General features: G+C 59.2%; 56 protein-coding genes (2 of these 56 running past the window's edge). 50 read left to right on the top strand and 6 right to left on the bottom strand.

The features are described from left to right. The 3 genes in view from dapC to map are tightly spaced (at most 22 nt apart) and all read right to left on the bottom strand, a layout consistent with a single transcriptional unit that may run on beyond the window. Window positions 1-807: the 5' portion of a succinyldiaminopimelate transaminase gene (dapC, locus tag E1573_RS23420; RefSeq protein WP_133216918.1), read on the bottom strand. Its footprint begins 387 nt before the window's first position; the window shows 807 of its 1,194 coding nt (coding positions 1-807); the start codon lies at window positions 805-807; its stop codon lies off the left edge, out of view. Between the two features lie 22 nt (window positions 808-829). After that, entirely contained in the window at window positions 830-3,529 is a 2,700-nt protein-coding gene (locus tag E1573_RS23415) for a [protein-PII] uridylyltransferase (RefSeq protein WP_133216917.1), read from the bottom strand. Window positions 3,530-3,550: 21 nt separating this feature from the next. After that, window positions 3,551-4,333, bottom strand: coding sequence for a type I methionyl aminopeptidase (map, locus tag E1573_RS23410; protein WP_133216916.1), 783 nt, complete (start codon window positions 4,331-4,333; stop codon window positions 3,551-3,553). 431 nt (window positions 4,334-4,764) lie between these two features. Between map and rpsB the strand changes: the two genes are divergently transcribed. From rpsB to ispD, 23 genes are all read left to right on the top strand, one after another. After that, the gene (gene rpsB, locus E1573_RS23405) at window positions 4,765-5,499 is read left to right on the top strand and encodes a 30S ribosomal protein S2 (RefSeq protein ID WP_038614011.1); all 735 of its coding nucleotides are present in this window, start codon (window positions 4,765-4,767) and stop codon (window positions 5,497-5,499) included. 188 nt (window positions 5,500-5,687) lie between these two features. Further along, on the top strand, window positions 5,688-6,551 hold the full coding sequence (gene tsf / locus E1573_RS23400; protein ID WP_133216915.1) for a translation elongation factor Ts: 864 nt from the start codon (window positions 5,688-5,690) through the stop codon (window positions 6,549-6,551). A gap of 182 nt (window positions 6,552-6,733) precedes the next feature. Further along, complete coding sequence (gene pyrH, locus E1573_RS23395; protein WP_010224848.1) at window positions 6,734-7,477, top strand: UMP kinase; 744 nt, start codon at window positions 6,734-6,736, stop codon at window positions 7,475-7,477. Further along, window positions 7,474-8,031, top strand: coding sequence for a ribosome recycling factor (gene frr, locus E1573_RS23390; protein ID WP_133216914.1), 558 nt, complete (start codon window positions 7,474-7,476; stop codon window positions 8,029-8,031). The genes pyrH and frr overlap by 4 nt, the downstream gene beginning before the upstream one ends. Window positions 8,032-8,049: 18 nt before the next feature. Then, on the top strand, window positions 8,050-8,805 hold the full coding sequence (uppS, locus tag E1573_RS23385; protein ID WP_133216913.1) for a polyprenyl diphosphate synthase: 756 nt from the start codon (window positions 8,050-8,052) through the stop codon (window positions 8,803-8,805). Continuing rightward, the gene (locus tag E1573_RS23380; protein WP_133216912.1) at window positions 8,805-9,620 is read left to right on the top strand and encodes a phosphatidate cytidylyltransferase; all 816 of its coding nucleotides are present in this window, start codon (window positions 8,805-8,807) and stop codon (window positions 9,618-9,620) included. The genes uppS and E1573_RS23380 overlap by 1 nt, the downstream gene beginning before the upstream one ends. After that, window positions 9,617-10,807: a 1-deoxy-D-xylulose-5-phosphate reductoisomerase gene (gene ispC / locus E1573_RS23375; RefSeq protein WP_133216911.1), complete on the top strand. Its 1,191-nt coding sequence runs from the start codon at window positions 9,617-9,619 to the stop codon at window positions 10,805-10,807. The genes E1573_RS23380 and ispC overlap by 4 nt, the downstream gene beginning before the upstream one ends. 42 nt (window positions 10,808-10,849) lie before the next feature. Next, on the top strand, window positions 10,850-12,202 hold the full coding sequence (gene rseP, locus E1573_RS23370) for an RIP metalloprotease RseP (RefSeq protein ID WP_133216910.1): 1,353 nt from the start codon (window positions 10,850-10,852) through the stop codon (window positions 12,200-12,202). Window positions 12,203-12,276: 74 nt separating this feature from the next. After that, on the top strand, window positions 12,277-14,625 hold the full coding sequence (gene bamA / locus E1573_RS23365; RefSeq protein WP_133216909.1) for an outer membrane protein assembly factor BamA: 2,349 nt from the start codon (window positions 12,277-12,279) through the stop codon (window positions 14,623-14,625). A 44-nt stretch (window positions 14,626-14,669) separates the two neighbouring features. Then, window positions 14,670-15,173: an OmpH family outer membrane protein gene (locus E1573_RS23360; protein WP_133216908.1), complete on the top strand. Its 504-nt coding sequence runs from the start codon at window positions 14,670-14,672 to the stop codon at window positions 15,171-15,173. 2 nt (window positions 15,174-15,175) lie between these two features. After that, window positions 15,176-16,231 carry a UDP-3-O-(3-hydroxymyristoyl)glucosamine N-acyltransferase gene (gene lpxD / locus E1573_RS23355; protein ID WP_133216907.1) on the top strand — a complete coding sequence of 352 codons (1,056 nt, stop codon included), beginning with the start codon at window positions 15,176-15,178 and terminating at the stop codon, window positions 16,229-16,231. Window positions 16,232-16,341: 110 nt separating this feature from the next. Further along, window positions 16,342-16,782 (top strand): 3-hydroxyacyl-ACP dehydratase FabZ, encoded by a 441-nt coding sequence (fabZ, locus tag E1573_RS23350; RefSeq protein ID WP_038613986.1) that lies wholly within the window; start codon window positions 16,342-16,344, stop codon window positions 16,780-16,782. Next, complete coding sequence (lpxA, locus tag E1573_RS23345) at window positions 16,779-17,555, top strand: acyl-ACP--UDP-N-acetylglucosamine O-acyltransferase (protein WP_133216906.1); 777 nt, start codon at window positions 16,779-16,781, stop codon at window positions 17,553-17,555. Before fabZ ends, lpxA begins: the two co-directional genes overlap by 4 nt. A gap of 2 nt (window positions 17,556-17,557) precedes the next feature. Then, complete coding sequence (gene lpxB, locus E1573_RS23340) at window positions 17,558-18,685, top strand: lipid-A-disaccharide synthase (protein WP_133216905.1); 1,128 nt, start codon at window positions 17,558-17,560, stop codon at window positions 18,683-18,685. Further along, window positions 18,686-19,315 (top strand): ribonuclease HII, encoded by a 630-nt coding sequence (gene rnhB, locus E1573_RS23335; RefSeq protein ID WP_133216904.1) that lies wholly within the window; start codon window positions 18,686-18,688, stop codon window positions 19,313-19,315. A 108-nt stretch (window positions 19,316-19,423) separates the two neighbouring features. Next, window positions 19,424-22,945, top strand: a complete 3,522-nt coding sequence (gene dnaE / locus E1573_RS23330) for a DNA polymerase III subunit alpha (RefSeq protein ID WP_133216903.1) — start codon at window positions 19,424-19,426, stop codon at window positions 22,943-22,945. A 98-nt stretch (window positions 22,946-23,043) separates the two neighbouring features. Then, a complete protein-coding gene (locus E1573_RS23325; protein ID WP_133216902.1) occupies window positions 23,044-23,991 on the top strand; it encodes an acetyl-CoA carboxylase carboxyltransferase subunit alpha in 948 nt (315 codons plus the stop codon). A gap of 78 nt (window positions 23,992-24,069) precedes the next feature. Then, window positions 24,070-25,365, top strand: coding sequence for a tRNA lysidine(34) synthetase TilS (gene tilS / locus E1573_RS23320; protein ID WP_133216901.1), 1,296 nt, complete (start codon window positions 24,070-24,072; stop codon window positions 25,363-25,365). A gap of 271 nt (window positions 25,366-25,636) precedes the next feature. After that, window positions 25,637-27,265, top strand: coding sequence for a CTP synthase (locus E1573_RS23315; RefSeq protein ID WP_133216900.1), 1,629 nt, complete (start codon window positions 25,637-25,639; stop codon window positions 27,263-27,265). 3 nt (window positions 27,266-27,268) lie between these two features. After that, window positions 27,269-28,114 (top strand): 3-deoxy-8-phosphooctulonate synthase, encoded by an 846-nt coding sequence (gene kdsA, locus E1573_RS23310; RefSeq protein ID WP_133216899.1) that lies wholly within the window; start codon window positions 27,269-27,271, stop codon window positions 28,112-28,114. A gap of 154 nt (window positions 28,115-28,268) precedes the next feature. Next, on the top strand, window positions 28,269-29,558 hold the full coding sequence (eno, locus tag E1573_RS23305) for a phosphopyruvate hydratase (protein ID WP_133216898.1): 1,290 nt from the start codon (window positions 28,269-28,271) through the stop codon (window positions 29,556-29,558). A gap of 163 nt (window positions 29,559-29,721) precedes the next feature. Further along, complete coding sequence (gene ftsB, locus E1573_RS23300; RefSeq protein ID WP_133216897.1) at window positions 29,722-30,000, top strand: cell division protein FtsB; 279 nt, start codon at window positions 29,722-29,724, stop codon at window positions 29,998-30,000. Then, a complete protein-coding gene (gene ispD / locus E1573_RS23295) occupies window positions 29,997-30,704 on the top strand; it encodes a 2-C-methyl-D-erythritol 4-phosphate cytidylyltransferase (protein ID WP_133216896.1) in 708 nt (235 codons plus the stop codon). The genes ftsB and ispD overlap by 4 nt, the downstream gene beginning before the upstream one ends. Before the next feature lie 32 nt (window positions 30,705-30,736). Here ispD and E1573_RS23290 read toward each other — a convergent pair whose 3' ends face one another. Beyond that, window positions 30,737-31,651: a LysR substrate-binding domain-containing protein gene (locus E1573_RS23290; RefSeq protein ID WP_133216895.1), complete on the bottom strand. Its 915-nt coding sequence runs from the start codon at window positions 31,649-31,651 to the stop codon at window positions 30,737-30,739. Window positions 31,652-31,757: 106 nt separating this feature from the next. On the opposite strand from E1573_RS23290, the gene E1573_RS23285 reads away from it, so the two are divergent. The 8 genes from E1573_RS23285 (at window position 31,758) to rpoS (ending at window position 38,929) form a co-directional block, all read left to right on the top strand. Beyond that, window positions 31,758-32,870 carry an S-(hydroxymethyl)glutathione dehydrogenase/class III alcohol dehydrogenase gene (locus tag E1573_RS23285; protein ID WP_133216894.1) on the top strand — a complete coding sequence of 371 codons (1,113 nt, stop codon included), beginning with the start codon at window positions 31,758-31,760 and terminating at the stop codon, window positions 32,868-32,870. 8 nt (window positions 32,871-32,878) lie between these two features. Next, window positions 32,879-33,727, top strand: coding sequence for an S-formylglutathione hydrolase (fghA, locus tag E1573_RS23280; protein ID WP_133216893.1), 849 nt, complete (start codon window positions 32,879-32,881; stop codon window positions 33,725-33,727). A gap of 76 nt (window positions 33,728-33,803) precedes the next feature. Beyond that, the gene (gene ispF / locus E1573_RS23275) at window positions 33,804-34,277 is read left to right on the top strand and encodes a 2-C-methyl-D-erythritol 2,4-cyclodiphosphate synthase (protein ID WP_133216892.1); all 474 of its coding nucleotides are present in this window, start codon (window positions 33,804-33,806) and stop codon (window positions 34,275-34,277) included. Beyond that, window positions 34,274-35,332, top strand: coding sequence for a tRNA pseudouridine(13) synthase TruD (gene truD, locus E1573_RS23270; RefSeq protein ID WP_133216891.1), 1,059 nt, complete (start codon window positions 34,274-34,276; stop codon window positions 35,330-35,332). Before ispF ends, truD begins: the two co-directional genes overlap by 4 nt. Beyond that, window positions 35,320-36,069, top strand: a complete 750-nt coding sequence (gene surE, locus E1573_RS23265) for a 5'/3'-nucleotidase SurE (protein ID WP_133216890.1) — start codon at window positions 35,320-35,322, stop codon at window positions 36,067-36,069. The genes truD and surE overlap by 13 nt, the downstream gene beginning before the upstream one ends. Continuing rightward, the gene (locus tag E1573_RS23260; RefSeq protein WP_133216889.1) at window positions 36,069-36,746 is read left to right on the top strand and encodes a protein-L-isoaspartate(D-aspartate) O-methyltransferase; all 678 of its coding nucleotides are present in this window, start codon (window positions 36,069-36,071) and stop codon (window positions 36,744-36,746) included. Before surE ends, E1573_RS23260 begins: the two co-directional genes overlap by 1 nt. Before the next feature lie 180 nt (window positions 36,747-36,926). Then, the gene (locus E1573_RS23255; protein WP_133216888.1) at window positions 36,927-37,814 is read left to right on the top strand and encodes a peptidoglycan DD-metalloendopeptidase family protein; all 888 of its coding nucleotides are present in this window, start codon (window positions 36,927-36,929) and stop codon (window positions 37,812-37,814) included. A 107-nt stretch (window positions 37,815-37,921) separates the two neighbouring features. Further along, the gene (gene rpoS, locus E1573_RS23250) at window positions 37,922-38,929 is read left to right on the top strand and encodes an RNA polymerase sigma factor RpoS (RefSeq protein WP_133216887.1); all 1,008 of its coding nucleotides are present in this window, start codon (window positions 37,922-37,924) and stop codon (window positions 38,927-38,929) included. Window positions 38,930-39,598: 669 nt separating this feature from the next. Here rpoS and fdxA read toward each other — a convergent pair. Together fdxA and mutS are read right to left on the bottom strand one after the other, a co-directional pair. Continuing rightward, a complete protein-coding gene (gene fdxA / locus E1573_RS23245) occupies window positions 39,599-39,922 on the bottom strand; it encodes a ferredoxin FdxA (RefSeq protein ID WP_003252355.1) in 324 nt (107 codons plus the stop codon). 140 nt (window positions 39,923-40,062) lie between these two features. Then, a complete protein-coding gene (gene mutS, locus E1573_RS23240) occupies window positions 40,063-42,630 on the bottom strand; it encodes a DNA mismatch repair protein MutS (protein ID WP_133216886.1) in 2,568 nt (855 codons plus the stop codon). A gap of 159 nt (window positions 42,631-42,789) precedes the next feature. Here mutS and E1573_RS23235 point away from each other — a divergent pair, with 159 nt between their 5' ends. The 19 genes from E1573_RS23235 to E1573_RS23140 all read left to right on the top strand — a co-directional run. After that, window positions 42,790-43,533 carry an XRE family transcriptional regulator gene (locus E1573_RS23235; protein ID WP_133216885.1) on the top strand — a complete coding sequence of 248 codons (744 nt, stop codon included), beginning with the start codon at window positions 42,790-42,792 and terminating at the stop codon, window positions 43,531-43,533. Window positions 43,534-44,004: 471 nt separating this feature from the next. Continuing rightward, complete coding sequence (locus E1573_RS23230) at window positions 44,005-44,361, top strand: phage holin family protein (protein ID WP_133216884.1); 357 nt, start codon at window positions 44,005-44,007, stop codon at window positions 44,359-44,361. Then, entirely contained in the window at window positions 44,358-44,882 is a 525-nt protein-coding gene (locus tag E1573_RS23225; protein ID WP_133216883.1) for a hypothetical protein, read from the top strand. The genes E1573_RS23230 and E1573_RS23225 overlap by 4 nt, the downstream gene beginning before the upstream one ends. After that, window positions 44,879-45,439 (top strand): phage baseplate assembly protein V, encoded by a 561-nt coding sequence (locus E1573_RS23220; RefSeq protein WP_133216882.1) that lies wholly within the window; start codon window positions 44,879-44,881, stop codon window positions 45,437-45,439. The genes E1573_RS23225 and E1573_RS23220 overlap by 4 nt, the downstream gene beginning before the upstream one ends. Before the next feature lie 70 nt (window positions 45,440-45,509). After that, window positions 45,510-45,836 carry a GPW/gp25 family protein gene (locus E1573_RS23215; RefSeq protein WP_133216881.1) on the top strand — a complete coding sequence of 109 codons (327 nt, stop codon included), beginning with the start codon at window positions 45,510-45,512 and terminating at the stop codon, window positions 45,834-45,836. Next, entirely contained in the window at window positions 45,833-46,714 is an 882-nt protein-coding gene (locus E1573_RS23210) for a baseplate J/gp47 family protein (RefSeq protein ID WP_133216880.1), read from the top strand. Before E1573_RS23215 ends, E1573_RS23210 begins: the two co-directional genes overlap by 4 nt. 1 nt (window position 46,715) lies before the next feature. Then, window positions 46,716-47,318 (top strand): phage tail protein I, encoded by a 603-nt coding sequence (locus E1573_RS23205; protein ID WP_133216879.1) that lies wholly within the window; start codon window positions 46,716-46,718, stop codon window positions 47,316-47,318. Continuing rightward, the gene (locus tag E1573_RS23200; protein ID WP_256659606.1) at window positions 47,318-49,402 is read left to right on the top strand and encodes a phage tail protein; all 2,085 of its coding nucleotides are present in this window, start codon (window positions 47,318-47,320) and stop codon (window positions 49,400-49,402) included. The genes E1573_RS23205 and E1573_RS23200 overlap by 1 nt, the downstream gene beginning before the upstream one ends. 85 nt (window positions 49,403-49,487) lie before the next feature. After that, complete coding sequence (locus E1573_RS23190) at window positions 49,488-49,922, top strand: phage tail protein (protein WP_133216878.1); 435 nt, start codon at window positions 49,488-49,490, stop codon at window positions 49,920-49,922. 88 nt (window positions 49,923-50,010) lie between these two features. Next, entirely contained in the window at window positions 50,011-51,177 is a 1,167-nt protein-coding gene (locus E1573_RS23185; protein WP_133216877.1) for a phage tail sheath family protein, read from the top strand. A 16-nt stretch (window positions 51,178-51,193) separates the two neighbouring features. Continuing rightward, entirely contained in the window at window positions 51,194-51,703 is a 510-nt protein-coding gene (locus E1573_RS23180) for a phage major tail tube protein (RefSeq protein WP_133216876.1), read from the top strand. Window positions 51,704-51,712: 9 nt separating this feature from the next. Beyond that, entirely contained in the window at window positions 51,713-52,015 is a 303-nt protein-coding gene (locus E1573_RS23175; RefSeq protein WP_133216875.1) for a phage tail assembly protein, read from the top strand. Window positions 52,016-52,154: 139 nt separating this feature from the next. Continuing rightward, the gene (locus E1573_RS23170; protein WP_133216874.1) at window positions 52,155-53,987 is read left to right on the top strand and encodes a hypothetical protein; all 1,833 of its coding nucleotides are present in this window, start codon (window positions 52,155-52,157) and stop codon (window positions 53,985-53,987) included. A 9-nt stretch (window positions 53,988-53,996) separates the two neighbouring features. Beyond that, window positions 53,997-54,842: a phage tail protein gene (locus E1573_RS23165; protein ID WP_133216873.1), complete on the top strand. Its 846-nt coding sequence runs from the start codon at window positions 53,997-53,999 to the stop codon at window positions 54,840-54,842. Beyond that, window positions 54,817-55,023, top strand: a complete 207-nt coding sequence (locus E1573_RS23160; RefSeq protein WP_133216872.1) for a tail protein X — start codon at window positions 54,817-54,819, stop codon at window positions 55,021-55,023. Before E1573_RS23165 ends, E1573_RS23160 begins: the two co-directional genes overlap by 26 nt. Window positions 55,024-55,091: 68 nt before the next feature. Next, on the top strand, window positions 55,092-56,123 hold the full coding sequence (locus tag E1573_RS23155) for a phage late control D family protein (protein ID WP_133216871.1): 1,032 nt from the start codon (window positions 55,092-55,094) through the stop codon (window positions 56,121-56,123). A 12-nt stretch (window positions 56,124-56,135) separates the two neighbouring features. Further along, a complete protein-coding gene (locus E1573_RS23150; protein WP_133216870.1) occupies window positions 56,136-56,687 on the top strand; it encodes a glycoside hydrolase family 19 protein in 552 nt (183 codons plus the stop codon). Then, complete coding sequence (locus tag E1573_RS23145; RefSeq protein WP_371925215.1) at window positions 56,684-57,178, top strand: lysis protein; 495 nt, start codon at window positions 56,684-56,686, stop codon at window positions 57,176-57,178. The genes E1573_RS23150 and E1573_RS23145 overlap by 4 nt, the downstream gene beginning before the upstream one ends. A gap of 59 nt (window positions 57,179-57,237) precedes the next feature. Further along, window positions 57,238-57,671, top strand: partial view of a CinA family protein gene (locus tag E1573_RS23140; RefSeq protein ID WP_133216868.1) — the 5' portion only. 49 nt of this gene lie beyond the right edge of the window; only the first 434 of its 483 coding nucleotides appear in the window; its start codon is at window positions 57,238-57,240; its stop codon lies off the right edge, out of view.

Genomic DNA, 57,671 nt, shown 5'->3' with positions numbered 1-57,671 from the left:
CAGGAACGGTTTGATGATCTCTGCATCACCGGCCACGAAGCCGGAGCGCAGGCCTGGCAGGTTGGAGCGCTTGGAGAGGCTGTGGAACACCACGCAACGCTTGAAGTCGCTGCGTCCCAGCTCAACGCAGGCGCTCAGCAAGCCAGGCGGCGGGCTTTGCTCGTCGAAGTAGAGTTCGCTGTAGCACTCGTCGGCGGCAATCACGAAGTCGTGTTCGTCGGCCAAGGCGATGAGCTTTTTCAGCGTTTGCATCGGCACCAGGGCGCCGGTCGGGTTGCCGGGGGAGCACAGGAACAAGATCTGGCAGCGCTTCCAGGTGTCAGCCGAAACAGCGTCGAAATCAGGGTTGAAGCCGTTGCTGTCCAGGCAAGGCAGGTAGTGCGGGGTCGCACCCGCCAGCAGGGCTGCGCCTTCGTAGATCTGATAGAACGGGTTAGGGCTGATTACCAGACCGTCGGCTTCCCGGTTGACCACAGCCTGGGTGAAGGCGAACAGTGCTTCACGGGTGCCATTGACCGGCAGTACGTGTTTGTCGGCATCCAACCAGCCACTGGGTACACCAAAGCGGCGCTCACACCAGCGAGTGATGGCTTGACGCAGGGCTGGCAGCCCCACAGTGGTTGGGTACACGGCCATGCTCTGAAGATTGTCGGCCAGAGCCTGGGCGACGAACGCCGGCGATTCATGCTTGGGCTCACCGATCGACAGGGCAATGGCGCGTTTGTCGGCGGCGGGCTGAACGCTGCCGAGCAAGGCGCGAAGTTTCTCGAACGGGTAGGGCTGAAGCTGAAGCAAATCGGTGTTCATCGGCGCTGGGTCTCGTCAAACGTTAAATGGTCAGGCGGGAAACGGTTGCCGCAGCGGCCTGGTCGACGCGCAATTGCTCGACGATGGCATCCTGCAGGCGGCTGCACAGTTGTGGATCAGACAACGGTTGGTTGTCGGCATCGGTGATGAAGAACACGTCTTCGACCCGTTCGCCGAGGGTGGCAATCTTGGCGTTTTGCAGCGACAGGTCGAACTCCAGGAAAATCTTGCCGATCCGCGCCAGCAGGCCCGGACGGTCGGGGGCGCTGAGTTCGAGGATGGTGACCGGCCGCTGGGCGTCATTGTGGATGGTGACCTGTGGCGCAAAAGTAAAGTGCTTGAGTTGGCGCGGTACGCGACGTTTGATGATGGTCGGATAGTCGTCGGGGTTGCGCAGCGCGTCGGTCAGACCGTCGCGGATTTCCTTGACCCGTTGTGGGTTGTCGCCGATCGAGCCCCCATCGTTGTCGAGCACAATGTAGGTGTCGAGGGTGAACTGACTGCTGGAAGTAATGATTCTGGCGTCATGGATGTTCAGGTTGAGCTGGTCCATGGCGGCCACGGTCACGGCGAAGAAGTCGTGTTGGTCCGGTGCGTAGATGAAAATCTGCGTGCCGCCCTCAAATTCGCGCTGGGTGGTTTCCTTGATCAGTACCAAAGGGCCACCATCGGCCGGTTGCTGAAGGATCGCATCGCTGTGCCAGGCTACATCGGCCGCGGTGTGGCGCAAGAAATAGTCATCGCCCAGCTGTGCCCAGAGCTGCTCGACATCGTCCGGGTCGGTACCTTCGCGGATCAGGATGTCCAGTGCTGCGTTTTGCGTCTGGCGGATCTGCTCTTCGCGATCCAGCGGGTTTTCCAGGCCGCGGCGCAAGGCGCGCTTGGTTTCGGTATACAGCTGGCGCAAGAGGCTAGCGCGCCAGGAGTTCCACAGGCTGGGGTTGGTGGCGTTGATGTCGGCTACGGTCAGCACATACAGGTAGTCCAGACGGGTTTCATCGCCCATCTGCTGAGCAAAGTCGTGAATCACGTGCGGGTCGGACAGGTCTTTGCGCTGAGCAGTGGTCGACATGACCAGATGGTTTTGCACCAGCCAGACCACCAGGCGGCTGTCCCACGCCGGTAACTGGTGACGCAGGCAGAACGCCTGGGCATCCACGGCGCCCAGTTCCGAGTGGTCACCCTGACGGCCTTTACCGATGTCGTGATACAGGCCGGCCAGGTAGATCAGTTCGGGTTTTGGCAGGCGGCCCATGAGTTTGCTGGCCAACGGGAATTTCTCTGATACCGGCGTGTACTGCAGCTTACGCAGGTGCTTGATCAGGTTCAGGGTGTGGGCGTCGACCGTATAGATATGAAACAGATCGTGTTGCATCTGCCCGACAATCAAGCCGAACTCCGGCAGGTAGCGGCCCAGAATGCCGTAACGGTTCATGCGACGCAGGTTGCGATGAATGCCGATTTCGCACTTGAACAGTTCGATGAACAAGCTGGTATTGCGGATATCGTTACGGAAATCGTCGTCGATCAGGTGCCGGTGTTCGCGTAGCAGGCGAATCGTGTCGGCACGCACGCCTTTGATTTCCGGGTGTTGGGCCATCAACACAAAGATTTCCAGCATGGCGAACGGTGTGCGCTTGAAGACGTTCGGTCGTACCGCTTCAATGTAGCCGTCATGCAGTTGGAAACGGGCATTGAGCGGCTGGGTGCTGCCACTGTCGTCGTCGAGAATGACTTCTTCGAAGTGCTGGATGATCAGGTCGCTAAGCTCGGCGATGCTCATTACCACCCGATAGTACTGCTGCATGAACTGCTCAATGGCGCGCTTGGGGTTCTCGTCACTGAAACCGAGCAGCGCCGCAATGCTGCGCTGGTGGTCGAACAGCAGACGGTCTTCGGCGCGGCCGGCGAGCATGTGCAGGGCATAGCGCACCTTCCACAGGAACTCCTGGGAAGAGGCCAGCAGGGCGTTTTCGCTTTCCAGCAGGAATCCTTCGCCTGCAAGAGCGTGCAGGTTCAGGGTGCCGTACTGGCGGCGGGCAATCCACAGTACTGTCTGAATGTCGCGCAGGCCACCGGGTGAGCCTTTGACGTTAGGCTCAAGGTTGTATTCGGTGTCGTTGTACTTGTGATGCCGGGCTTTCTGTTCGGTACGCTTGGCCAGGAAGAAATCCTTGCTTGGCCACATATGTGCGGTGCTGGTGACTTCGAGCATACGCTGGCGCAGGTGCTCGGGGCCGGCGATGGTGCGGCTTTCCATCAGGTTGGTGACAACCGTGAGGTCAGCGCGTGCCTGTTCGGCGCATTCATCGATCGAGCGAACGCTCTGGCCTACTTCGAGGCCAATGTCCCAGAGCAGGGTCAGGAAGCGCTCGATCGAGTCACGAAACACTTCGTGATCGGCACTGTCGAGCAGAATCAGCAGGTCGATATCGGAGTAGGGGTGCAACTCCCCTCGACCATAGCCGCCGGTCGCTACCAGGGCGATGTCAGCGTCATCGCTCCAGTCGAACTTGTTCCAGGCCTGTTGCAGGATGTTGTCGACGAACCAGGCGCGGTCTTCGATCAGTCGGCGGATCTCACGGCCTTCACGAAAGCGCTTGTCGAGCACGTCGCTCGCCTGGCGGATGGCCTTCTTGAAGGCTGCGATGGGGCTAGCCTTGAGAGCCAGTTCCGCCTGGAACTGGCCGCGATCGAACAGCTCGGGATCCACCTGGGGCATCGAGTCACTTTCCTGTTGAAATCAGGCCGACGTGCGGGGAATGGTGTCGTCTTTACGCAGGGTGAAGATTTCGTAACCGGTGGCGGTCACCACCAGGGTGTGTTCCCACTGCGCCGAGAGCTTGCGGTCCTTGGTGATGGCAGTCCAGCCATCGCCCAGCACTTTGGTGTCAGCGCGGCCCTGGTTGATCATGGGCTCAATGGTGAAGGTCATGCCTTCCTTGAGTTCCATGCCGGTGCCTGCACGGCCATAGTGCAGGATTTGCGGCTCTTCGTGGAACACTTTGCCGATGCCGTGGCCGCAGAACTCACGCACGACCGAGAAGCCGTTCTTTTCCGCGTGTTTCTGGATCACTTCGCCGATGTCGCCCAGGCGGCAGCCCGGCTTGACCAGCTGAATGGCTTTGTACATGCATTCCTGGGTGACCTGCGACAGGCGCTCGGCCCAAACCGGCACGTTGCCGACGTGGAACATGCGGCTGGTGTCACCGTGGTAGCCGTCTTTGATGACAGTTACGTCGATGTTCAGGGTGTCGCCATCCTTCAGTGGCTTGTCACCCGGAATGCCGTGGCACACGACGTGGTTGACCGACGTGCAGATCGACTTCGGGAAACCCTTGTAGTTGAGGGGTGCCGGGATGGCCTTCTGAACGTTGACAATGTAGTCGTGGCACAGACGGTCGAGTTCTTCAGTGGTGACGCCAGGCTTGACGTGCTCTTCGATCATCTCCAGCACTTCGGCGGCCAGGCGGCCGGCGACGCGCATCTTTTCGATGTCTTCGGCAGTTTTGATGGTAACGGTCATTGCAGGCTCTCTACGGCGCTTGGATGCGCGAATAATCTGAGGAAAGGCCGGATTCTACCAGAGCCGCGCCCGCTCATGCGGCGGCGACAGTGATACAACCTTTATATAGAGGCATTCTGGCGCGATTACGGTGCTGGTGCAAAAGGCAGTGACGGACGAAATGCTGCCAGCTCCGGCGGGCGCGAGCTTGCCGTGCGATGCGATATACCTGGGGAAATACAATCGTGGGGCAAACCCGCTCCCGCAGATGGTAATTCGGGTTCCGTTTGTTGCGGTTGTGTGATATAAAATGCGCCGCTTTGCGGGGATAGCCCCTCAGAGCTTAAACCCACACACGTGTCGACACGATGACCTGGGTGCCTTTGATCTACGGATCCTGGGTTGGTCATTGGGATACGTGGAGGCCCAACCCGACTTATCAAGGAACTATCATGTCCCAAGTCAACATGCGCGATATGCTGAAGGCCGGTGTGCACTTCGGTCACCAAACCCGTTACTGGAACCCGAAAATGGGCAAGTACATTTTCGGCGCGCGCAACAAGATTCACATCATCAACCTTGAAAAAACCCTGCCAATGTTCAACGACGCGCTGACTTTCGTCGAGCGTCTGGCTCAGGGCAAAAACAAGATTCTGTTCGTCGGCACCAAGCGTTCCGCTGGCAAGATCGTTGCTGAAGAAGCAGCACGTTGCGGTTCGCCGTACGTCGATCACCGCTGGTTGGGCGGCATGCTGACCAACTACAAAACCATCCGTGCTTCGATCAAGCGTCTGCGCGACCTGGAAACCCAGGCCGAAGATGGCACCTTCGCGAAGCTGACCAAGAAAGAAGCTCTGATGCGCTCCCGCGACCTGGAAAAACTGGATCGCAGCCTGGGCGGTATCAAGGACATGGGCGGCCTGCCTGATGCCCTGTTCGTGATCGACGTTGACCACGAGCGCATTGCTATCACCGAAGCCAACAAGCTGGGCATCCCGGTTATCGGCGTTGTCGATACCAACAGCAGCCCAGAAGGCGTTGACTACATCATCCCAGGTAACGATGACGCCATCCGCGCTATCCAGCTGTACATGGGTTCGATGGCTGACGCCGTTATCCGTGGTCGCAACAACGTTGCCGGTGGCACCGAAGTTTACGCTGAAGAAGCGGCACCAGCTGCTGAGTAATTGACGCCTGGCGTCTACTTGGCACGCAAAAAGGGGGCTAGGCCCCCTTTTTGCCACCTTGAAATCCACTTGTCAGCATCGCCGTTGCATTCTTGTTTGGCATGACTGTTGGCAAGTGGATTTACAGAATTGAACGCCCGTCAAGTATCGGGTGGAATGGTTGAAAACCTATCCAAGAGGAATTTGAAATGGCAGAGATTACTGCAGCGCTGGTTAAAGAACTGCGCGAGCGTACCGGCGAAGGCATGATGGACTGCAAGAAAGCCTTGACCAAGGCTGGCGGCGACATCGAAAAAGCAATCGACGACATGCGCGCTTCGGGCGCCATCAAGGCCGCCAAAAAGGCTGGCAACGTTGCTGCTGAAGGCGCTATCGCCATCAAGGCCGACGACAAGTCTGCCGTTCTGCTGGAAGTCAACTCGCAAACCGACTTCCTGGCTCTGCAAGACGACTTCAAAAACTTCGTTGCTGAAAGCGTTGAACAAGCTTTCGCCGAAAAGCTGACCGATGCCGCTCCACTGATCGCTTCCCGTGAAGCGGCTCGTGAAGCCCTGGTTGCCAAGGTTGGTGAGAACGTCAACATCCGTCGCCTGGTGCGCGTTGAGGGTGACGTTGTCGGTACCTACCTGCACGGTAACAAAATCGGTGTTGCTGTTGTCCTGAAGGGCGGCGACGTCCAGCTGGCCAAAGAAATCGCCATGCACGTAGCTGCAAGCAACCCAGAGTTCCTGAATCCATCGGAAGTCTCCGCTGAAGCAATCGAGCGCGAGAAGGCTGTATTCATGCAGCTGAACGAAGAGAAGATGAAGGGCAAGCCTGAGAATATCGTCGCCAACATGATCGACGGTCGTATCAAGAAGTTCCTGGCAGAAGCTTCGCTGGTTGAGCAAGCCTTCGTCATGAACCCTGAGATCAAAGTTGGCGATCTGGCCAAGAAAGCCGGTGCCGAAATCGTTTCCTTCACCTACTTCAAGGTTGGCGAAGGCATCGAGAAGCCAGTCGACAACTTCGCTGAAGAAGTTGCCGCTCAGCTGGCTGCTGCCAAGCAATAAGACAGATTCACATCTGTCGCCCCGAAGAGGCTGCCCGCTCACGCGCGCAGCCTCTTTGTCAAAGCGGGGGCGGTTTACGAGACTGCCTTTCGCTGGTGCAGTAGCTGCGCCACGCTTAGAGTTACGCGCAGGCTGAAAACAGCCCGCAAGATTTTTTTCAAACGCCGCAGGAGAGATTCGCAATGGCTCAGCAGGGCAGTGGTTATCAAGCTCGCTATAAACGCATTCTACTCAAGCTTAGCGGCGAGGCCCTGATGGGGTCGGAAGAGTTCGGGATCGACCCCAAGGTCCTGGATCGCATGGCGCTGGAAGTCGGCCAACTGGTCGGAATTGGTGTTCAGGTCGGCCTGGTGATCGGCGGTGGCAACCTGTTCCGTGGCGCGGCGCTGAGTGCAGCCGGCATGGATCGCGTCACTGGCGACCACATGGGTATGCTGGCGACGGTGATGAATGGCCTGGCCATGCGTGATGCGCTGGAGCGCGCGAACATTACCGCCATCGTAATGTCGGCTATTTCCATGGTAGGCGTGACCGATCACTACGATCGCCGCAAAGCCATGCGTCACCTGAACTCCAAAGAAGTTGTAATCTTCGCTGCCGGTACTGGCAACCCGTTCTTCACCACCGATTCCGCAGCGTGCCTGCGTGCCATCGAAATCGATGCTGACGTGGTATTGAAGGCAACCAAGGTCGATGGTGTATACACTGCAGATCCATTCAAAGACCCGCATGCCGAGAAGTTCGATCATCTGACCTACGATGAAGTGCTGGATCGCAAGCTGGGTGTGATGGACCTGACGGCAATCTGCCTGTGCCGTGATCACAAGATGCCGCTGCGCGTCTTCAACATGAACAAGCCCGGCGCCTTGCTGAATATCGTGCATGGTGGCGCTGAAGGAACTCTGATCGAGGAAGTTCAAAAATGATCAACGAAATCAAGAAAGACGCTCAGGAGCGGATGAGCAAGTCCATCGAAGCGCTGGGTCGCAACCTGGCATCGATCCGTACCGGTCGTGCTCACCCGAGCATTCTGGATAGCGTTAGGGTGCCAGCGTGGGGTAGCGATATGCCCCTGAATCAGGTAGCCGCAATCAGCGTTGAAGATGCCCGTACGCTGAAAATTGTCGCTCACGACAAAAACCTCAGCGCTGCAATCGAGAAGGCGATCCTGACCTCCGATCTGGGGCTGAACCCAAGCAGCGCCGGCACCACCATTCGTGTGCCGATGCCAGCTCTGACCGAAGAGACCCGTAAGGGTTACACCAAGCAGGCCCGTGCGGTGGCAGAAGAGGCTAAGGTCGCTGTGCGCAACGTTCGCCGTGATGCGCTGGCTGACCTGAAGAAACTGTCCAAAGACAAGGAAATCAGCGAAGACGAAGAGCGTCGCGCCGCAGACGAGCTGCAGAAGTTGACCGACAAGTTTGTGGGTGAAGTCGACAAAGCGCTCGAAGCAAAAGAAAAGGACCTGATGGCCGTTTAAGGGTCAGGACTTTTTTTCATGGAAAAGAGCAAACAGGGTGTGTCCTCATCGGTGCCGCGCCATGTCGCGATCATCATGGATGGGAATAATCGCTGGGCGAAGAAGCGTCTGCTGCCGGGTGTTGCCGGGCACAAGGCAGGCGTCGACGCGGTGCGCGCAGTCATTGAAGTGTGCGCCGAGGCCAAGGTCGAGGTATTGACCCTGTTCGCCTTCTCCAGTGAAAACTGGCAGCGACCGGCCGATGAGGTCGGTGCGTTGATGGAGCTGTTCTTCTCGGCCTTGCGCCGAGAAGCCAAGCGCCTCAACGACAACAACATCAGCCTGCGCATTATCGGTGATCGTTCGCGCTTTCACCCCGAGCTGCAGGCCGCCATGCGTGAAGCCGAAGCGCTGACCGCTGGCAATAATCGCTTCATTCTGCAGATCGCCGCCAACTACGGCGGTCAGTGGGATATTGCCCAGGCCGCGCAGCGCCTGGCGCGCGAGGTTCAGGCCGGGCACCTGCGTCCGGACGACATTACCCCCGAACTCCTGCAAACCTGCCTGGCAACAGGGGATCTGCCGCTGCCCGACTTGTGCATCCGTACTGGCGGCGAGCATCGCATCAGTAACTTCCTGTTGTGGCAGCTGGCCTACGCCGAACTGTACTTCTCCGACCTGTACTGGCCGGACTTCAAACACGAGGCCATGCGCACTGCGCTGGCCGATTACGCTTCGCGCCAGCGCCGTTTCGGAAAAACCAGCGAGCAGGTCGAAGCTGGAGCCCGTGCTTAATGCTTAAACAACGCATCATCACTGCGCTGATCCTGCTGCCGATCGCTCTGGGTGGCTTCTTCCTGCTCGATGGCGGCGATTTTGCCCTGTTCATCGGTCTGGTGGTAACCCTGGGTGCGTGGGAGTGGGCGCGTCTGGCAGGGCTGGTTGCGCAAGTTGTACGCGTGGCCTATGCCGCTGTGGTGGCCGGCTTGCTGATGCTGCTCTATCTCATGCCGGACCTGGCGCCCTGGGTGCTAGGGGCTTCGGTGTTGTGGTGGGGCGCCGCGACCTGGCTGGTGTTGACGTACCCACGCACCAGCGAACTCTGGTCCAGTGTCGCCTGTCGGTTGCTGATTGGCTTGCTGATCCTGCTGCCTGCCTGGCAGGGCTTGGTGCTGCTCAAGCACTGGCCCTTGGGTAACTGGCTGATCATGGCTGTCATGGTGCTGGTCTGGGGTGCGGACATCGGCGCCTATTTTTCCGGGCGTGCCTTTGGCAAGCGCAAGCTGGCCCCCCAGGTCAGCCCTGGCAAGAGCTGGGAAGGTGTCTACGGAGGCCTGGCGCTGAGTCTGGCCATCACGCTGGTCGTCGGGATCAATCGCGGCTGGAGTTTCAGCGAGCTGCTGCTGGGGCTGCTGGGTGCTGCTGTCGTGGTGCTGGTTTCGGTGGTGGGTGATTTGACCGAAAGCATGTTCAAGCGTCGCTCCGGCATCAAGGACAGCAGCAATCTGTTGCCCGGCCATGGCGGTGTTCTGGATCGCATCGACAGCCTGACTGCGGCTATCCCGCTGTTTGCGGTGCTGCTCTGGGCAGCCAACTGGGGCGCAATGTGAACAGCGTGCAACGTATTACCGTATTGGGTGCCACAGGCTCCATCGGCCTGAGCACGCTGGATGTAATTGCCCGTCATCCCGAGCGCTATGAGGTGTTCGCCTTGAGCGGGTACTCGCGCTTGCAGGAACTGCTGGCGCTGTGTCTGCGTCATGCGCCAGCGTTTGCGGTGGTGCCGTCTGCCGAGGCAGCGCAGCAGTTGCGTGAACAGCTGGCAGCAGCAGGCTCGCGCACCGAAGTGCTGGAGGGTGAGGCGGGCTTGTGCCAAGTGGCGTCGAGTCCTGAAGTCGACGCCGTAATGGCGGCGATTGTCGGTGCGGCGGGGTTGCGTCCTACCCTGGCAGCGGTCGAAGCGGGTAAAAAGGTGCTGTTGGCCAACAAAGAGGCGCTGGTCATGTCCGGTGCCCTGTTCATGCAGGCCGTACAACGCAGTGGTGCAGTGCTGTTGCCGATCGACAGCGAGCACAATGCGATTTTCCAGTGCCTGCCTGGCGACTATGCCCGTGGCCTGTCTCACGTGGGCGTGCGGCGTATCCTGCTTACTGCTTCCGGTGGGCCGTTTCGTGAAACGCCGCTGGCGGAGCTTGCCGAAGTCAGCCCTGAGCAGGCCTGTGCTCATCCCAATTGGTCGATGGGGCGCAAGATCTCGGTCGACTCGGCCAGCATGATGAACAAGGGGCTGGAGCTGATCGAGGCGTGCTGGCTGTTCGATGCGCGGCCGAGTCAGGTTGAAGTGGTCGTGCATCCGCAGAGTGTGATTCACTCCTTGGTCGACTATGTCGATGGCTCGGTGTTGGCACAGCTGGGTAACCCCGATATGCGTACGCCGATTGCCAATGCGCTGGCCTGGCCGCAGCGAATTGACTCGGGTGTCGCGCCGCTCGATCTGTTCGCGGTCGCTCGTCTGGATTTCCAGGCGCCCGATGAACAGCGGTTTCCGTGCTTGCGTCTGGCACGTCAGGCGGCCGAGGCTGGCAACAGCGCGCCGGCGATGCTTAACGCGGCTAACGAGGTTGCCGTGGAGGCATTTCTCCAGCGGCGCATTCGTTTCCCGCAGATCGCGAGTATGATCGAACAAGTACTTGACCAAGAGCCGGTCGTCGCGGTGCCAACGCTCGATGCAGTGTTCGCCGCCGATCAGCGCGCCCGACAACTGGCCGGGCAGTGGTTGAGCCGTCACGGGTGCTGAGGCAGTTGGCCTGGCTGGGCTGAACGTCATTCGGAGAAAGATATGAGTGCGCTCTACATGATTATCGGCACCCTGGTGGCATTGGGGGTACTGGTCACCTTTCACGAGTTCGGTCACTTCTGGGTGGCGCGGCGGTGTGGCGTCAAGGTGCTGCGTTTCTCCGTCGGTTTCGGCATGCCGTTATTGCGTTGGCACGACCGCCATGGCACTGAGTTTGTAGTGGCTGCCATCCCGCTGGGTGGTTACGTCAAAATGCTGGACGAGCGCGAGGGGGAAGTGCCGCCCGACCAGATCGAGCAGTCGTTCAACCGCAAGTCGGTTCGTCAGCGTATCGCTATTGTTGCCGCAGGGCCTGTGGCCAACTTCCTGCTGGCCATTCTGTTTTTCTGGGTGTTGGCAATGCTCGGCACTCAGCAGGAGCGCCCGGTCATTGGCGGGGTCGAAGCGGGCAGCATTGCCGAGGCTGCGGGCCTTAAAGCTGGCCAGGAAATTGTTTCTATTGATGGCAAGGCCACCACGGGTTGGTCGGCCGTTAACCTGCAGTTGATACGTCGCCTGGGTGAAAGCGGTCAGTTGCACATCAATGTGCGCGAAGACGGTGCGACAGTCGACAGTGCCCATGTGCTCACCCTGGATAACTGGCTCAAGGGGGCGGACGAGCCAGATCCGATTCGTTCCCTTGGTTTGCGTCTGTGGCGTCCGGCGTTGCCACCGGTGTTGGCCGAGCTGGATCCTAAAGGGCCTGCTAAAGCGGCGGGCCTGCAAACGGGCGACCGTTTGCTGAGTATTGATGGCAAAGCCCTCAATGACTGGCAGCAGGTCGTGGACACCGTGCGTGGGCGTGCGGGCAGCAAAATCCTGCTGCAGGTCGAACGTAATGGCGCCACCTTGGATGTGCCGGTTACCCTTGCCAGTCGGGGTGAAGGCAAGTCGCTCAGTGGTTATCTAGGGGCTGGCGTAAAGCCAGTCAAGTGGCCGGATGCCATGCTTCGCGAAGTCAGCTATGGGCCGTTGGAGGCCGTGGGAGAGGGGCTTTCGCGCACCTGGAACATGAGCATCCTGACCCTCGAATCGTTGAAGAAAATGCTGTTCGGCGAGCTCTCGGTAAAAAACTTGAGCGGACCGATAACCATTGCTAAAGTGGCGGGCGCTTCAGCCCAGTCAGGCGTTGGTGATTTCCTTAATTTCCTCGCCTACCTGAGCATTAGCCTGGGGGTTCTTAACTTGCTGCCCATTCCAGTGCTGGATGGGGGGCATTTGCTGTTCTACCTGATCGAATGGGCGCGTGGTCGTCCGCTTTCTGATCGGGTGCAAGGTTGGGGGATCCAGATCGGTATCAGTTTGGTAGTCGGGGTGATGTTGCTTGCCCTGATAAACGATTTGGGTCGACTGTAAAGCTTCGCTCAATTGCGAACCTGCCGCGTATTGCGGCGGGTCGTTTATTGCCAGTTGGAATAAGAAAGGACTTCATGAAACGTCTGCTGCTAACTGCGGTTCTCGCCGTACTGATGATCGCTGAAGTTCACGCCGAGTCCTTCACCATCTCCGATATTCGCGTCAATGGTCTGCAGCGGGTTTCCGCGGGCAGCGTTTTCGGTGCTTTGCCATTGAACGTCGGCGATGAGGCCGATGACCGTCGCCTGGTGGAATCCACGCGCGCACTGTTCAAGACCGGTTTCTTCCAGGACATCCAACTGGGTCGTGACGGCAATGTCCTGATCATTACCGTAGTCGAGCGCCCTTCGGTGTCCAGCATCGAGATCGAAGGTAACAAGGCCATCAGTACTGAAGACCTGATGAAAGGTCTGAAACAGTCCGGCCTGGCCGAAGGCGAGATCTTCCAGCGCGCCACCCTCGAAGGTGTACGTAACGAACTGCAGCGCCAGTACGTTGCCCAGGGCCGTTACTCGGCAGAGGTCGATACTGAAGTCGTCCCGCAGCCACGTAACCGCGTTGGTCTGAAGATCAAGATCAACGAAGGCACCGTTGCTGCTATCCAGCACATCAACGTGGTGGGCAATACCGTCTTCCCTGAGGAAGACCTGGTCAACCTGTTCGAGCTCAAGACCACCAACTGGCTGTCGTTCTTCCGTAACGACGACAAGTACGCCCGTGAGAAACTCTCCGGCGACCTGGAGCGCCTGCGCTCTTACTACCTGGACCGTGGCTATATCAACATGGACATCGCGTCCACCCAGGTATCGATCACGCCAGACAAGAAGCACGTCTATATCACTGTCAACGTCAACGAAGGTGAGAAGTACACCGTTCGTGACGTGAAACTGTCCGGTGACCTCAAGGTGCCGGAAGAGCAGGTCAAGTCGCTGATGCTGGTGCAGCCAGGTCAGGTGTTCTCGCGCAAAGTGATGACCACCACGTCCGAACTGATCACCCGCCGTCTGGGTAACGAAGGCTATACCTTCGCCAACGTCAACGGCGTGCCACAACCAAACGACGAAGACCACACTGTCGACATCACTTTCGTGGTCGATCCGGGCAAGCGTGCCTACGTCAACCGTATCAACTTCCGTGGCAACACCAAGTCTGAAGACGAAGTGCTGCGTCGTGAAATGCGCCAGATGGAAGGCGGCTGGGCTTCGACCTACCTGATCGACCAGTCCAAGACCCGTCTGGAGCGTCTGGGCTTCTTCAAGGAAGTCAACGTCGAGACTCCGGCCGTACCGGGTACCGATGACCAGGTCGATGTTAACTACAGCGTTGAAGAACAAGCGTCCGGTTCGATCACCGCCAGCGTCGGTTTCGCCCAGAGCGCCGGTTTGATCCTTGGTGGTTCGATCAGCCAGACCAACTTCCTCGGCACCGGTAACAAGGTGTCCATCGGCCTGACTCGCAGTGAATATCAGAGCCGCTACAACTTCGGTTTTGTTGACCCCTACTGGACTGCCGACGGCGTCAGCCTGGGCTACAACGCCTTCTACCGCACCACTGACTACGACGATCTCGACGTTGACGTTGCCAGCTATGCGGTCGACAGCCTGGGTGCAGGTGTCAGCGTTGGTTACCCAATCAGCGAAACCTCGCGTCTGACCTTCGGCCTGACTGTGCAGCAGGACGAGATCAAGACCGGTAAGTACACCGTTGACGAGATCTTCGACTTCGTTAACGAAGAAGGCGACAAGTACCTGAACTTCAAGGCTTCGGCCGGTTGGTCCGAGTCGACCCTGAACAAGGGCGTTCTGGCTACCCGTGGTCACTCTCAGAGCCTGGTGCTCGAGGCAACCACGCCGGGCAGCGACCTGTCGTTCTTCAAGCTCGACTACCGTGGCCAGCTGTTCAAGCCAATTACCAACGACTACACCCTGCGTCTGCACACCGAACTGGGCTATGGTGATGGTTTCGGCGGTACTTCGGGCCTGCCGTTCTACGAGAACTACTATGCTGGTGGTTTCAACTCGGTTCGTGGCTTCAAGGACAGCAGCCTGGGTCCGCGCAGTACCCCGAGTGATGGTCACAACCCAGGCACCATCGCCGACCCGGATCAGGATCCACTGCCGTTCGGTGGTAACGTCCTCGTTCAGGGTGGTGTAGAGCTGTTGTTCCCGCTGCCATTCGTCAAGGACCAACGCTCGCTGCGCACCTCGGTATTCTGGGATGTGGGTAACGTATTCGATACCAACTGCGGCTCCCAGCCGGATTGCGAGAAGGTCGGCCTGTCGGGCCTGGCCAGCTCCGTCGGTCTGGGTGTGACCTGGATCACCGCGCTGGGTCCGTTGAGCTTCAGCCTGGCAATGCCAGTGAAGAAGCCGGACGAAGCCGATACCCAGGTGTTCCAATTCTCTCTGGGCCAGACCTTCTAAGGTCTGCCCTCTGCTAACGACATCGGATTCTGTAGGAGTGCATCGTGCGTAAGTTGACCCAACTGGCAGTACTGGCTGCGACCCTGGTTGCAACCCCGGCTTTCGCCGAAATGAAAATTGCCGTCCTGAACTATCAGATGGCGCTGCTGGAGTCGGACGCGGCGAAGAAATACGCTGTTGATGCCGAGAAAAAGTTCGGCCCACAGCTGACCAAGCTGAAGAACCTGGAAAGCAGCGCCAAAGGTATTGCCGACCGAATCCGTGCCGGTGGCGACAAGATGGCCCAGCCAGAGCGCGAGCGTCTTGAGCTTGAATACAAGCAGAAAGCCCGTGACTTCCAGTTCCAGTCCAAGGAGCTGAACGAGTCCAAGGCCGTTGCAGACCGTGAGATGCTCAAGCAGTTGAAGCCGAAGCTGGATGGCGCCGTTGAAGAAGTAATCAAGAAGGGCGGCTTCGACCTGGTGCTCGAGCGCGGTGCGGTGATTGATGTCAAACCTCAGTACGACATCACTCGTCAGGTCATCGAACGCATGAACCAGTCCCGTTGAGCATGACTGTGACCATGAAACTCGGCCAGCTGGCCGAGTTCCTCGGCGCCACCCTGAGTGGCCCCGAGGAGCTGGAAATCACTGGCCTGGCTACCCTTCAGGAAGCTGGGCCAGGGCAATTAAGCTTTCTCGCCAATCCGCAGTACCGCAAGTACCTCGGTGACAGCCATGCCGCCGCCGTGCTGCTCAAGGCTGCCGATGCTGAAGGTTTCGCCGGTAATGCGCTGATCGTCCCCGATCCGTATCTCGCCTACGCACGCATCTCCCACTTGTTCGATCCAAAGCCTAAGGCTGTAGCGGGAATTCATCCCAGCGCCGTGGTTGCCGACGATGCCCAGGTGGATGCCAGTGCCAGCGTGGGTGCAGGTGCAGTGATTGAAAGTGGTGCCCAGATCGGCCCGGGCGTTACCATCGGTGCGCAATGCTTCATCGGCGCTCGTTGCGTGATCGGTGAAGGTGGCTGGCTGGCCCCGCGGGTCACTCTGTACCACGACGTGCGTATCGGTAAGCGCGTGGTCATTCAGTCGGGCGCTGTGATCGGTGGTGAAGGCTTCGGCTTTGCCAACGAGAAGGGTGTCTGGCAGAAAATCGCCCAGATCGGCGGTGTCAGCATCGGTGACGATGTCGAGATCGGTGTGAACACTGCGGTCGACCGTGGCGCCCTCGCGGACACCCGGATCGGCAATGGCGTCAAGCTCGACAACCAGATCCAGATCGCGCATAACGTTCAGATCGGCGATCACACGGCAATGGCGGCTTGTGTCGGCATTTCCGGCAGTACCAAGATTGGCAAACATTGCACCATCGCTGGCGGTGTCGGCATGGTGGGACATATCGATGTCTGCGACGGTGTTTTCGTTTCAGGTATGACCATGGTCACGCGCTCGATCACTGAGCCTGGGGCTTACTCTTCCGGAACGGCAATGCAGCCGCTGGGCGAATGGCGCAAAAGTGCCGCACGGATACGTCAGCTAGACGAAATGGCGAAACGCCTTCAACAGTTGGAAAAGCGTATAGAGGTCGTGACCTCAGGCAGCCAGACTTCATCAGAAGGCTGATACCATTTCCTGATCGAGAGTGAATAGCCGCAGGCTGACTCTTTGATTTGCAAAAGGAGCGCCTGGCAAGCGCGGGCGCTCCCTATCTTTACTACAGGCTTCCCCCCGAAATGATGGACATCAACGAGATTCGCGAATACCTGCCTCACCGTTACCCGTTCCTGTTAGTGGACCGGGTGGTGGACCTGGACGTCGAGGCCCAGCGCATTCGTGCCTACAAGAATGTCAGCATCAACGAACCTTTCTTCAATGGTCACTTCCCGGCGCACCCAATCATGCCCGGTGTGCTGATCATCGAAGCCATGGCCCAAGCGGCCGGTATTCTCGGCTTCAAGATGCTCGACGTGAAACCGGCGGACGGTACCCTGTACTACTTCGTGGGCTCCGACAAACTGCGTTTCCGTCAGCCAGTACTGCCGGGTGATCAACTGATCCTCGAGGCCAAGTTCATCAGTTGCAAACGCCAGATCTGGAAGTTCGAATGCCAGGCCTCGGTCGATGGCAAGCCGGTATGCTCGGCTGAGATCATCTGCGCGGAACGTAAGCTATGAGTTTGATTGACCCTCGGGCAATCATCGATCCGTCGGCAAAGATTGCCGACGGCGTCGAAGTCGGCCCTTGGTCTATCGTCGGCCCGGACGTCGAGATTGGGGAGGGGACCGTCATTGGTCCGCATGTGATCCTCAAGGGCCCGACCCGCATCGGTCGACACAACCGCATCTACCAGTTTTCCTCGGTGGGTGAAGACACCCCTGACCTCAAGTACAAGGGTGAGCCAACACGTCTGGTCATCGGTGACCACAATGTCATCCGTGAAGGCGTCACCATCCACCGCGGTACCGTGCAAGATCGCGCGGAAACCACGTTGGGCGATCACAACCTGATCATGGCCTATGCGCATATCGGTCACGACAGCGTCATCGGCAATCACTGCATTCTGGTCAACAATACTGCGTTGGCCGGGCACGTTCATGTTGATGACTGGGCAATTCTCTCTGGATTCACCTTGGTGCATCAGTTCTGCCACATAGGCGCCCACAGTTTTTCCGGCATGGGCACCGCCATCGGCAAGGATGTGCCAGCGTATGTAACGGTGTTCGGTAACCCTGCCGAGGCCCGGAGCATGAACTTCGAAGGCATGCGTCGTCGTGGTTTCAGTGAAGACGCCATTCACGCCCTGCGTCGCGCCTACAAAGTGGTGTACCGCCAGGGGCTGACCGTCGAACAGGCGATTGCCGAACTGGCAGAGCCTGCTTCGCAGTTCCCTGAAGTCGACGTGTTCCTCAAGTCGATCCAGAACTCCACCCGCGGCATCACGCGCTGACCATGGCTGAATACTGCGTAGCGCTGGTGGCGGGTGAAGCCAGCGGCGATATTCTTGGTGCCGGGCTGATGCGTGCCCTCAAGGTACGTCACCCTCAGGTGCGTTTTATCGGAGTTGGCGGTCCGTTGATGCAGGCTGAGGGCCTGGTGTCGTACTTTCCGATGGAGCGATTGGCCGTCATGGGGCTGGTCGAGGTGCTGGGTCGCCTGCGTGAGCTACTCAAACGACGCAAGCTGTTAATCCAGACCTTGATCGAAGAGCGCCCCGATGTGTTCATCGGTATCGACGCACCTGACTTTACCCTCAACATCGAACTGAACCTGCGCAAGGTCGGCATCAAGACCGTGCACTATGTCAGCCCCTCGGTCTGGGCCTGGCGGCAGAAGCGTGTGCTGAAAATTCGCGAAGGCTGCGACTTGATGCTCACGCTGCTTCCCTTTGAAGCAAAGTTCTATGAAGAAAAAGGCGTCCCCGTGCGTTTCGTTGGCCATCCATTGGCTGACAGTATTCCGCTTGAGGCCGATCGCCAGGCCGCACGCGAACAGCTGGGGCTTGCCGATGGGCCGCTGGTCGCCTTGATGCCTGGTAGTCGTGGCGGTGAAGTGGGGCGCCTGGGAGCGCTGTTCCTCGACACCGCGCAGCGCTTGCGCGAGATGGTACCGGGTGTGCGCTTTGTCTCCCCTTGTGCCAATGCCGAGCGCCGTGCTCAGTTGGAGCAGATGCTGGAGGGGCGTGACCTGCCCTTGACCCTGCTCGACGGTCGCTCTCACCAAGCGCTGGCAGCTTGTGATGCAGTGTTGATCGCCTCGGGCACCGCGACACTGGAAGCACTGCTGTTCAAGCGACCGATGGTCGTCGCCTACCGTTTGGCACCACTGACCTACTGGATTCTCAAACGTCTGGTCAAAAGCCCTTACGTTTCCCTGCCTAACTTGTTGGCGCAGCGCATGCTGGTGCCTGAACTGCTGCAGGACGCGGCGACACCAGAAGCCCTGGCTCAGGCCCTTGCGCCGCTGGTGGAAGGCGGTGTGAAGCAGACCGAAGGCTTTGACCAGATTCACCGTACCCTGCGCCGCGATGCCTCCAATCAGGCGGCTGACGCGGTGCTGGCCCTGCTGGAAAGCCGATAGATGCAAATGGGACTGGACTTCACCCTGGTCGAAGACCTGGTGGCCGGCGTCGATGAAGTCGGCCGTGGGCCGTTGTGTGGCGCAGTGGTAACAGCGGCGGTCATTCTTGACCCTCAGCGACCGATTCTCGGGCTCAACGATTCGAAGAAGCTCACCGAGGCGCGCCGTGAAAAGCTGTTTGATGAAATTTGCGAGAAAGCCCTGAGCTTCTGCATTGCCCGGGCTGAAGTCGAGGAAATCGACGAGCTCAACATCTTGCACGCCACCATGCTGGCCATGCAACGTGCGGTCGAAGGGTTGAGCGTTACGCCGAAACTGGCACTGATCGACGGTAATCGCTGCCCGAAGTTGTCGGTGCCTGCAGCGCCGGTGGTCAAGGGTGATAGCCAGGTGCCGGCGATTGCTGCTGCTTCGATCCTCGCCAAAGTTACCCGTGACCGGGAAATGGCCGCGTTCGAGCTGATCTATCCGGGTTATGGCATTGGTGGGCACAAGGGGTATCCGACCCCGGTGCACCTGGAGGCGTTGGCGCGCCTTGGGCCTACGCCGATCCATCGACGCTCTTTTGCGCCCGTACGCGCCGCGCTTGAAGCCCGGGGTGTACTCAATACCGGTTTCGCTGAGCGCTGATGAACCCGGACAACTTTCAGCCGCCGGGAATGCCCCGCGCTGGCTGATGTTTTGATCAAGGCCCGGTACAATCCGGGCCTTGTTGTTTTGTGCTGCTATAGGATCACCATGTCGGCTTCTTTCGTTCATCTTCGCCTGCACACCGAATTCTCGCTGGTCGATGGCCTGGTGCGGATCAAGCCGCTGGCCAAGGCATTGGCCTCGATGAACATGCCCGCCGTAGCGGTGACAGACCAGAGCAACATGTGCTCGCTGGTCAAGTTCTATAAGAACGCCATGGGTTCGGGCATCAAGCCGATCTGTGGTGCCGACCTGTGGCTGGCCAATGCCGACCCTGACGCGCCGCTTTCTCGCATCTGCTTTCTGGCCATGGATGCCAAGGGTTACCGCAACCTCACCGAGTTGATTTCTCGTGGTTGGGTTGAAGGTCAGCGCAACGGCCTGGTGATCATTGAGCGCGACTGGATCCCGGCAGCCAGTGAGGGGCTGATTGCCCTGTCGGCAGCCAAAGAGGGCGATATCGGCATGGCGTTGCTCAATGGCAACCCGGAGGAAGCCGAAGCCTTGCTGCAAGATTGGATGGCGATGTTCCCGGAACGTTTCTACGTCGAAGTGCAGCGCACCAACCGTGCGGGTGACGAAGAGTATCTGCATGCCGCCGTGGCGTTGGCCGACAAGTTCAACGCGCCATTGGTGGCGACCAACGATGTACGGTTCATCAAGCAGTCCGACTTCGATGCCCATGAAACCCGTGTGTGTATCGGCGAAGGCCGTGCGCTGGACGACCCACGTCGCTCGCGCAACTACAGCGACCAGCAATACCTGAAGAGCCCGGAAGAGATGGCCGAGCTGTTCAGCGATCTGCCTGATGCGATTGCCAATACCGTGGAAATTGCCAAGCGTTGCAATATCCAGGTGCAGCTGGGCAAGCACTTCCTGCCTGACTTCCCGACGCCCAACGGCATGGGTATCGACGACTACCTCCGGCATGTCTCCCACGAGGGGCTGGAAGAGCGCCTGGCGGTACTGTGGCCGAAAGACACCACGCCCAACTACGAAGAAAAGCGGCAGGTCTACCTCGATCGTTTGAAGTTCGAGCTGGATATCATTATCCAGATGGGGTTCCCCGGTTACTTCCTGATCGTTATGGACTTCATCAAGTGGGCCAAGAATAACGGCGTACCGGTGGGTCCTGGCCGGGGTTCGGGTGCGGGCTCGCTGGTCGCTTACGTACTGAAGATTACCGACCTCGACCCGCTGGCCTATGACCTGCTGTTCGAACGCTTCCTGAACCCGGAGCGGGTTTCCATGCCCGACTTCGACGTCGACTTCTGCATGGACGGCCGTGACCGGGTTATCGAGTATGTGGCCGATGCCTATGGCCGCAATGCGGTAAGTCAGATCATCACCTTCGGTACCATGGCCGCTAAGGCGGTGGTGCGTGACGTTGCGCGGGTACAAGGCAAGTCTTACGGCCTGGCGGATCGCCTGTCGAAGATGATTCCGTTCGAAGTCGGCATGACCCTGGAAAAGGCTTACGAGCAGGAAGAGGTTCTGCGCGACTTCCTCAAGACCGATGAGGATGCCAAGGAAATCTGGGACATGGCCCTCAAGCTTGAGGGTGTCTGTCGGGGTACCGGTAAGCACGCCGGCGGTGTGGTTATCGCACCGACCAAACTGACGGACTTCTCGCCGATTGCCTGCGATGAAGAGGGCGGCGGCTTGGTCACCCAGTTCGACAAGGATGACGTTGAAGCGGCGGGCCTGGTGAAGTTCGACTTCCTGGGCTTGCGGACTTTGACCATCATCAAATGGGCGATGGAAACCATCAACCGCGAGCAGGCCAAGCAGGGCCTGGATGACCTGAACATCGATTTCATCCCACTCGATGACCGGAAAACCTACGAGCTGCTGCAAAAGGCCGAAACCACCGCAGTATTCCAGCTTGAATCGCGGGGTATGAAGGAGCTGATCAAAAAGCTCAAGCCTGACTGCCTGGAAGACCTCATCGCACTGGTGGCGCTGTTCCGCCCCGGCCCGTTGCAATCGGGCATGGTGGACGACTTCATCAACCGTAAGCACGGGCGCGCCGAACTGGCCTATCCGCACCCCGATTACCAGTACGAGGGCTTGCAACCGGTACTGGCACCTACCTACGGCATCATCCTGTATCAGGAGCAGGTGATGCAGATCGCCCAGGTGATGGCCGGTTACACCCTGGGTGGTGCGGACATGCTGCGACGAGCCATGGGTAAGAAAAAACCCGAGGAAATGGCCAAGCAGCGCGGTGGCTTTATTGAAGGTTGTGCCAGTAACGGAATCGATGCCGATCTGGCAGGTAACATCTTCGATCTGGTAGAGAAATTTGCCGGCTACGGCTTCAACAAATCCCACTCCGCTGCCTACGGCCTGGTGTCGTACCAGACCGCCTGGCTGAAAACCCACTACCCGGCGCCGTTCATGGCGGCGGTGTTGTCGGCGGATATGCACAACACCGACAAGGTCGTCACCCTGATCGAGGAAGTGCGCAGCATGAAGCTGCGCCTCGATGCGCCGGATGTGAACACCTCCGACTTCAAGTTCACGGTCAATGATGACGGTCGTATCGTCTATGGCCTGGGGGCGATCAAAGGTGTGGGCGAGGGGCCGGTAGAGGCCATTGTCGAAGCGCGGCAAGGCGGTCCGTTCAAAGACCTGTTCGACTTCTGCGAGCGCGTCGACCTCAAGCGCATCAACAAGCGTACCCTCGACGCCCTGGTGCGCAGTGGCGCCCTCGACCGCCTGGGGCCGTTTTTCCATGATGAGCTCAAGGCCTATCAGGCCAATATCGACCGCAACCGCGCCGTGTTGCTGTCGGCCATGGAAGAAGCGATCAAGGCCGCCGAGCAAACCGCACGCACTGCCGACAGCGGTCATGCCGACCTGTTCGGTGGGCTGTTCGTCGAAGCCGATGCTGATGTCTACGCCAACCACCGCAAGGCCCGCGAGCTGACTCTCAAGGAACGTTTGCGCGGCGAAAAAGACACCCTGGGCCTGTACCTGACCGGTCACCCGATTGACGAATATGAAGGTGAAATACGTCGTTTTGCCCGGCAACGGATCATCGACCTGAAGCCGGCTCGCGATACGCAGACGGTGGCCGGTATGATCATTGCCCTGCGGGTGATGAAGAACAAAAAGGGCGACAAGATGGGCTTTGTCACCCTGGATGACCGATCTGGGCGTATCGAGGCCTCGCTGTTCGCCGATTCTTTCATGGCGGCCCAGGCGTTGCTGCAGACCGACGCAATGGTGGTGGTCGAAGGCGAGGTCAGCAATGATGACTTCTCCGGCGGCCTGCGCCTGCGGGTCAAGCGGGTCATGAGCATGGAGGATGCGCGTACCAACCTGGCCGAGAGCCTGCGCCTGAAAGTCCACTGCGACGCCCTTAAGGGCGATCGCCTTAATTGGTTGAGCGGGTTGCTGCAGCAGCATCGTGGCGCCTGCCCGGTCACGATGGAATACACCGGCAGCGATGCCAAGGCCATGCTGCAGTTCGGTGAAAGCTGGCGAATCGACCCGGCAGATGGTCTGATTCAGGCACTGCGTGACCAGTTCGGGCGTGAGAACGTCTTTTTGCAATATCGATGAATTTTTAATCTCGACCTGAATGCGCCTGATCCCTTAAGGTAGGGCGCCAAACGGATCAACCGGCCGGCCGCCTGGCCGTAGACCCAAGACGGATGCCTATGAACCCGAATTTTCTGGATTTCGAACAGCCGATTGCTGACCTGCAAGCCAAGATCGAAGAGCTGCGCCTGGTTGGCAATGACAACTCGCTGAACATCGGCGATGAAATCGCCCGTCTGCAAGACAAGAGCAGCACTCTGACCGAAAGCATTTTCGGCAACCTGACCAGCTGGCAGATCGCGCGACTGGCGCGGCACCCGCGTCGTCCCTACACCCTGGATTACATCAGCCACATCTTCACTGAGTTCGATGAACTGCACGGTGATCGCCACTTCGCTGATGACGCCGCCATTGTTGGTGGTATCGCCCGCCTGGACGAAAAGCCAGTAATGGTGATTGGTCACCAGAAAGGCCGTGAAGTGCGTGAGAAAGTGCGCCGCAACTTCGGTATGCCGCGTCCGGAAGGCTACCGCAAGGCGTGCCGCCTGATGGAAATGGCCGAACGCTTCAAAATGCCTATCCTCACTTTCATCGACACGCCGGGTGCCTACCCGGGCATCGATGCGGAAGAGCGCAACCAGAGTGAGGCAATTGCCTGGAACCTGCGGGTCATGGCACGCCTGAAAACCCCGATCATCGCAACCGTTATCGGTGAGGGTGGTTCCGGTGGTGCATTGGCCATTGGCGTGTGCGATCAGTTGAACATGCTGCAGTACTCCACCTACTCGGTAATTTCGCCAGAAGGCTGCGCTTCGATTCTGTGGAAGACTGCCGACAAGGCAGCAGACGCTGCTGAAGCCATGGGCATTACCGCCGAGCGCCTCAAAGGCCTGGGTATCGTTGACAAGGTCATCGCTGAGCCGCTGGGTGGTGCCCACCGCGATCCGGCAAAAATGTCGGCCTCCATCCGCAGCGACCTGATCGAACAGCTGGACATGCTCAAGAAGTTCGACAACGACGCGTTGCTCAAGCGCCGTTATGACCGCCTGATGAGCTACGGGCTCTGATCTGAGGTCATCGCGGGGCAAGCCCGCTCTCACATCATGCTGTGGGAGCGGGCTTGCCCCGCGATCGGTTCAAAACCGATGATCGATCTCAAGAACACACTCTCCCCTTGGCTTAACGCCCCCGCCTGGTGCGTCGCCCTCTCTGGCGGCCTCGACTCCACTGTTCTTCTGCATCTGTTGGTCAGCCTGTCTCGTCAGCAGTCGCTTCCTCCTCTGCGCGTGATCCACATCCATCACGGCCTGCAGGCTGCGGCTGATGCCTGGCCGGCCCATTGCCAACGGCTGTGCGATGACTTGGGCGTCGAACTACGGATCATCCATGTCACCGTCAGTCCGGGCGCGAGCCTTGAGCAAGGCGCCCGCGATGCACGTTATGCGGCTTTTGCCCAGGCTCTACGCCCGAGTGAAGTGCTGTTGACCGGGCAGCACCGCGAAGATCAAGCCGAAACCTTGTTGTTTCGTCTGTTGCGGGGTACCGGTTTGCGTGGTTTGGGTGCAATGCCGGAGCAGCGCCCGTTGGGCCAGGGTGTGCTGGTTCGGCCACTGCTTGGTGTGGCGCGCCATGACTTGGAGGATTATGCCCGGGCACAGGGGCTGAGCTGGGTTGAAGATCCCTCCAACAGCGACCTGCAGTTTTCTCGTAACTACCTGCGTCATCAGGTGTTCCCGACGCTGCTTCAGCGCTGGCCGCAGGCAGCGCAGAACCTGGCGCGCTGTGCAGAGCACTTGAGCGAGGCACAAGGCTTGCTGGATGAGCTGGCGTTACAGGACCTGGCCCAGGCTGCGACCCCGGCCCCATTCGACTGGCTTGGCCTGGATTCGCTGGATGTGAGCGTGCTGCAGCGGCTTTCAGCACCCCGCCAGCGCAATGCCTTGCAGTTCTGGTTGGCGCAACGCACGCGTTTGCCTGATGCCCGGCACTGGGCGGGCTGGGAGTCGCTGCGTGATGCGGCATCCGACGGGCGGCCACTGTGGCGCCTGACTGACGGTGAGCTGCATCGCAGTCATGCGCGTATCTGGTGGTTGGCAGGGCCGTGGTTGAAGACGCCAACGCCTCAGCGGTGCTGGCCTGACCCGGCTGTGCCATTGGCGCTGGGTGATAACGGCAGTGTCAGTCTCAGCGGCACGTTGCCGCAGGGAGCGTTACGCATCGCCTACCGCCAAGGGGGCGAAACCCTGGCGGTCAGCGGGAGAGGGCAGCGCGACCTCAAGCGTCTGTTCAACGAGTTGCAGTTGCCAGCCTTCGTTCGTGGTCGCCTGCCGTTGCTCTATTGTGACGAGCAGCTGGTGGCAGTGGCCAACCTGCCGCAACTGAGCCAGGGAGCGTGGCAATTGCATTGGTGTGTACCGACGAGCGCGCAAGGTTTGAGATGAAAGGCACATTCCGGTAGACTACGCTCCCTTCTTGATACAACTTCTGTGGCTTCCCCGAAATCACAGCTGTTGCCGATTACCAAGCAGTTTTTTGCTGGGCGATTCTAAAAATGTGTAGCGAGCTCCGTACCGGGTCCATAACCCCCGGTCTGTCCAGACGCGGCAGTTTTTTAAGTAGCACTGTGATTGACGCAGGTGATCGGGGGCTTCGGCCTTCCTTCGCTTTCCCCGGCGGCGCAGACCGCTTTAACGCAGACTTCTAGGGTTTTACATGACGCGCTACATATTCGTCACGGGCGGTGTTGTTTCTTCATTGGGGAAAGGCATTGCCTCGGCTTCATTGGCGGCCATCCTGGAGGCGCGGGGGCTCAAGGTCACCATGCTCAAGTTGGACCCGTACATCAACGTCGACCCGGGCACCATGAGCCCGTTCCAGCACGGTGAAGTATTCGTTACCCACGACGGCGCCGAAACCGACCTGGACCTGGGCCACTACGAGCGGTTCATCCGCACGACCATGACCCAGAACAACAACTTCACCACCGGCCGTATCTACGAGCACGTGCTGCGCAAAGAGCGCCGTGGTGACTACCTGGGTGCGACCATCCAGGTCATTCCGCACATCACCGACGAGATCAAGCGCCGCATCATCAAGGGTGCTGGCGATGCCGACGTGGCCCTGGTGGAAATCGGCGGCACTGTAGGTGACATCGAGTCGCAACCGTTCCTCGAAGCGATCCGTCAGTTGCGCGTTGAAGTAGGCTCCAAGCGCGCCATGCTCATGCACCTGACGCTGGTGCCGTACATCGCTACCGCAGGCGAAACCAAGACCAAGCCGACCCAGCACTCGGTCAAAGAGCTGCGTTCCATCGGTCTGCAGCCTGATGTACTGATCTGCCGCTCCGACCACCCGGTCGATGTGTCTTCGCGTCGCAAGATCGCTCTGTTCACCAACGTTGAAGAGCGTGCGGTGATTTCGCTTGAAGACGTCGACACCATCTACAAGATTCCTGCCGTGCTGCACGCCCAGGGCCTGGACGACTTCGTTGTCGAGCGCTTCGGTCTGCAGTGCAATGGCGCCGACCTGTCCGAGTGGGAAAAGGTCGTTGATGCCAAGCTCAACCCTGAGCACGAAGTGACCATCGCCATGGTTGGCAAGTACATGGAACTGCTGGACGCTTACAAATCGCTGATCGAAGCGATGAGCCATGCCGGTATCCAGAACCGTACCAAGGTCAACCTGCGTTACATCGACTCTGAAGACATCGAGAACCAGGGCACCAGCCTGCTCGAAGGTGCCGATGCCATTCTGGTACCGGGCGGCTTTGGCCTGCGCGGTGTCGAAGGCAAGATCACGGCCGTGCAATATGCTCGCGAGAACAAGGTCCCGTACTTGGGTATCTGCCTGGGCATGCAAGTTGCCGTCATCGAATTCGCCCGTAACGTCATGGGTTGGAAAGATGCCAACTCCACCGAGTTCGATCGCAACAGCGGTCACCCGGTTGTCGGCTTGATCACCGAGTGGGAAGACGCCACTGGTGCAGTTGAAACCCGTACCGAAGCTTCCGATCTGGGCGGCACCATGCGTCTGGGCGCTCAGGAGTGCCAGCTGGAAAGCGGCTCCAAAGTCCATGACTGCTACGCCAAGGATGTAATCGTCGAGCGTCATCGCCATCGCTACGAAGTGAACAACAAGTTGCTGCCACAGTTGGTCGAAGCTGGCCTGCGCGTTTCTGGCCGTTCCGGTGACGGTGCGCTGGTTGAAGTGGTCGAGTCGAAGGATCACCCGTGGTTCGTGGCGTGCCAGTTCCACCCTGAGTTCACCTCGACCCCGCGTGACGGTCATCCGCTGTTCAGCGGCTTCGTCAAGGCAGCATTGGCTCAAAAGAACAAGGCTTGATACATGACTCAGAAGATCATTCGCGTCGGTAACATCGAGATCGCCAACGACAAGCCGTTCGTTCTGTTCGGCGGCATGAACGTGCTGGAATCCCGTGATCTGGCCATGAAGGTCTGCGAGGAGTACGTACGGGTTACCGAGAAGCTCGGTATCCCTTACGTGTTCAAGGCCAGCTTCGACAAGGCCAACCGTTCGTCGATCAACTCCTACCGTGGCCCAGGCCTGGAAGAGGGGATGAAGATCTTCGAAGAGATCAAGCGCACGTTCAATGTGCCGGTGATCACCGATGTTCACGAACCGCATCAGGCACAACCGGTAGCGGACGTGTGTGACATCATCCAGTTGCCGGCCTTCTTGTCGCGTCAGACCGACCTGGTGGTGGCCATGGCCAAGACCGGCGCGGTAATCAACATCAAGAAAGCCCAATTCCTCGCCCCTCAGGAAATGAAGCACATCCTGACCAAGTGCGAAGAAGCCGGTAACGAGCAGTTGATCCTCTGTGAGCGTGGCTCGAGTTTTGGCTACAACAACCTTGTGGTCGACATGCTCGGCTTCGGTATCATGAAGCAGTTCCAATACCCGGTGTTCTTCGACGTGACCCATGCCCTGCAAATGCCGGGTGGCCGCGCCGACTCCGCAGGTGGCCGCCGTGCCCAGGTTACCGACCTGGCCAAGGCCGGCTTGAGCCAAGGCCTGGCGGGGCTTTTCCTTGAAGCCCACCCAGACCCGGACAACGCCAAGTGCGACGGTCCATGCGCTCTGCGCCTGGACAAGCTGGAGCCATTCCTGGCCCAGCTCAAGCAACTGGACGATCTGGTGAAGAGTTTTCCGACGGTAGAAACCGCGTAATCCTCATTTCTCCGGTAAAGTACCGCTCGTTTAACCCTTGACCCATGGGTCAGGGGTTCGCTTTCGTCAGGCCTGCCCGTTTTCAACAGCCAGGCGAACGGCAAAGATTTTTTTCAGCTGCGTTGTTTTCGTCAATTCTGGAGTGCTTACAACAATGGCAAAAATCGTCGACATCAAAGGTCGTGAAGTTCTCGATTCGCGTGGTAACCCCACCGTAGAAGCGGACGTACTGCTCGACAACGGCATCATCGGTAGCGCATGCGCGCCGTCCGGTGCTTCCACTGGCTCGCGCGAAGCGCTGGAGCTGCGTGATGGCGACAAGAGCCGTTACATGGGTAAGGGCGTACTGAAAGCTGTTGCCAACATCAACGGCCCGATCCGCGACCTGCTGCTGGGCAAAGACCCTGTTGATCAGAAAGCCCTCGACAAGGCCATGATCGAACTGGACGGTACCGAGAACAAGGCCAACCTGGGCGCCAACGCCATCCTGGCTGTGTCCCTGGCTGCTGCCAAGGCTGCCGCACAGGACCAGGACCTGCCGCTGTACGCACACATCGCCAACCTGAACGGCACCCCGGGCCAGTACTCGATGCCGGTTCCGATGATGAACATCATCAACGGTGGTGAGCACGCTGATAACAACGTCGATATCCAGGAGTTCATGGTTCAGCCGGTTGGCGCCAAGACCTTCTCCGACGGTCTGCGCATGGGCACCGAAATTTTCCATCACCTCAAAGCTGTGCTGAAGGCCCGTGGCCTGAACACCGCTGTTGGTGACGAAGGTGGTTTCGCCCCTAACCTGGCCTCCAACGAAGACGCACTGTCGGCCATCGCCGAGGCTGTGGCCAACGCTGGCTACAAACTGGGTACCGATGTGACCCTGGCCCTGGACTGCGCGGCCAGCGAATTCTTCGAAGACGGCAAGTACAACCTGTCTGGCGAAGGCAAGTCGTTCGATGCCGAAGGTTTTGCCGAGTACCTGAAAGGCCTGACCGAGCGTTTCCCGATCATCTCGATCGAAGACGGCCTGGATGAGTCTGACTGGGCTGGCTGGAAGATCCTCACCGACAAGATCGGCGAGAAGGTGCAACTGGTCGGCGACGACCTGTTCGTGACCAACACCAAGATCCTCAAGGAAGGCATCGAGAAAGGTATCGGTAACTCGATCCTGATCAAGTTCAACCAGATCGGCTCGCTGACCGAAACCCTGGAAGCCATCCAGATGGCCAAGGCTGCCGGTTACACCGCCGTAATCTCGCACCGTTCGGGTGAAACCGAAGATTCGACCATTGCCGACCTGGCTGTCGGTACCGCTGCAGGTCAGATCAAAACCGGTTCGCTGTGCCGTTCCGACCGCGTTTCCAAGTACAACCAGCTGCTGCGTATCGAAGAGCAACTGGGCAGCAAGGCTGTGTACCGTGGTCGTGCCGAGTTTCGCGGCTAAGCAAGAGATGGTAAAAAGACAGCAGCCAAGGTGTGCAGAGCAACCATACTGAGTGTTCTGCACAACATTGCAGCAGGTCTGAATACACAAAGCCTGGCTTCGGCCAGGCTTCGTGCCATCAGTGCCCTGCAGAGGTGGCGGTCTTTTTCCACTGGATACCCTGATGCGCAGTCCCTATTGGTTGTTCCTCGTTCTGCTCCTGCTGCTCGGTGGCCTGCAGTATCGTTTGTGGGTAGGCAATGGCAGCCTGGCCCATGTCGCCGAACTCAAGCAACAGATTGCCGACCAGCACGCTGAAAACGAGCGTTTGCTGGAGCGTAATCGCGTGCTTGATGCAGAAGTACTGGAGTTGAAGAAAGGTATGGAAACCGTCGAAGAACGGGCTCGCCATGAATTGGGGATGGTTAAAGACGGGGAAACCCTCTACCAGCTTGCCCAATGAGCCAGACCTTGCCGGCCTTCTGGGCCGTGATTCCTGCCGCGGGCGTTGGTGCCCGCATGGCTGCCGACCGTCCCAAGCAGTATCTGCAGTTGGGCGGGCAGACCATTCTCGAGCATAGCCTCGACTGTTTTCTCGACCATCCCTGTGTCAAAGGGGTGGTGGTCAGCGTTGCTGCTGACGATCCTTACTGGCCAGGTTTGCGCTGCGCCAGCGACCCGCGCATTCAGCGCGCCGCCGGCGGCCAGGAGCGCGCAGACTCGGTGCTCAACGCCTTGCTGTTGCTGCATGCTCAAGGTGCTGCCGACAGTGACTGGGTGCTGGTGCATGATGCCGCTCGCCCGAACCTGGCGCGCAGCGACCTTGACCGTTTGCTGTTCGAGCTTGCGGACGATCCGGTAGGCGGTCTGCTGGCGGTACCGGCCCGCGACACGCTCAAGCGTGCTAACGCTGATGGCCGGGTCCGCAAGACCATTGACCGTAGCACCGTGTGGCAGGCTTACACCCCGCAGATGTTCCGCCTGGGTGCGTTGCATCGGGCGCTGGCCGACAGCCTGGTAGCCGATGTAGCCATTACCGATGAGTCATCGGCCATCGAATGGTCCGGGCAATCGCCGCGTCTGATCGAAGGGCGTAGCGACAATATCAAGGTCACTCGGCCTGAAGATTTGGAATGGCTGCGCCAGCGTTGGGCTCAGCGTAGGTAATCGCGGGGCAAGCCCGCTCCTACCGATTTGCCTCACCCCTGTAGGAGCGGGCTTGCCCCGCGATATTCCGGCAGCCCCGCCAACCCCTCGCGCAAGTAGTCTACCAACCTACGCACCTTCGGCGACAAATGCCGCTGCTGCGGGTACAGCGCCCACACCGCTGTATTAGGCGGCTGATGCGACTCCAGCAACGAAACCAAAGCCCCGGTTTTCAGGTGCTCCAGCACGTAGTAATCAGGCAGCTGACACAAGCCTACCCCCTGCAATGCTGCATCCAGCACCGCCTGGCCGCTGTTACAGCGCCAGTTGCCCTGCACCCGCATACCTTGTTCGCGGCCATCCTGTTGCAATGTCCAGATGTCCGAACTACCGATCAGGCAATTGTGACGAACCAGTTCCGATACGCTGTGCGGCCGCCCGTAGCGCTCCAGGTACGCTGGCGATGCACATAAGTACATGCGCCGTGGGGCCAGGCGCGTCGCAACCAGGCGCGAATCTTGAAGACGGCCCAGGCGAATGGCCAGGTCCATCCCTTCATGCACCAGGTCCAGAGTACGGTTGCTCAGTTCGATGTCGACCCGCAGATGCGGGTAGAGCGCCATGAACCGTGTGACCAGCGGCACGATAAAGCGCTCACCGTAGGCCACCGCGCAGGTCATGCGCAGCAAGCCTTTGGGTTCGCTGGTAAGGTCGCTCATCGCGCGTAACGCCTCCTCGCGGCCATCTTGCAGGCGCTGACAATGTTGCAAGAAGGTTTGCCCAGCCTCGCTCAAGGTTACTTTGCGCGTGCTGCGGTATAGCAAACGCGTTTGCAGGCGATCTTCCAGGCGGGCGATCTGACGGCTGATGTGGGAAGACGAAACGCCCAGACGCTCAGCTGCAGCGGTGAACTGCCCCGACTCGGCAACCGCGACAAACTCGTCGATACCTTCCCAGCGGCTACTCATTGATTATCCCTGCATAGCAATAATGTTTTGTCTTTGCCTGGATTATTAAGCAAATGGCGATGAATTACACTTCCAGCTTGAACTGACCCCTTGCTGGAGAAGATTGATGATCAAGTCCCGTGCTGCCGTTGCCTTCGAGGCCAAGAAACCGTTGGAGATTGTCGAAGTCGATGTGGCTATGCCCAAGGCTGGCGAAGTGCTGTTGCGTGTGGTCGCCAGTGGTGTTTGCCATACCGATGCCTACACCCTGTCCGGTGCCGACCCTGAAGGGATCTTCCCGTCGATTCTCGGCCACGAAGGCGGTGCCATTGTTGAGGCTGTGGGTGAGGGCGTTACGTCGGTCGCGGTGGGGGATCATGTGATCCCGCTGTACACCCCCGAATGCGGCCAGTGCAAATTCTGCCGCTCTGGCAAAACCAACCTGTGTCAGGCTATCCGTGCGACCCAGGGCAAAGGCTTGATGCCTGATGGCACCACGCGCTTTTCCTATAAAGGCCAGCAACTGTTCCATTACATGGGCACCTCGACGTTCTCCGAGTACACCGTGCTGCCGGAGATCTCGGTTGCCAAAATCCATAAAGAAGCACCTCTGGAGAAGGTTTGCCTGCTCGGTTGTGGCGTTACTACCGGTATTGGCGCAGTGCTCAACACGGCCAAGGTCCAGCCGGGTGACACCGTAGCGGTGTTTGGTCTCGGCGGCATCGGGCTCTCGGCGATCATCGGTGCGGTCAAGGCCAAGGCCTCGCGCATCATCGCCGTGGACATCAACCCGGGCAAATTCGAAATTGCCAAACAGCTTGGCGCGACTGATTGCGTCAACCCTAAAGACTACGACCGCCCAATCCAGGAAGTCATCGTTGACCTCACTGACGGCGGTGTGGATTTCTCCTTCGAGTGCGTCGGCAATGTGCAGTTGATGCGTGCCGCCCTGGAGTGCTGCCACAAGGGTTGGGGTGAGTCGGTGATCATCGGCGTTGCTGGCGCCGGCCAGGAAATCGCTACCCGTCCATTCCAGCTGGTAACCGGCCGCGTCTGGCGTGGTTCGGCGTTCGGTGGCGTACGCGGTCGCAGCGAGCTGCCAAGCTATGTAGAAATGTCGGAGAAAGGCGAAATCCCGCTGGATACCTTCATCACCCACACCATGGGCCTGGAAGACATCAACAAAGCATTCGACCTGATGCACGAAGGCAAGAGCATTCGTAGCGTCATCCACTTCTGAGGTTTGCCATGAGCCTGGAAAACATTTCCTGCCAGAAGAGTTTCGGTGGCTGGCACAAGCGCTACCGGCACCGCTCGGAAGTGCTCGGCTGCGACATGGTGTTCGCGGTCTACTTGCCCCCTCAAGCGGAGCAGGGCGGCAAACTGCCGGTGCTGTACTGGCTCAGTGGCCTGACCTGCACCGACGAGAACTTCATGCAGAAGGCCGGTGCGCACAAGCTCGCCGCCGAGCTGGGGTTGATCATCGTGGCGCCCGACACCAGCCCGCGCGGGCCTCAGGTGCCGGGTGACCCCGATGGCGCGTGGGACTTCGGCCTGGGCGCTGGTTTTTACCTGAACGCCAGTGAACAACCGTGGGCTCAGCACTACCGCATGCACGACTATGTGGTGAAGGAGCTACCCGCGTTGGTGGAAACGCATTTCCCTGCGTCAGATCGCCGCGGTATCAGTGGCCACTCTATGGGTGGTCATGGAGCATTGGTGTGCGCGCTTCGCAACCCGGGGCGTTATCACTCGGTTTCGGCGTTCGCACCCATCAGCAATCCAATGGATTGCCCTTGGGGGCAGAAGGCGTTTTCCCGCTATCTGGGGGATGATCGCGCGCGCTGGCGTGAATGGGATGCCAGTGTGCTGATCGCCGAGGCTCAGGAGCGCTTGCCACTGTTGGTCGACCAAGGCGATCGCGACGACTTCCTCGAAAATCAGCTCAAACCCCAGGCGTTGCTGCAGGCAGCGAAGGCAGTTGGCCATCCTCTGGAGCTGCGCTTGCAGCCTGGCTACGACCATAGCTACTACTTCATTGCCAGCTTTATCGACGAGCATTTGCGCCATCATGGAGTGGCTCTGGGTTTGTTGTAGGACCTCCCCTACAAATGAGCCAAAGGCTCGCCAAAGCAGGTAGAATCACGCCCTGACTCAATCAGGGCGTTTTTTTATGCGTATTGGCCACGGCTACGATGTGCACCGCTTCGCGGAAGGCGATTTCATCACCTTGGGTGGGGTGCGCATTGCGCACAGGTTCGGGCTGCTGGCCCATTCCGATGGCGACGTGTTGCTGCACGCCCTGAGCGATGCCCTGCTGGGCGCCGCTGCGCTGGGCGACATCGGTAAGCATTTCCCTGACACCGACCCGCAGTTCAAGGGAGCCGACAGCCGTGTGCTGCTGCGCCATGTGATCAAGATCGTGCAAGCCAAAGGCTGGAAGGTCGGCAACGTCGACGCCACCATCGTCGCGCAGGCGCCGAAGATGGCGCCGCATATCGACACCATGCGCACGCTGATTGCACAAGACTTGCAGGTCGAGCTTGATCAGGTCAACGTCAAGGCCACCACCACCGAGAAGCTTGGCTTCACCGGTCGCGAGGAAGGCATTGCCGTCCACGCAGTTGCCTTGTTGCTGCCAGCATGACCGAATTGGAACTGCTTGGCCCGCGTGCCTCGGGCCCGGCGTTGGGGAGCGCGATTCTCAAAGCCACTGCCGAAGATTTTCAGGTCGATGAAGTCCTCGACATTCCGTTGTCCGGCAACGGCGAGCACCTGTGGCTGTGGGTCGAAAAGCGCGACCTCAATACTGAAGAAGCCGCCCGACGCCTGGCCCGTGCTGCGGGTGTACCGCTGCGCAGCATCAGCTATGCCGGTCTCAAGGATCGCCAGGCACTGACCCGTCAGTGGTTCAGCCTGCACTTGCCGGGCAAGGCCGACCCAGACCTGAGCGCGGCGGAAAATGAAACCCTGAGCATCCTCAAGCAGACCCGCCATTCACGCAAGTTGCAGCGCGGTGCCCACTCGGCCAATGGTTTCACCTTGCGCCTGACCGGCCTGCGTGCGGACCATGCAGCGCTGGATGCACGCCTTGAGCAACTGCGTACCCAGGGTGTACCCAATTATTTTGGTGCCCAGCGCTTCGGCCACGAGGGCGGCAATGTGCAGGACGCCCGCAACTGGGCCGAGCGTCAGGCATTGCCGGAGCAGCGCAATGTGCGCTCGCGCTTGCTTTCCAGCGCGCGCAGTTACCTGTTCAATCAGGTGCTGGCACAGCGAGTAGCTGACGGCAGCTGGCAGCGGGCGCAAGTCGGTGACCTGCTGGCCTTTACTGATAGCCGCAGCTTTTTCCCGGCTGGCGAGGCAGAGTGCTCTGACCCGCGTCTGGCCATTCTTGATCTACACCCCACCGGCCCGTTGTGGGGCGAAGGGCAGTCAACTGCAAGCGGCGCCACCGGTGCGCTAGAACAGCGTATCGGTGAGCAGCACGCGGCGTTGTGCCAATGGTTGGCGCGGGCGGGCATGAGCCATGAGCGTCGCATCCTGCGACTGCCCATTGGCGGCCTGACGTGGCATTATCCCGAGCCTGATATTCTGCAACTGGAATTCGTCCTTCCGGCCGGATGCTTTGCCACCGTCGTGGTGCGCGAGCTTGTTGATCTGGTGTCGGCAGGGCAGACGGACAGCCCATGCGTATTCTGATTTCGAACGATGATGGTGTCACCGCACCCGGACTTGCCGCGCTGCATGCTGCGCTGGCGGACTATGCCGACTGCGTGGTTATTGCCCCTGACCAGGACAAAAGCGGCGCCAGCAGTTCGCTGACGCTTGACCGGCCGCTGTGCCCGCAAACCCTGGCCAATGGCTACATCAGCCTTAATGGTACGCCGACCGACTGCGTGCATCTGGGGCTCAACGGCCTGTTGGAGACGACGCCAGACATGGTGGTGTCGGGGATCAACCTGGGCGCTAACCTGGGTGATGATGTGCTGTACTCCGGTACCGTGGCAGCGGCCCTTGAGGGGCGCTTCCTGGGTGGCACCTCCTTTGCATTCTCGCTCCTCTCGCGTCTGCCGGACAACCTGCCGACCGCGGCGTATTTCGCGCGCAAGCTGGTCGAGGCACACAAGACGCTGGAATTACCGCCGCGAACAGTGCTCAATGTGAATATCCCCAACTTGCCGCTTGAGCATATCCGCGGTATTCAGTTGACGCGTCTGGGGCACCGCGCCCGCGCAGCGGCGCCTACCAAGGTGGTCAATCCCCGCGGCAAGGAAGGCTACTGGATTGCGGTAGCGGGCGATGCCGAAGATGGCGGCCCGGGTACGGATTTTCATGCGGTGATGCAGGGTTATGTTTCGATCACCCCGTTGCAGCTCGACCGCACGTTCAACGACGCTTTCGAGCGTCTGGATGGTTGGCTGGAGGGGCTGCTCTGATGCGTGACCAGGAGGATCTGATGCGCCATGGTATCGGTTTTACCTCGCAGCGAACCCGTGAGCGGTTGATTCAGCGGTTGATCGAAGAAGGCGTGTCCAACCCCAAGGTCATCGACGTGTTGCGGCGTACGCCGCGGCACCTGTTCGTCGATGAGGCGCTGGCACACCGCGCCTATGAAGATACGGCCCTGCCGATTGGCAACAACCAGACAATTTCCCAGCCATTCATGGTTGCGCACATGAGTGAACTGCTGTTGCAGGCCGGCCCATTGGACAAAGTGCTGGAGATCGGCACCGGCTCTGGCTATCAGACCGCGATCCTTGCGCAACTGGTCGAACGGGTGTTCTCGGTGGAGCGCATCAAGGTGCTGCAGGATCGCGCCAAAGAGCGGCTGAGCGAACTCAATCTGCGCAACGTGGTGTTCCGCTGGGGGGACGGCTGTGAAGGCTGGCCGGCGCTGGCGCCTTACAATGGCATCATCGTCACGGCCGTGGCCCCGGAAGTACCTCAGGCCTTGCTTGACCAGCTAGCGCCGGGTGGGCGCATGGTCATTCCTGTAGGTCCAACCGGGGAGACTCAGCATTTGATGCTGATCGTGCGCGAGGAGCATGGTTTCTCGCAGCAGGTGTTGGGTGCTGTGCGTTTTGTTCCCTTACTGACCGGCCCGCTGGCCTGATCAGGGCTTTTTTTCAGCGCGAGCGAATTCCTCTGGCTTTGACCTGTCTATCTGGCGGGCTACCCTGTTCGGTCAGGGTTCACATTTTGCGCATGCCCGGCATCCGCAAGTCGTATGCCCTCGGTTATAATTGCAACAATATTGCATTTTCACAGCAGTCACCATGAGAGGGAGCGGCGGGTGGGTCACACAATCATTCAGCAGTGCAGGGGATATTCGAGCTTCAAGCTTCTGCTGATTGCACTTGCCGTAGGTTCGCTGGTGTCGGGTTGCTCCAGCACGTCCACCACCAGTGGTGCACGTGTGGTCGACCGCAACGCGACGGCGCCCAAGCGTCCAGCCACCACCAGCGGCCAGTATGTCGTCCGCCCAGGTGACACCCTGTATTCCATCGCCTTCCGCTACGGTTGGGACTACAAGGACTTGGCTGCCCGTAACGGTATCGCACCGCCTTACACCATCCGTCCTGGCCAGCCGATTCGTTTCGACAGTGGGGCCAGCAGGCCTGCTGGCGGTACCACTACCGTGGTCACGACATCGTCTTCACCTTCAAGCAAAACCACCATCACCACACGGCCGGCCGGCACACCAGCCAAGCCTGTGACGCCTGCTCCGGTAACGTCGACGCCGACACCCGCGCCTGTTGTATCCACCACTCCGGCCGCGCCGATTCAGGTGCCTGGGCCAGAGCGGGCAGTGGGCGGCTGGGCGTGGCCGGCCAGCGGTGTGCTGATTGGTAAATTTGCTTCAAACGGCAGTTTGAATAAAGGCATTGATATCGCCGGTGATTTGGGACAGCCTGTTTTTGCTGCGTCTGATGGTTCAGTTGTCTACGCCGGGAGTGGCTTGCGGGGCTACGGCGAGTTGGTCATCATCAAGCACAGCGATACCTACGTCAGTGCCTACGGTCACAACCGCAGGCTTTTGGTTCGGGAGGGGCAGCAGGTCAAAGTTGGGCAGACAATTGCCGAAATGGGTTCCACAGGCACAGACCGGGTGAAGCTGCATTTTGAGATTCGCCGTCAGGGCAAACCTGTTGATCCGCTGCAATTCCTGCCGCGTCGTTGATTGCTAGTACCCGGCCTGTTCCTCGCGTAGAGGGGACAGGCTCCAGCGTTGCCAAGGATTTCGGCGCCGCTCGAGTCTGAGTTCGAACTCAGCAAAGGACTATAACAATGGCTCTCAGTAAAGAAGTGCCGGAGTTTGACATCGACGATGAAGTGCTCCTGATGGAGACGGGCATCGTTTTGGAAACGGATGTGGTGTCAGACGAACCTGCTGTATCTTCGGTTCGGACCAGGGCTAAGCAAGGCTCTTCGCTCAAGCAGCACAAGTATATCGATTACACTCGGGCGCTTGATGCAACCCAGTTGTACCTCAATGAAATTGGCTTTTCGCCTCTGCTTTCGCCAGAGGAAGAAGTTCATTTTGCGCGCCTGTCGCAAAGTGGCGATCCGGCGGGTCGCAAGCGCATGATCGAAAGCAACCTGCGTCTGGTGGTGAAAATCGCCCGGCGTTATGTGAATCGTGGGCTTTCACTGCTGGACCTGATCGAAGAGGGCAACCTGGGGTTGATTCGTGCGGTCGAAAAGTTCGACCCTGAGCGTGGTTTCCGTTTCTCTACCTATGCCACCTGGTGGATTCGGCAAACCATCGAACGGGCGATCATGAACCAGACCCGTACCATCCGCTTGCCCATTCATGTGGTCAAGGAGCTCAACGTCTACCTGCGCGCTGCGCGCGAACTCACCCAGAAGCTCGATCACGAACCGTCCCCGGAAGAGATCGCCAGCCTCCTGGAGAAGCCGGTCGGTGAGGTCAAGCGTATGCTCGGGCTCAATGAGCGCGTGTCGTCGGTGGACGTGTCCTTGGGGCCAGACTCCGACAAAACCTTGCTCGATACCCTGACTGACGATCGTCCCACGGATCCGTGCGAACTGCTGCAAGACGATGACTTGTCGCAAAGCATCGACCAGTGGCTCAGTGAGCTGACCGACAAGCAACGTGAGGTCGTGATTCGCCGCTTTGGCCTGCGCGGGCATGAAAGCAGCACGCTGGAGGATGTGGGGCTGGAGATCGGGTTGACCCGTGAACGGGTTCGCCAGATCCAGGTCGAAGGGCTCAAGCGCCTGCGCGAGATCCTTGAGAAGAATGGCCTGTCCAGTGAATCGCTGTTTCAGTGAGCGTTAAGCAGTAAGTTAGAAGCAGTAAGCTCAGCTGCAGCAAAGAACGCCTCGACCTGATCGAGGCGTTTTTGTTTGTGTGGGCTTTGTACCAGGGCACGGACGTTTCCTGTCGTTGCAACGGAAACATCCGGGTTTAGCCAAAAGCGCTCATCAAGGTTGACGCATTTAATTTCTGTGTAGGCTTTTGCTTACTCGTTCTGTAAGCGATTGCTGGAGGTTTTAGTAAATCGTTGTCGTTTTCACTGTGCGTATTTTTATAAACGACTGATAAATATAGGTTTTATCATTTGTTGCAGAGAGGTTTCTGCAGCTTTTTGAGAGCTTTGGCCCGTTGCTGGAATTACTGCAGCCGCTAGTATCTGAACTGTGTCTACGGACTGACACAGGCTTTCAAGGATGACGGCCAAGGACATCGCAGGATGCGATTCATCAGGACGATGACAGGGAATAAAGGGACTACGGAAAAAATGTGGGCGGGTCAAACCGCCCCTTTTTTTTGGGTGGCGTTTGAGAATTGTGAGCTCATTCAGGCTCGGTGAGAGCGAGCTTGCCCCGCGATTGCGGATTTGTCAGTGAAATTGCATCGCGGGGCAAGCCCGCTCCCACAGAACGCTGCAGCAAACATAAAAAAAGGCCCTCGAAGGGCCTTTTTTGATCCGGATACGCTTAGCGCTCCAGGTCGGCAATCTTGCCTGGCTTGCCATCCCACTCTTCAGCGTCCGGCAGGGCATCCTTACGCTCAGTGATGTTTGGCCAGATTTCTGCCAGCTCGGCATTGAGCTCGATGAAGTTCTCCATGCCACTTGGCACTTCGTCTTCCGAGAAAATGGCTTGGGCAGGGCATTCAGGCTCGCACAGTGCACAGTCAATGCACTCATCCGGGTGAATGACCAGGAAGTTCGGGCCTTCGTAGAAGCAGTCCACCGGACAGACTTCTACGCAGTCGGTGTACTTGCACTTGATGCAGTTGTCGGTGACGACGAAGGTCATTTCTAATTCTCTCCTCAGGCGACGGCAGCGGTACCCATCCAGACAGGGTCGCTCGGTTTGGTCGTTCGGCTGCAGGCCAGGCTAATAACCTGCAGCACCACCAAACCGCGCGGGATTCTATCAGCTTGTGCGGGCTCGCGTTATAACAGAGTCTTTAGTGTATAGAGCATTTCGATAGCTTGACGCGGCGTCATGTTGTCCAGGTCCAGCTTCCCGAGCTTCTCAATGGCTGGGTGAGGCAGGCTGGCAAACAGGTCGCTTTGGTGCGGAACATCGGGTGCACCTTTGGGTACTGCGGGTACTTCATGTGGCAGACTGGCAGTCTCCAGGCGGCCAAGATGTTCTCGTGCGCGTTGAATCACCGCATTTGGCACCCCTGCCAATTGAGCCACAGCCAGACCGTAACTCTGGCTGGCAGGCCCCGGCAGCACATGGTGCAGGAACACGATGCGCTCGTTGTGCTCGGTGGCGTTCAGGTGCACGTTGGCTACCAGCGGTTCGCTTTCTGGTAGCACGGTGAGTTCGAAGTAATGCGTGGCAAACAGGGTGTACGCGCGCAGTTGCGCCAAGCGCTCGGCTGCTGCCCAGGCCAGCGACAGGCCGTCGAAGGTACTGGTGCCGCGGCCGACTTCATCCATCAGCACCAAGCTGCGGTCGGTGGCGTTGTGCAGGATGTTGGCTGTTTCGCTCATCTCGACCATGAAGGTCGACCGCCCACCAGCCAAATCGTCGCTGGAACCGATACGGGTGAAGATCCGGTCGACCAGTGACAATTCGCAGCTGGCTGCCGGTACAAAGCTACCGATGTGTGCCATGAGCACGATCAGCGCTGTTTGACGCATGTAGGTGGATTTACCACCCATGTTCGGACCCGTGATCACCAGCATGCGGGTGTTGTCGTCCAGCGCCAGGTCGTTGGCTACGAACGGTGTCGTCAACACTTGCTCGACAACCGGGTGGCGACCCTGGTTGATGCGCATGCATGGCTCTTCGACGAACGTTGGGCAGTTCAGGTCAAGATTCAACGCACGCTCGGCGAGGTTGCTCAACACATCCAGTTCGGCCAGCGCTGCGGCGGTGTCTTGCAGCGGTGCCAGGTGGCCGATCAGGGTTTCGAGCAGGGCGTCGTAGAGCATCTTCTCGCGAGCCAGGGCACGGCTTTTGGCCGACAATGCCTTGTCTTCGAAGGTTTTCAGCTCTGGGGTGATAAAACGCTCCGCGCCCTTGAGGGTTTGGCGACGAATGTAGTCAGCGGGTGCCTGCTCGGCCTGCTTGCTCGGCAGCTCGATGAAATAGCCGTGTACGCGGTTGTAGCCGACCTTGAGGTTGGCCAGGCCGGTGCGGGCTTTTTCACGGGCCTCAAGGTCGATCAGGAACTGGCCGGCGTTCTCGCTCATTGCCAGCAGCTCGTCCAGCTCGCTGTCGTAGCCGGTCTTGAGCACACCGCCGTCACGGATGACCGCTGGTGGGTTGTCGATGATGGCCTTTTCCAGCAGGTCGGCCAGTTCCGGGTAGGTGCCGGCAATCGCGGCCAGCAGCGCCAGGTGCGGTGCTTCCAGTTCAGCCATGGCGTTCTGCAGTTCAGGCAGGGCGCCGAGGGCATCACGCAGGCGGGCCAGATCGCGAGGGCGGGCATTGCGCAGGCCGATACGGGCCAGGATCCGCTCGATGTCGCCGATTTCCTTGAGCTGCGGTTGCAGTTTCTCAAAGCGGTAGCTGTCGAGCAGGCAGCGAATCGAACCTTGGCGTGCTTGCAGCACTTTCAAATCGCGCAGTGGGCGGTTCAGCCAGCGGGTCAGCAGGCGACTGCCCATGGCGGTCTGGCAGCGATCGATGACCGATTGCAGGGTGTTGTCGCGACCGCCCGCCAGGTTCACATCCAGTTCGAGGTTGCGGCGGCTGGCACCGTCGAGCACCACGGTGTCGTCCAGGCGCTCATGCTTGAGGCTGCGCAGGTGGGGCAGGGCGGTACGTTGGGTTTCCTTGGCGTAGCCCAACAGACAACCGGCGGCACCGATGGCCAGGGTCAGCTTCTCGCAGCCAAAACCCTTGAGGTCTTGGGTTGCGAACTGTTGGCACAGACTTTTGCGCGCCGAGTCGCGATCGAAATCCCAAGGGGCACGACGGCGAGCGCCACGGCGTTTCTCTGCCGGTAGGCCTTGTGGCCAATCGTCTGGGATCAGCAGTTCGACCGGGTTGATGCGCTCAAGCTCGGCCAACAGGTTTTCCCAACCTTTGATCTCCAGCACAGTGAAGTTACCGCTGGTGATGTCCAGCACGGCCAGGCCGAACAGGCGCTCATCACCCAAGACCGCGGCAATCAGGTTATCGCGGCGCTCGTCCAGCAGTGCTTCGTCGCTGACGGTGCCTGGCGTGATGATCCGCACTACCTGACGTTCCACCGGGCCTTTGCTGGTGGCCGGATCGCCGATCTGTTCACAGATCACCACCGACTCGCCCAGCTTCACCAGCTTGGCCAGATAACCCTCGGCTGCGTGAAAGGGGATACCGCACATAGGTATCGACTGGCCTGCTGACTGCCCGCGGGCGGTCAGGGTAATGTCCAGCAGTTTTGCGGCCTTCTTCGCATCTTCATAGAAGATCTCGTAGAAGTCGCCCATGCGGTAGAACATCAACTGGTCTGGGTGCTGGTTTTTCAGCTTCCAGTACTGTTGCATCATCGGAGTGTGTGCGGAAAGATCGCTCATTACAGAAACTTGGCTCGCAGCGTCGTTTAGACCAAAGGCAAGCGGGCAATCTTACAGGGATTTTGCCCCCGATGCCGAGGCCAACGACCTCGCTGTGACCATTTGTCCATGCATTGGCGTGCATATCGCCAATTGCTTTTTGCATAAACCGGCCGCATTATGCGGATTATGCAAAAACGCAACGTAGCATCCGTCTTAAGAGCACTGCTCGACCGTCACGGTATCTCCCCCACGGAGTTGCACCGGCGTACCGGCGTGCCGCAATCCACCTTGTCGCGCATTCTCAGTGAGAAAATCGTCGATCCTTCCGACAAACATGTGTCGAAAATCGCCGAGTATTTCGGGGTGAGTACCGATCAACTGCGTGGTCGCGCCGAGCTGGGCGAAAGCCGCGAGGCCCCACCAGCCCGTAGCCATGCCGAGTTGCATGACATCAGCTTGTGGGATGACGACACACCCATCGAGGACGATGAGGTCTCCATTCCGTTTCTTCGTGAGGTCGAGTTGGCAGCAGGATCAGGACGATTCGTGATCGAAGAAAGCGAGAAAGCCAGCCTGCGCTTCGGCAAGCGAAGCCTGCGTCACAACGGCGTGCAGTTCGACCAGGCCAAGTGCGTCACTGTGCGGGGCAACAGCATGCTGCCCGTATTGCGTGACGGCGCCACGGTGGGGGTCAATGCCGGTAAAAGCGGCATCGGCGATATCATCGACGGCGACCTGTACGCCATCAATCACAACGGGCAACTGCGGGTGAAACAGCTCTATCGTCTGCCTACCGGCATTCGCCTGCGCAGCTTCAATCGTGACGAACACCCGGATGAGGACTACAGCTTCCAGCAGATGCAGGAAGAGCAGATCACTATTCTTGGTCATGTGTTCTGGTGGGGTATGTACGCCCGCTGAAGCGCAATCGAATCATCAGAAAACCCGCTTCGGCGGGTTTTTTTTTCGCCTGAACAAAAGCGCTACGAACCGCATGGCGTAAGGACTACATGCATACGCGCATTTTCTCATGCATAAATATTTCCACAAATGCATTGACTGCATATGCATCAATGCATAATCTTTGTCTCAAGCCGGTCATCACCGGTAGTGACAAAGGCAGCGATGAACCGGCCTGAACGGTTCAGAGGGTTGGCAACTGGCCCAGGTGTGCAGCGTAAAGCACCACAAGCAGTTATCCGGCGGGCAGGTGGCCGCGGTCGGAGGAACAACATGAAGCGGAACAGTCCAGTGCACCAGTCGTGGCGGGCGGTTCAACAACGCATTACTGAAAAGCCTGGGGAACCGGGCTTTTTGGAATGCCGAGTAATCGGTTCAACAACACATGCGGCAGGCGCAATGTTATGCGCCTTTGCATAAGGAGACAGAACAGTGACAAACGAGCAACAGACGTTACTGGAAATGCCGATCTGGCTGGTGATCATCCTGGCCTTGCTGGGTGGCCTTTCCGGAGAAATGTGGCGCGCCGACAAAGCCGGCACCCGGGGCTGGGCACTGGTACGACGCCTGCTATTGCGTTCAGGAGCTTGCATGGTCTGCGGCGTGTCCACGGTGATGCTGCTGTATGCCAGCGGCATGTCGATCTGGACGGCCAGTGCATTTGGGTGCCTGACCGCGATGGCGGGGGCTGATGTGGCGATAGGGCTGTATGAACGATGGGCGGCGCGTAGGTTGGGAGTAGAGGCGCAGGGCAGCGATGATTCAGCCTGCAAGGAGAAGCGATTGTGAACGAATTGACGGCTTTGCATGAAGCCATCACTGCCAGCGTCAAGCTCGCACTGCCTGTGTTTGAAACGGTTGAGGCCTATGTGCCTGCAAATCAAAATCAAACTCCGGCATTGCCAGCTCTCATTCATGCGATCACCGGCCTTAAGCCGAGTGTCGATCCTGGCGATGGTCGCTCCTGCATTATGGCGACTTTCGAAGCACGAATTCTGGTCGATAGTTCCAGCCTGCAAGCACCCTCGCAAGCGGTGACATTGGCTGCCCAGGTGGCTGTGCTGCTGCGCAAGCAATTCTGGGGGCTGGACTTCGTCGAAGAAGCACGCTTGGTAGAAGCGCTGCCGGTTATTCCCATTGCGGCTATGCCCGATGCGGTCGAATGGCGCGTGCAATGGGAGCAGGCCCTGTACCTGGGCAGTCTGCAATGGCCTTGGCCCAATGAACCGGGCCCCTTGGCCTTTGCCTTCAGCCCTGATACTGGCCCTGGCCATGAAGGCAATTACCAGTCGCCGGAGGACATGGCATGAACTACGTCAGTGCTGCCCATGACCGAATGCTGGCAACGTTGATCATTCCTTGCCGGGTGGTGGGTGTCGACCTTGCTGCGGCAAAGGTACGAGTATCCGACGGTGCCGGTTGGACCAGCGCCTGGGTACGCTGGCACAGCCAGGCTGCAGGCAAGGCGCGGCATTGGCGCTCACCCAGTCTGGGAGAACAAGGCGTTTTGCTCAGCTCGAGCGGCGAACCTGCCCAAGGCACCTTTGTGCCGGGCCTGTATGGCAGCGCTGGCGATCAGCCGGACAATCGCGACCACGTCGCGGTCTGGCGCTTTGACGACGGTGGTTCGCTGATCTACGACTGGCAGGCCAGCAGCTACACCATCGATCTGCCCGGTGGCACCTTGAACCTCAAGGTCGGTGGCAGTTCGGCAGTGGTGACTGCCGATTCCATCAATGCCAAAGCCTCGCACATTTCCTTGACTGGCGAAGTCCAGATCAACGGGGCGTTACGCGTTACCGGCGATATTCTCGGGGGTGGAAAAATCATTGACACCGCTGGCAATACCGCCAACCACAAGCACTGAACCCAGCCCGCCAACGCGGGCTTTTTTATGCCTGGAGAAACCATGTCCACGCTAATGAAGGAGTAACCCGATGATCGGAGTGAATCGCCGGACCGGTGCCTCGCTGTCGGGCATCGAGCATGTGCGCCAATCCATAGAAGACATTCTTACCACCCCGCTGGGCAGTCGCCGCATGCGCCCGGCTTATGGCAGCGCGCTACGGCGCTTTGTCGACTTACCCGTCAATGACGGTTGGAAAAGTGCGGTGCAGGCTGAGGTGGCAAGGTCCCTCAGCCGTTGGGAGCCACGCCTGAAACTGGAACGGGTTAGGGTGCTGGCCGTGGTAGGCGGGCAGATCACCCTGCAGCTCAGCGGCCAGTATCTGGGTGATAACCAGACGCTGGAGGTGACGGCATGAGCAGTCAGGATCTTTCGGCGCTGCCCGCGCCGCAGGTATTGGAAGACCTCGATTTCGAAGACATCTTCCAGGAGGACCTGGCGGCTTTCCGCTCGCACATGGGGGACAACTGGGACGCACTGCTCGAGAGCGATCCGGTGACCAAGCTGTTGGAAGTCGGTGCTTATCGCAAACTGCTCAACCGAGCGCGCGTCAACGATGCCGCCAAGTCGTTGTTGCTGGCTTATGCGCAAGGCACAGATCTTGACCACTTGGCAGCCAATGTTCACCTGCAGCGGTTGGTGGTTCAGTCTCAGGACTCGAATACCGTGCCGCCAACCCCGCAAGTGCTTGAGGAAGACGATGCGCTGCGTGAGCGTATCCAACTGGTTTACGAAGGGTTGACTACCGCCGGGCCACGCAACAGCTACATCCTGCATGCCCGCAATGCTTCGGGGCAGGTGGCCGATGCCACTGCGCAGAGCCCGTCACCTGCGGTAGTGGTGGTGACGGTGCTGGCGCTGGAAGGTAATGGCACGGCAGAGGCGCCACTGCTGGAAACCGTGCGTGCAGCGCTCAACGACGATGATGTGCGCCCCGTGGCCGATCGCCTGACGGTACAGAGCGCAGAGATTTTGCCGTACCGCATCGATGCCGTGGTGCACATGAGCGGCAATGGGCCGGAAATCGAAGCCACCCTGGCTGAGTGCAAGCGCCGTCTGCAGGCGTGGGTCAATCCGCGGCGACGCCTGGGCGTTGAGGTCGCACGCTCAGGGGTGGACGCTCAGCTGCATATCAATGGCGTCAGCCGGGTCGACCTGAATGGCTGGTCCGACATTCGGCCAACGTTGGCGCAAGCTGCCTGGTGTGAAGCGATTACCGTGACGCGGGGTGGCTGACATGAACAGCTTGCTCCCGCTCAACAGCACTGAACTCGAACGCGCCGTTGAGGCAGCGGGTGCTGAAATCACCGAGATTCCTTTGCATGCCCTATACAACCCGGACACCTGTCCGCCTCACTTGTTGCACCAGCTGGCATGGGCATGGTCGGTGGACCACTGGGACGAGGCCTGGTCCGAGAGCATCAAACGCTCGGTGATTCGCTCGGCGTTCAACGTGCATGCCCACAAAGGCACCATCGGTGCCTTGCGCCGGGTAGTCGAGCCTTTCGGCTACCTGATTGAGGTTCAAGAGTGGTTTCAGACTCAGCCTCAGGGTGTGCCCGGCACTTTTGCGTTGAAGATCGGTGTTTCAGACGCCGGGATCAGCGAAGAAACCTACCAAGAGCTGACCTGGCTGATCGATGACGCCAGACCTGTCAGCAGACACATGACCGGGCTGGTCATCAGCCTGGAAACCGCCGGAGCCATCTACCTGGGTGGCGCCATCCAGGACGGAGACACGCTCGACATCTACCCGCCTGCAGCCGTTGACATTGTCACTACCGGCAGCATCGGGCGTGGGGGGCGAGAACACACCATAGACTTTATGGACATCTACTAATGGTCGATCAGACTTCTCAGTTTTACGCGATTCTCACCACGGTGGGCGCCGCGAAACAGGCCAACGCTGATGCGTTGGGTATCCCTTGGAAAATCACCCACATGGCCGTCGGTGACGGCAACCCGTCAGGCATGGAAAACCCGCCACTGCCGATGCCCAATGCGGGCGCTCGTGCCTTGCTCAATGAATGGCGCCGGGCACCGCTCAATCAGCTCAAGGTCGATGACAAAGACAGTGCGGTCATCGTCGCTGAGCAGGTGATCCCGGCGGACGTAGGCGGGCGCTGGATTCGCGAAATTGCCTTGTATGACGCGGACGGCGACATGGTAGCGGTGGCCAACTGTGCACCGACCTACAAGCCGTTGCTCAATCAGGGATCAGGCCGTACTCAGGTGGTGCGGATGAACCTGGTGGTGAGTAGCGCCAGTAATGTGCAGCTCAAGATTGATCCGAGCGTGGTGCTGGCGACCCGCGAGTGGGTCACCGAGGAACTGGCCAAGCAGGATTTCAAGCATTCGGTGCTGGTGGCCACCACCGCAGCAGTCACCCTGAGCGGACTGCAGACAGTCGATGGTGTCGCGTTGACCGCTGGTGCACGGGTGTTGGTGAAAAATCAGGCAGCAGGCAAGGAAAATGGCCTGTATCTGGTGGTTGCGGGTGGCGCCTGGACGCGTTGTAGTGATGCCGACACGAGCGCCAAGGTGACGCCCGGGATGTTGGTTTTGGTGGAGAAGGGCACGGTCAATGCTGACAGTGCCTGGCAGCTGGTGGCCGATGGGCCCGTCACACTAGGCGTTTCAGCGCTGACTTACGAAATGGCGTTTGGGCGTACGGGTGTGCTGGCTGGGACATACCGCAGCGTTGCAGTGGATGCATACGGGCGTGTTGTTGCTGCGACCAACCCGACTACGGTGGCGGGTTATGGCCTGACGGATGTGTACACCAAAACTCAGATTGATCAGGCGTTGACTCTCAAGGCGCCGCTAGCAAGTCCAGCGCTTACTGGCACGCCGACAAGTCCAACACCTGCACTGGCAGTTGCTAACACGACGTTGGCCACCACCGAGTTTGTGCACTTGCTGCTGGGTTCAGTGGGGTGGGGCGCTAGCGGGGTTAACGGAACGAATATTGGGGCGGGTATCAATCTCGACACAATGGTTACACCGGGCAGCTTCGGTCAGCGGGCAAGCGCCAATACAAGTTTGGCGCTGCGTTACCCCGTAGCCCTGGCAGGCACGCTGTTTGTTCAAGCGGCGTCTGCCGCAATCATCACCCAGCAATACATGGTTTACAACACTGGGCGGCTGTACACCCGAGGTTGCTATGAGGGCGTTTGGTCGGAGTGGAATGACATCGGAGTGGTTGACTCTCCTGCCTTTCGTGGCACGCCCAGTGCACCCACAGCGGCCAAGGGTACCAACACTACTCAATTGGCCACGACGGCGTTCGTTCAGGCGGCGGTTGCCGCGCTGGTGGATGCGGCGCCGGGTTCACTGGACACACTGAAAGAGTTGGCGGCAGCGTTGGGCAACGATTCCAACTTTGCGGTGACCATCACCAATGCGATTGCGGCCAAAGTCGCAACCAGCGACAAAGCTTCACAGAGCGATGCTGAGGTTGGCACTGATAACGTCAAGTGGATGACGCCGCTGCGGGTGTTCCAAGCGATTGGAAAGGTAGTAACTCAGGCGACAGAGACTGCGTTTGGCTGGGCCAAGATAGCGACCCAGGCACAGGTAAATGCTGGCTTGGATGACACCACAATCGTTACGCCGAGAAAGCAGCGTTTGGGTTTTTCTGTCTCTTTGGCTGCTAACGGTTTCATCGTTTTTCCGACATGGCTCGGGGGGGTGATTCTTCAGTGGGGGACAGCAGGCACTACCAATGGATTTGGAACGTGGACCTATCCATTGACTTTCCCTAACAGCGTTTTCCGTGTGTTCGCAAGCAATGATGCTTCTGCTTCTGGATCGAGCATGTACGCGTGTGGAGCGCACCCCAATGCTGGATATACGTCTGCTGCTATCGCTAGCCAGTTGGCAACAGGCGGTGATGCTATTTACTTGTTTGCCATCGGTTATTGATCGCAAGGGTAGAGGGAGCGTCGAACTAAACAAGTCTACTGAACCGGCTTTGATTACCGGTGGGCTGTGAACTCAAGGTGAGCACATGATTTTTTTTAGCAAAACAACGGGCGGTTTCTACAGTGAATCCGTCCATTCGGGAGAGCAGATTCCAGTGGATGCAGTGCATATAACACAGGAGCATCATGCAGAGCTTTTAGCGGGTCAGCCCATGGGGCTGCGAATTTCGAGTGACAAAGACGGCTATCCGATTCTGATTGAACCGCCACAACTGACTGCTGAGCAATTAATCGCCATCGAGCGTAGCTGGCGCGATAGTGCAGTCGAAAGCGTTCGCTGGCTGCGTGAGCGACACCGAGACGAGGTGGATTCAGCTCGACCTACAACCCTGACCCCTGCCCAGTCCGGTGAGCTTCTGGATTATGTGCAAGCCTTGCGCGACTGGCCCCAGTCTGAGCTTTTTCCCGACTCTCAATACCGCCCGGAGGCGCCGCCCTGGACCGCCGAGCACACCTATTAACGCCCCGCACCGCCGGGGCGTTTTCTTTCCTGCTTCACCCTCTCAAGGCCCCGCACTCCGGGGCCTTCGCATTTCTGGAGATTTATCTATGAGTGGATTCTTCCACGGCGTTACCGTAACCAACGTCGACACCGGCGCACGTTCCATCGCGCTGCCTTCTTCTTCGATCATCGGTCTGGTCGACACCTTCACCGAAGGCCCGACGGCCAGCGCCAAGGCCAACGACCTGGTGCTGATCACCAGCGAGCGGGAAGCCATTGCTGCGTTCGGTGCCGATGCGGCAATCACCAAGGCCTGCCAGGCTATCTATGCCCGTGCCAAAGCGGTCATCGTCGCTTGCGGTGTAGCCAAACTGGAAGACGCTGCCGAGCAGACCTCGGCAATCATCGGCGCTGTACAGGCCGACGGTAAACGTACCGGCCTGCAGGCGTTGCTTGATGGCAAAAGCCGCTTCAACGCTCAGCCGCGCTTGCTGGTGACGCCAAAGCACAGCGCTACCCAGGCCATTGGTACTGCATTGGTGGCCCTGGCCGACAAGTTGCGTGGCCTGGCGATTCTCGATGGCCCTAACACCACCGATGAAGCCGCCATCGCCTATGCCGAAAACTTCGGTGCCAAGCGCGCGTTTCTGGTCGATCCAGGCGTGCAGTACTGGGACACCACCGCAGATGCCACTGTCGACGCACCAGCTTCGGCATGGGTTGCGGGTTTGTTTGCCTGGACCGACAGCGAGTACGGCTTCTGGGCGTCGCCGTCGAACAAAGAGTTTGTCGGCCTCACCGGCACCAGCCGCTCGATTGAGTACCTGGACGGCGATGCCACCTGCCGGGCCAATCTGCTCAACAACGCCAACATCACCACGGTTATTCGTGATGACGGCTATCGCCTGTGGGGCAACCGTACCCTGAGCAGCGACCCGAAATGGGCCTTCGTCACCCGTGTGCGAACCATGGACATCGTCATGGACGCAATCCTCTATGGCCACAAGTGGGCCGTCGACCGTTCGATCACCGCCACCTACGTCAAGGACGTCACCGAAGGCCTGCAGGCATTCATGCGTGATCTCAAGGCCCAGGGCGCAATCATCAACTTCGAGGTGTTCGCCGACACCGAGCTCAACACCGCCAGCCAGCTGGAGCAGGGCAAGGTGTACTGGAACATTCGTTTCACCGACGTACCCCCTGCCGAAAACCCGAATTTCCGCGTCGAGGTCACCAACCAGTGGTTGACCGAAGTTCTCGACCAAGCCGTTTAATCAAGGAGCAACAATTATGGCAATGATTCCCGAAACCCTGGCCAACCTGAACCTGTTCGTCGATGGCGTCAGCTTCCAGGGCGATGTACCCAGCCTGACCCTGCCCAAGCTGACCCTGAAGATGGAGGAGCACCGTGCCGGCGGCATGGATATGCCGATCGAACTCGATATGGGCATGGAAAAGCAGGAGGCAGGCTTTGTCACCACTGGTGTGCGCCGCGAGTCGCTGAAGTTCTTCGGGCTGGCCGACGGCTCGTCGTTCAGCGGTACCTTCCGTGGCGCCTTCAAAGGCCTCAAGGGGCGTATTACGCCCGTCGTCGTGACCCTGCGCGGGGCACTCAAAGAAGTCGAAATGGGCGACTGGAAAACCGGCGAAAAAGCCGAGATCAAACACAACGTGGCCCTGACCTACTACAAATTGGAAGTTGACAGCCGCCTGGTCTACGAAATTGATCCGTTGGGCATGAAGCGGGTCATCGACGGTGTCGACCAACTCGCCGCGCAACGCTCGGCCTTGGGCTTGTAAGGAGACCTTATGAATCAGGCAACCAAGACGCCAAGTTGGCTGAAAGTAAGCGCCGAGCGGGTGGTGGTGACGCTGAGCAAGCGTTCCGAGGCCAATGGGGTACAGGTCGACAGCCTGTCCCTGCGTGCCCCTACGGTGCGTGACATTCGTGCCGCACAGTCGACGGCCAACAACGACGATGAACAGCGCGAACTGAACCTGTTCGCGTCGCTGGCCGAAGTGGGTATCAAGGATCTCGAAGGGCTTGCCCTGAGAGACTACAGCCGCTTGCAGGCGGGCTATTTTCGCCTGGTGCAAGACGACGAGGTTTGACCCCGCCGTGCAGAGGGCGGCGGCAAAGCGGCTCGCCAAAGAGCTGAACTTTTCCGCCGCCGAAATCATGACCATGTCGTTCAACGACATGGTCTGGTGGCTCACGGATTAAGCCGGTGATCGGCGACAGGGGGATCAGATGGAAAGGAGTCTCATCGCGAAACTGGAGCTGGGTGCCTCCGTTATCTTTACGATAGGCATCGCGCTCAAACGGGTCGAAGACCAGATCAAGAAAAACACAGAGGTACTGGAGAAACTATTCGCTGAAGGGTTGCGCCCTCCTGAGGAGGTGAAACCAGCAGCGGCGAGCAACTGTTGCGGGTTGGGTGAGTTGCGACCTTACCTGGATACAACCCTCAGCCTGCTAGGCCAGCAATTGGTTGCGCTGCGCAAGCCGCACCCTGTGCTGGTGCAGGAGGGGAGTGGCACCGCCACGGCGACAACCGATTCAACACCTGAAAGAGACAACCTGGCTGCCTTCGAAGACCTGCCAGTGATCGGTCCGGCGATTACTTACGGACGGGCGGCGTTGCTGCCTACTCAGATCAGTGCGCAGTTCCAGAAGATCATTCGTGATATCACCATCAGTGCAGGTGTGGCCGATGGTGAAAAGCCTTCGCTGAAAGAGCAGGACGTGATTGCCAGGGTGAAAAAGATCACCACCGACACCGGCATGGAACGCAACCAGGCCGCGACGTTGATCAAACAGTTGTACGAAACGGGTATGGGGCTGGACAAAGCCCTGGACGTTGCCCCCGTGGCAGCCAAGTTCTCAGTCGGGCAGGATGCCGCCATTGGGGACACCGCGCGCTTGATCAGCGAGCTGCAGAGCCACCCGAAAATTACCGACGCGGCTGGGCTGAAAAGGGCTCTTGAGTTCGTTGTGTCCCAGCGCAAAGGTACGGGTGAGGATGCTGCCGCCCCGCTGTCGGATACGCAGCGTAAGCATTTGAATACAGTGCTTGAGGGAACTCAAACCACGGAGACTACCAGCATCCTTGATGGGGATCTGGAGGCACGACGAGGGACTTCGGACCGGCACCTGAGCGAAGCGTCCGATGCCGTCGATAACGCGCTTCTCAGCCTGGGAGATTCTGTACGGCCGTTATCGAATTGGGTGGCCGAGGTAGTCGAAGAAAAGGCCAACGCATTCACCGAAGCCCCGAATGCAGTCAAGTGGTTGACCGTCGGTGTGGCAGCGCTCGGCACGACGCTGCTGGCGCTCAAAGGCGGGACTGTCGTTCGCAGCCTGCTGGACAAGGTACGCAATCAATTCAAAGGTGCGCCGATACCGGAAGAAGCCCTGCAGGGCGGCGAAACTTTGCCCCAGCCGCCGGTCAAGCCGTCAGGCCCTATCAGTCCCGGCACCGTTGGCAAGATTGGCGCTGCGCTCAAGGAGGTGCGTGGCCCGGCGATGTTGGAGGCAGGTATTAAAGCAGCCGCTACATTCTTGACTGCCGACTCTCCTGAAGAGAAGGCCGAAGGTTATGGTGCCGCAGCGGGCGGTTTGGTGGGAGCGGCCCTTGGCACGGTGTTGGGCACGTTTGTGCCGGTGGTCGGGCCGCCCATTGGCGCATTGCTCGGGGGTATGGCGGGAGACGCAATCGGTGGCTGGCTGGGCAAGCGTTTGGTGTCTTCCAACGAAGAACCGGTAGCTGCCGCCAAGTCAACTGACAACAGTCCGCTCGTAGCGGCACAACCGGGTGATGTGGTGCGCTCGTTAGCGAACACCGCGTCCGCGGTTGAACCGCCGGTAGCACTGGCCAACACGAGCACGGCGCTTGCTTCGCCGCAACAGGTGAACCAGCAATTCACCTTCACCCCCAACATGCCCATCACCGTCCAAGGCGGCGTTTCCGACCCCACACAGCTCGTGCAGAACCTGCAAGCGATGGTACGGCGTGAGTTGGAGGAATTGATGCGCATGGCAACCTCTCGTCAACTGTCCGACGTGCCCCATGTCTACGTTTAAGGAGAGCCCATGGCTTACATGCAACAGCTACAGTCAGCCCTGCGCTACGTGGTGAAGGCCGGGCAGGATGGGCGCCAGCACATCGACAAAATGCTGGAGCCGATGAACAGTGCGGTCGGTGATATCACGTCGGCGGTTGCCGATCTTGAAGCCATTCCCTATGTCGGACCGGTCATTGGCGCAAAGCTGCAACGCACAATGCGCGCAATTGATACTGCCCAGAAGACCGTCAAAAAGGTCGTGGACAAATACGACCAAGGGCTGGCGACCGTGGTCCGTGTGCAAGGGCAGGTTCAGGTGTTCGGCGAACAAGTCGCCAAGGCTGCGGCGAAGATCAACCAGATCGCTGGCAAGATCCATCCCTCGCTAAGCAACATATTGCCCACCGGCGGCTTTACGCCTGAGCTCACGCCGGCCGCGGAAGCGGTCAAACCCTTTCCCCACTTGTTGATTCTGCAACCGCTCGATGGCGTCTCGCCGGGCTACTACTTCAACCTCGACACCGCTGCATTTGAAGAACTGCGGCGCCAGACTAGTTTTCGCTGGGTCGGGCAAGAACGCCTGACACGCAGCGCAGCTCAACAAGCCGTGAGTCTGGGGGAAGAAAAAATCAACATTCGGGGGGCGGTGTTCCCGACGCTCAAAGGAGGGCTTGGTCAGTTGCAAACATTGCGCAGTTTTGGGCGTTTGCTGCGCCCACTCAGCCTGGTCACCGGTTACGGCCAGGTATTGGGCAACTGGTGCCTGACCAACATTGATGAAGAGCAGCGCTACCTGCTGGCGGGTGGCATCCCCCGTAAACAAGGTTTCACTCTGGAGTTTGTGAGCTATGGCGACGACCTGCAGAACCTCTGAAGGCGATGTGCTCGACACCTTGTGCCAGCACTATTACGGGCACCTGAACGGAAGCGTCGAGGCGGTGCTCAATGCCAATCAAGGCTTGGCTGACGAAGCCCAACCGTTTCGTACCGGCATTCTGATCCAGTTGCCAGAGCTGACTGTCGGCAGCGATGCCACGGTGCAGTTATGGGATTGACGACCAGGACATCTGCACAGCAACCAAGCCCCGCCATGTGCGGGGTTTGCTTTTCTGGAGAATGAACCATGCAACCGGTTTTCCGCATCATCGCCGACGGTAACGACATCACGGCGCTGATCAACGATCGACTCTTGTTGCTGCGTACATCAGACAAACCAGGCATGGAATCGGACGATTTCGAGTTACGTATCGATGACCGTGACGGGGCCGTGATGCTACCGGCACGCGGCGCGCATATCGAGGTTCATCTGGGGTACGTCGGCCAGACACTGACCCGTCTGGGGCGTTACACCGTTGATGAAGTCGAGCTGTCCGGGCCACCCGACAGCGTGATTATTCGTGGCAAGGCCAGTGACATGCGCGGTACAGGCAAAACCATCCGCAGCGGAAGTTGGGAAAATGTCCCGTTGTTGCAGATCGTGCGTGATATCGCCGCACGCAATGGCTGGCAACCGGCATGCCCGGTGCAGACCAGCGTGTTACGGGTCGATCAGTTCAATGAGTCTGACTTCAACTTTGTCACCCGTTTGGCCAAGCAATATGACTGCACCGCCAAAATCGGCGACGGCACGCTGTTGGTGCTGCCACGTCAGGGCGGGCAGAGTGCACACGGCAGAGCGCTGGGCATTGTTGGCCTGCGACGCTCCGACGTCACCCGCTGGCAGTTCCGTCTGGCGGACAAGGGGGCGTACAAGGCCGTTCAAACCCGGTATCAGGACCCGCGTAGCGGCCAGTCCAGGGTCGTTGAACTGGCGAATGCGGGCGTCCCGGAGGGAATGGCACCGGTTCACACCGACCGTCACCTCTACCCGGACAAGGCCTCGGCTGAGCAAGCGGCCAAGGCCCGGCTGGCGGCGCTTAACCGCAGCACGGCCAATGTGCGTCTGGAGATGCCCGGACGCACGGATCTGTTCTGTGAGCGACATGTTGATTTGAAGGGTTTCAAGACCGGGCTCGATGGGGAATACCTGTTGGAGTCTGTTGAGCATGTGTTTACCACCTCCGGTTGGACGACCACCGCTGAGTGCAATGGTGGTAAGCAGGGCAAAGCCAAGGTCAAGGGCGCCAAGCCGCGCACGGCCAAGGCAAGCCGCTAAGGAGAAACGCTTATGGACATTACCGAGAAGACACTGATATTGATTTTTCCAAACGCCCGCCAGCAAGCGGGCGTTTTTGTTCCTGCCTTGAACACGGCCATGCGTCGTTGGGAAATCGACTCGCCACGGCGTGTCACGGCCTTTCTGGCGCAGATTGGTCATGAGTCGGGCCAGTTGCGCTACCTCAAGGAACTGGGGAGCGACCGCTACCTTTCGCGTTACGACACAGGCACGCTGGCGGCGCGGCTGGGCAATACGCCACAAGCCGATGGTGATGGGCAACGCTACTGCGGTCGGGGCCTGATTCAGATCACCGGCCGTAACAACTACCACGCCTGCAGCATGGCGCTGTTCGGCGACGAGCGACTGCTCGATTTGCCTCAATTGCTTGAGCAGCCTCAATGGGCATGTGAGTCGGCGGCGTGGTTCTGGCATTCGCGTGGGCTCAATCAGTTGGCCGAACGCGGTGAGTTCAACCGCATCACCCGCCATATCAATGGTGGGCTCAACGGTCTGGAAGACCGCTTGAAGCTATGGGCGCGTGCCCGTGAGGTGCTGTGTTGAGGCGCTGGCAGGCCGCTTTGCTGGTCGTGCTGTTGCTGCTGGCCGCCGCGCTGACTTGGCAGGTCCAGGCATGGCGCTACGGCTCGCAGTTGGCGCAGCAAGCCCAGGCCCATGCGCTGCAACTTCAGCAGCAGGCCGAGGCACTTGCAGGTCAGCTACAGGGCGAACGTCAGCAGCGTCTTGTGCTGGAGCAGCAAATAGAAGCCAACGACCAATTCCATTATCAGGAGCTACTCGATGCTCAACAGGCTCAAGCCCGTTTGCGTGACCGCCTGGCTACTGCTGATGTGCGGTTGTCAGTCCTCCTTGGTGCCGCCCCCCAAGCTGGTTTGCCTACCACCCCCGGCACCGCCAGCCTGGATCATGACCCCGTACGCGCCGGACTTGAGCCAGCGCATGCTCAACGAATTATCGCCATCACCAATCGGGGAGATCAGGGACTGATTGCCCTGCGCGCCTGTCAGGCTTATGTGCAAGCCCTGCAACGCTGAGGATGTGTCGCCAGCGGTAGCTGGTGTAGGGTAGGCAGCAGTCTTTCAAGGAGCTTGCCATGGACCCGATCACTGCACTTTCCGCCCGCTTGGGCGAGCACTTGCGACGCTTCAAGGCGCAGGTGACTACCGCCGAATCCTGCACCGGCGGTGGCATTGCCGAGGCCATTACGCGGATTCCGGGCAGTTCGGCCTGGTTCGAAGCCGGTTATGTCACGTATTCCAATCGCCAGAAGACGCTTCAGCTGCAAGTGCCTGAAAACCTGTTCGTCCAGGTCGGCGCGGTCAGCCAGGAGGTGGTCGAGGCCATGGCGCGGGGGGCCCAGGCCGCCAGCGATGCGCGCTTTGCTGTGGCGGTCAGTGGTGTGGCCGGGCCAGACGGGGGTTCACCGGCCAAGCCGGTGGGGACGGTCTGGCTGGCGTGGGCCGACGGCAGCCATGTGAGCAGCGAGCGCAGACACTTTGACGGCGACCGTGACGAGGTCCGCCGACA

Source organism: Pseudomonas sp. H9 (assembly GCF_004353925.1).
Classification (GTDB): Bacteria; Pseudomonadota; Gammaproteobacteria; order Pseudomonadales; family Pseudomonadaceae; genus Aquipseudomonas.
Note: the sequence above shows the minus strand (reverse complement) of the source record. Positions and strands in the feature narration are given on the sequence as shown.

Coding starts and splice junctions, on each gene's coding strand:
- mutS (WP_133216886.1), bottom strand. CDS start 42,630: ATGAGCGATCTTTCCGCACACACTCCGATGATGCAACAGTACTGGAAG.
- map (WP_133216916.1), bottom strand. CDS start 4,333: ATGACCGTTACCATCAAAACTGCCGAAGACATCGAAAAGATGCGCGTC.
- E1573_RS23155 (WP_133216871.1), top strand. CDS start 55,092: ATGCAACCGGTTTTCCGCATCATCGCCGACGGTAACGACATCACGGCG.
- rpsB (WP_038614011.1), top strand. CDS start 4,765: ATGTCCCAAGTCAACATGCGCGATATGCTGAAGGCCGGTGTGCACTTC.
- E1573_RS23285 (WP_133216894.1), top strand. CDS start 31,758: ATGATCAAGTCCCGTGCTGCCGTTGCCTTCGAGGCCAAGAAACCGTTG.
- lpxA (WP_133216906.1), top strand. CDS start 16,779: ATGAGTTTGATTGACCCTCGGGCAATCATCGATCCGTCGGCAAAGATT.
- eno (WP_133216898.1), top strand. CDS start 28,269: ATGGCAAAAATCGTCGACATCAAAGGTCGTGAAGTTCTCGATTCGCGT.
- E1573_RS23165 (WP_133216873.1), top strand. CDS start 53,997: ATGGCTTACATGCAACAGCTACAGTCAGCCCTGCGCTACGTGGTGAAG.
- lpxB (WP_133216905.1), top strand. CDS start 17,558: ATGGCTGAATACTGCGTAGCGCTGGTGGCGGGTGAAGCCAGCGGCGAT.
- uppS (WP_133216913.1), top strand. CDS start 8,050: ATGGAAAAGAGCAAACAGGGTGTGTCCTCATCGGTGCCGCGCCATGTC.
- fghA (WP_133216893.1), top strand. CDS start 32,879: ATGAGCCTGGAAAACATTTCCTGCCAGAAGAGTTTCGGTGGCTGGCAC.
- E1573_RS23415 (WP_133216917.1), bottom strand. CDS start 3,529: ATGCCCCAGGTGGATCCCGAGCTGTTCGATCGCGGCCAGTTCCAGGCG.
- frr (WP_133216914.1), top strand. CDS start 7,474: ATGATCAACGAAATCAAGAAAGACGCTCAGGAGCGGATGAGCAAGTCC.
- E1573_RS23180 (WP_133216876.1), top strand. CDS start 51,194: ATGGCAATGATTCCCGAAACCCTGGCCAACCTGAACCTGTTCGTCGAT.
- E1573_RS23160 (WP_133216872.1), top strand. CDS start 54,817: ATGGCGACGACCTGCAGAACCTCTGAAGGCGATGTGCTCGACACCTTG.
- pyrH (WP_010224848.1), top strand. CDS start 6,734: ATGGCTCAGCAGGGCAGTGGTTATCAAGCTCGCTATAAACGCATTCTA.
- tilS (WP_133216901.1), top strand. CDS start 24,070: ATGATCGATCTCAAGAACACACTCTCCCCTTGGCTTAACGCCCCCGCC.
- E1573_RS23235 (WP_133216885.1), top strand. CDS start 42,790: ATGCGGATTATGCAAAAACGCAACGTAGCATCCGTCTTAAGAGCACTG.
- ispD (WP_133216896.1), top strand. CDS start 29,997: ATGAGCCAGACCTTGCCGGCCTTCTGGGCCGTGATTCCTGCCGCGGGC.
- E1573_RS23170 (WP_133216874.1), top strand. CDS start 52,155: ATGGAAAGGAGTCTCATCGCGAAACTGGAGCTGGGTGCCTCCGTTATC.
- rseP (WP_133216910.1), top strand. CDS start 10,850: ATGAGTGCGCTCTACATGATTATCGGCACCCTGGTGGCATTGGGGGTA.
- E1573_RS23290 (WP_133216895.1), bottom strand. CDS start 31,651: ATGAGTAGCCGCTGGGAAGGTATCGACGAGTTTGTCGCGGTTGCCGAG.
- E1573_RS23380 (WP_133216912.1), top strand. CDS start 8,805: ATGCTTAAACAACGCATCATCACTGCGCTGATCCTGCTGCCGATCGCT.
- rpoS (WP_133216887.1), top strand. CDS start 37,922: ATGGCTCTCAGTAAAGAAGTGCCGGAGTTTGACATCGACGATGAAGTG.
- truD (WP_133216891.1), top strand. CDS start 34,274: ATGACCGAATTGGAACTGCTTGGCCCGCGTGCCTCGGGCCCGGCGTTG.
- E1573_RS23175 (WP_133216875.1), top strand. CDS start 51,713: ATGAATCAGGCAACCAAGACGCCAAGTTGGCTGAAAGTAAGCGCCGAG.
- E1573_RS23190 (WP_133216878.1), top strand. CDS start 49,488: ATGATTTTTTTTAGCAAAACAACGGGCGGTTTCTACAGTGAATCCGTC.
- E1573_RS23200 (WP_256659606.1), top strand. CDS start 47,318: ATGGTCGATCAGACTTCTCAGTTTTACGCGATTCTCACCACGGTGGGC.
- E1573_RS23215 (WP_133216881.1), top strand. CDS start 45,510: ATGATCGGAGTGAATCGCCGGACCGGTGCCTCGCTGTCGGGCATCGAG.
- dnaE (WP_133216903.1), top strand. CDS start 19,424: ATGTCGGCTTCTTTCGTTCATCTTCGCCTGCACACCGAATTCTCGCTG.
- tsf (WP_133216915.1), top strand. CDS start 5,688: ATGGCAGAGATTACTGCAGCGCTGGTTAAAGAACTGCGCGAGCGTACC.
- fdxA (WP_003252355.1), bottom strand. CDS start 39,922: ATGACCTTCGTCGTCACCGACAACTGCATCAAGTGCAAGTACACCGAC.
- rnhB (WP_133216904.1), top strand. CDS start 18,686: ATGCAAATGGGACTGGACTTCACCCTGGTCGAAGACCTGGTGGCCGGC.
- E1573_RS23315 (WP_133216900.1), top strand. CDS start 25,637: ATGACGCGCTACATATTCGTCACGGGCGGTGTTGTTTCTTCATTGGGG.
- E1573_RS23185 (WP_133216877.1), top strand. CDS start 50,011: ATGAGTGGATTCTTCCACGGCGTTACCGTAACCAACGTCGACACCGGC.
- E1573_RS23325 (WP_133216902.1), top strand. CDS start 23,044: ATGAACCCGAATTTTCTGGATTTCGAACAGCCGATTGCTGACCTGCAA.
- lpxD (WP_133216907.1), top strand. CDS start 15,176: ATGACTGTGACCATGAAACTCGGCCAGCTGGCCGAGTTCCTCGGCGCC.
- E1573_RS23220 (WP_133216882.1), top strand. CDS start 44,879: ATGAACTACGTCAGTGCTGCCCATGACCGAATGCTGGCAACGTTGATC.
- E1573_RS23150 (WP_133216870.1), top strand. CDS start 56,136: ATGGACATTACCGAGAAGACACTGATATTGATTTTTCCAAACGCCCGC.
- fabZ (WP_038613986.1), top strand. CDS start 16,342: ATGATGGACATCAACGAGATTCGCGAATACCTGCCTCACCGTTACCCG.
- ftsB (WP_133216897.1), top strand. CDS start 29,722: ATGCGCAGTCCCTATTGGTTGTTCCTCGTTCTGCTCCTGCTGCTCGGT.
- E1573_RS23260 (WP_133216889.1), top strand. CDS start 36,069: ATGCGTGACCAGGAGGATCTGATGCGCCATGGTATCGGTTTTACCTCG.
- E1573_RS23210 (WP_133216880.1), top strand. CDS start 45,833: ATGAGCAGTCAGGATCTTTCGGCGCTGCCCGCGCCGCAGGTATTGGAA.
- surE (WP_133216890.1), top strand. CDS start 35,320: ATGCGTATTCTGATTTCGAACGATGATGGTGTCACCGCACCCGGACTT.
- E1573_RS23205 (WP_133216879.1), top strand. CDS start 46,716: ATGAACAGCTTGCTCCCGCTCAACAGCACTGAACTCGAACGCGCCGTT.
- kdsA (WP_133216899.1), top strand. CDS start 27,269: ATGACTCAGAAGATCATTCGCGTCGGTAACATCGAGATCGCCAACGAC.
- ispF (WP_133216892.1), top strand. CDS start 33,804: ATGCGTATTGGCCACGGCTACGATGTGCACCGCTTCGCGGAAGGCGAT.
- bamA (WP_133216909.1), top strand. CDS start 12,277: ATGAAACGTCTGCTGCTAACTGCGGTTCTCGCCGTACTGATGATCGCT.